65 protein-coding genes, 1 tRNA gene and 1 pseudogene (2 of these 67 cut by a window edge) are annotated in these 55942 nt (G+C 45.5%); 15 read left to right on the top strand and 52 right to left on the bottom strand.

What is annotated here, in order from left to right; genetic code table 11:
• Positions 1-194, bottom strand: partial view of a magnesium transporter CorA family protein gene (locus ACNFN4_RS03185; protein ID WP_015417820.1) — the 5' portion only. Its footprint begins 757 nt before the window's first position; the window shows 194 of its 951 coding nt (coding positions 1-194); its start codon is at positions 192-194; its stop codon lies beyond the left edge, outside the window.
• Between the two features lie 145 nt (positions 195-339).
• Here ACNFN4_RS03185 and ACNFN4_RS03180 point away from each other — a divergent pair, with 145 nt between their 5' ends.
• Positions 340-1641 (top strand): hemolysin family protein, encoded by a 1302-nt coding sequence (locus ACNFN4_RS03180; RefSeq protein WP_020956081.1) that lies wholly within the window; start codon positions 340-342, stop codon positions 1639-1641.
• A 37-nt stretch (positions 1642-1678) separates the two neighbouring features.
• On the opposite strand, the gene ACNFN4_RS03175 is transcribed toward ACNFN4_RS03180, so the two are convergent.
• Positions 1679-2509, bottom strand: coding sequence for an STAS domain-containing protein (locus tag ACNFN4_RS03175; protein WP_015240214.1), 831 nt, complete (start codon positions 2507-2509; stop codon positions 1679-1681).
• Positions 2510-2580: 71 nt separating this feature from the next.
• Between ACNFN4_RS03175 and ACNFN4_RS03170 the strand changes: the two genes are divergently transcribed.
• Positions 2581-2651, top strand: a tRNA-Gln gene (locus ACNFN4_RS03170).
• Between the two features lie 64 nt (positions 2652-2715).
• On the opposite strand, the gene ACNFN4_RS03165 is transcribed toward ACNFN4_RS03170, so the two are convergent.
• Positions 2716-3096, bottom strand: a complete 381-nt coding sequence (locus ACNFN4_RS03165) for a Spx/MgsR family RNA polymerase-binding regulatory protein (RefSeq protein WP_003153079.1) — start codon at positions 3094-3096, stop codon at positions 2716-2718.
• 236 nt (positions 3097-3332) lie between these two features.
• Between ACNFN4_RS03165 and ACNFN4_RS03160 the strand changes: the two genes are divergently transcribed.
• A complete protein-coding gene (locus tag ACNFN4_RS03160) occupies positions 3333-3578 on the top strand; it encodes a DUF2626 domain-containing protein (protein WP_003153078.1) in 246 nt (81 codons plus the stop codon).
• A gap of 39 nt (positions 3579-3617) precedes the next feature.
• On the opposite strand, the gene ACNFN4_RS03155 is transcribed toward ACNFN4_RS03160, so the two are convergent.
• Positions 3618-4256, bottom strand: a complete 639-nt coding sequence (locus tag ACNFN4_RS03155) for an MBL fold metallo-hydrolase (protein WP_012117988.1) — start codon at positions 4254-4256, stop codon at positions 3618-3620.
• Positions 4257-4410: 154 nt separating this feature from the next.
• Here ACNFN4_RS03155 and ACNFN4_RS03150 point away from each other — a divergent pair, with 154 nt between their 5' ends.
• Positions 4411-4584 carry a DUF2759 domain-containing protein gene (locus tag ACNFN4_RS03150; RefSeq protein WP_003153076.1) on the top strand — a complete coding sequence of 58 codons (174 nt, stop codon included), beginning with the start codon at positions 4411-4413 and terminating at the stop codon, positions 4582-4584.
• Between the two features lie 32 nt (positions 4585-4616).
• Here the strand turns inward: ACNFN4_RS03150 and ACNFN4_RS03145 are convergent, their stop codons facing one another.
• From ACNFN4_RS03145 to ACNFN4_RS03125, 5 genes are all read right to left on the bottom strand, one after another.
• Positions 4617-4931: an MTH1187 family thiamine-binding protein gene (locus ACNFN4_RS03145; protein WP_003153073.1), complete on the bottom strand. Its 315-nt coding sequence runs from the start codon at positions 4929-4931 to the stop codon at positions 4617-4619.
• 5 nt (positions 4932-4936) lie between these two features.
• A complete protein-coding gene (locus ACNFN4_RS03140; protein WP_448199991.1) occupies positions 4937-5974 on the bottom strand; it encodes a YqgU-like beta propeller domain-containing protein in 1038 nt (345 codons plus the stop codon).
• Positions 5975-6046: 72 nt separating this feature from the next.
• Positions 6047-7174: a M14 family metallopeptidase gene (locus ACNFN4_RS03135; protein ID WP_448199990.1), complete on the bottom strand. Its 1128-nt coding sequence runs from the start codon at positions 7172-7174 to the stop codon at positions 6047-6049.
• Between the two features lie 82 nt (positions 7175-7256).
• On the bottom strand, positions 7257-8219 hold the full coding sequence (gene glcK, locus ACNFN4_RS03130) for a glucose kinase GlcK (RefSeq protein ID WP_015417825.1): 963 nt from the start codon (positions 8217-8219) through the stop codon (positions 7257-7259).
• A 34-nt stretch (positions 8220-8253) separates the two neighbouring features.
• Positions 8254-8463: a YqgQ family protein gene (locus ACNFN4_RS03125; RefSeq protein ID WP_007408313.1), complete on the bottom strand. Its 210-nt coding sequence runs from the start codon at positions 8461-8463 to the stop codon at positions 8254-8256.
• 197 nt (positions 8464-8660) lie between these two features.
• Between ACNFN4_RS03125 and nhaC the strand changes: the two genes are divergently transcribed.
• A complete protein-coding gene (gene nhaC / locus ACNFN4_RS03120) occupies positions 8661-10025 on the top strand; it encodes a Na+/H+ antiporter NhaC (protein WP_021494320.1) in 1365 nt (454 codons plus the stop codon).
• Between the two features lie 75 nt (positions 10026-10100).
• On the opposite strand, the gene ACNFN4_RS03115 is transcribed toward nhaC, so the two are convergent.
• The 3 genes from ACNFN4_RS03115 to rpmG all read right to left on the bottom strand — a co-directional run bounded on the left by ACNFN4_RS03115 (position 10101) and on the right by rpmG (position 11127).
• A complete protein-coding gene (locus ACNFN4_RS03115) occupies positions 10101-10274 on the bottom strand; it encodes a hypothetical protein (RefSeq protein ID WP_094296041.1) in 174 nt (57 codons plus the stop codon).
• Positions 10275-10344: 70 nt separating this feature from the next.
• A complete protein-coding gene (locus ACNFN4_RS03110; RefSeq protein WP_017418150.1) occupies positions 10345-10899 on the bottom strand; it encodes a 5-formyltetrahydrofolate cyclo-ligase in 555 nt (184 codons plus the stop codon).
• 78 nt (positions 10900-10977) lie between these two features.
• Entirely contained in the window at positions 10978-11127 is a 150-nt protein-coding gene (gene rpmG / locus ACNFN4_RS03105) for a 50S ribosomal protein L33 (protein WP_003153056.1), read from the bottom strand.
• Between the two features lie 346 nt (positions 11128-11473).
• On the opposite strand from rpmG, the gene ACNFN4_RS03100 reads away from it, so the two are divergent.
• Both ACNFN4_RS03100 and ACNFN4_RS03095 read left to right on the top strand, forming a co-directional pair.
• Entirely contained in the window at positions 11474-11827 is a 354-nt protein-coding gene (locus tag ACNFN4_RS03100) for a hypothetical protein (protein ID WP_003153047.1), read from the top strand.
• On the top strand, positions 11824-12288 hold the full coding sequence (locus tag ACNFN4_RS03095) for an endolytic transglycosylase MltG (RefSeq protein ID WP_022552954.1): 465 nt from the start codon (positions 11824-11826) through the stop codon (positions 12286-12288). The genes ACNFN4_RS03100 and ACNFN4_RS03095 overlap by 4 nt, the downstream gene beginning before the upstream one ends.
• A gap of 99 nt (positions 12289-12387) precedes the next feature.
• Here ACNFN4_RS03095 and pstB (ACNFN4_RS03090) read toward each other — a convergent pair whose 3' ends face one another.
• The 9 genes from pstB (ACNFN4_RS03090) to ACNFN4_RS03050 form a co-directional block, all read right to left on the bottom strand.
• Positions 12388-13170, bottom strand: a complete 783-nt coding sequence (gene pstB, locus ACNFN4_RS03090) for a phosphate ABC transporter ATP-binding protein PstB (RefSeq protein WP_014418389.1) — start codon at positions 13168-13170, stop codon at positions 12388-12390.
• Between the two features lie 11 nt (positions 13171-13181).
• Positions 13182-13988: a phosphate ABC transporter ATP-binding protein PstB gene (pstB, locus tag ACNFN4_RS03085; protein ID WP_014418390.1), complete on the bottom strand. Its 807-nt coding sequence runs from the start codon at positions 13986-13988 to the stop codon at positions 13182-13184.
• 18 nt (positions 13989-14006) lie between these two features.
• The gene (pstA, locus tag ACNFN4_RS03080) at positions 14007-14891 is read right to left on the bottom strand and encodes a phosphate ABC transporter permease PstA (protein ID WP_007408306.1); all 885 of its coding nucleotides are present in this window, start codon (positions 14889-14891) and stop codon (positions 14007-14009) included.
• A complete protein-coding gene (gene pstC, locus ACNFN4_RS03075) occupies positions 14891-15820 on the bottom strand; it encodes a phosphate ABC transporter permease subunit PstC (protein ID WP_007612605.1) in 930 nt (309 codons plus the stop codon). Before pstC ends, pstA begins: the two co-directional genes overlap by 1 nt.
• Before the next feature lie 48 nt (positions 15821-15868).
• Positions 15869-16771, bottom strand: coding sequence for a phosphate ABC transporter substrate-binding protein (locus ACNFN4_RS03070; protein ID WP_007408304.1), 903 nt, complete (start codon positions 16769-16771; stop codon positions 15869-15871).
• A 155-nt stretch (positions 16772-16926) separates the two neighbouring features.
• A complete protein-coding gene (gene pbpA, locus ACNFN4_RS03065; protein ID WP_029973866.1) occupies positions 16927-19074 on the bottom strand; it encodes a penicillin-binding protein 2A in 2148 nt (715 codons plus the stop codon).
• A 101-nt stretch (positions 19075-19175) separates the two neighbouring features.
• On the bottom strand, positions 19176-20465 hold the full coding sequence (locus tag ACNFN4_RS03060; RefSeq protein ID WP_012118002.1) for an MFS transporter: 1290 nt from the start codon (positions 20463-20465) through the stop codon (positions 19176-19178).
• A 119-nt stretch (positions 20466-20584) separates the two neighbouring features.
• Positions 20585-21190 (bottom strand): superoxide dismutase SodA, encoded by a 606-nt coding sequence (sodA, locus tag ACNFN4_RS03055; RefSeq protein ID WP_003153025.1) that lies wholly within the window; start codon positions 21188-21190, stop codon positions 20585-20587.
• A gap of 165 nt (positions 21191-21355) precedes the next feature.
• Positions 21356-21838: a DUF456 domain-containing protein gene (locus ACNFN4_RS03050; protein WP_014418393.1), complete on the bottom strand. Its 483-nt coding sequence runs from the start codon at positions 21836-21838 to the stop codon at positions 21356-21358.
• A 158-nt stretch (positions 21839-21996) separates the two neighbouring features.
• Here ACNFN4_RS03050 and ACNFN4_RS03045 point away from each other — a divergent pair, with 158 nt between their 5' ends.
• From ACNFN4_RS03045 to ispG, 3 genes are all read left to right on the top strand, one after another.
• Positions 21997-22761 (top strand): DUF1189 domain-containing protein, encoded by a 765-nt coding sequence (locus ACNFN4_RS03045; protein ID WP_014418394.1) that lies wholly within the window; start codon positions 21997-21999, stop codon positions 22759-22761.
• Positions 22762-22852: 91 nt separating this feature from the next.
• Positions 22853-23155 (top strand): LysM peptidoglycan-binding domain-containing protein, encoded by a 303-nt coding sequence (locus ACNFN4_RS03040; protein ID WP_003153022.1) that lies wholly within the window; start codon positions 22853-22855, stop codon positions 23153-23155.
• A 132-nt stretch (positions 23156-23287) separates the two neighbouring features.
• Positions 23288-24406, top strand: a complete 1119-nt coding sequence (gene ispG, locus ACNFN4_RS03035; protein WP_169510269.1) for a flavodoxin-dependent (E)-4-hydroxy-3-methylbut-2-enyl-diphosphate synthase — start codon at positions 23288-23290, stop codon at positions 24404-24406.
• A 33-nt stretch (positions 24407-24439) separates the two neighbouring features.
• On the opposite strand, the gene ACNFN4_RS03030 is transcribed toward ispG, so the two are convergent.
• Positions 24440-24817 (bottom strand): DUF308 domain-containing protein, encoded by a 378-nt coding sequence (locus ACNFN4_RS03030; RefSeq protein ID WP_089072446.1) that lies wholly within the window; start codon positions 24815-24817, stop codon positions 24440-24442.
• A gap of 132 nt (positions 24818-24949) precedes the next feature.
• Between ACNFN4_RS03030 and ACNFN4_RS03025 the strand changes: the two genes are divergently transcribed.
• The gene (locus ACNFN4_RS03025; protein WP_007408297.1) at positions 24950-25531 is read left to right on the top strand and encodes a nucleotidase; all 582 of its coding nucleotides are present in this window, start codon (positions 24950-24952) and stop codon (positions 25529-25531) included.
• A 31-nt stretch (positions 25532-25562) separates the two neighbouring features.
• Here the strand turns inward: ACNFN4_RS03025 and ACNFN4_RS03020 are convergent, their stop codons facing one another.
• Positions 25563-25973 (bottom strand): Fur family transcriptional regulator, encoded by a 411-nt coding sequence (locus ACNFN4_RS03020; protein WP_003153018.1) that lies wholly within the window; start codon positions 25971-25973, stop codon positions 25563-25565.
• A gap of 123 nt (positions 25974-26096) precedes the next feature.
• Positions 26097-26978, bottom strand: coding sequence for a YitT family protein (locus ACNFN4_RS03015; RefSeq protein ID WP_007408296.1), 882 nt, complete (start codon positions 26976-26978; stop codon positions 26097-26099).
• Between the two features lie 118 nt (positions 26979-27096).
• Here ACNFN4_RS03015 and ACNFN4_RS03010 point away from each other — a divergent pair, with 118 nt between their 5' ends.
• Entirely contained in the window at positions 27097-27351 is a 255-nt protein-coding gene (locus ACNFN4_RS03010) for a DUF2624 domain-containing protein (protein ID WP_014418397.1), read from the top strand.
• Positions 27352-27383: 32 nt separating this feature from the next.
• On the opposite strand, the gene ACNFN4_RS03005 is transcribed toward ACNFN4_RS03010, so the two are convergent.
• Complete coding sequence (locus ACNFN4_RS03005) at positions 27384-28277, bottom strand: deoxyribonuclease IV (RefSeq protein WP_014418398.1); 894 nt, start codon at positions 28275-28277, stop codon at positions 27384-27386.
• A gap of 10 nt (positions 28278-28287) precedes the next feature.
• Positions 28288-29604, bottom strand: coding sequence for a DEAD/DEAH box helicase (locus ACNFN4_RS03000; RefSeq protein ID WP_014418399.1), 1317 nt, complete (start codon positions 29602-29604; stop codon positions 28288-28290).
• A gap of 165 nt (positions 29605-29769) precedes the next feature.
• On the opposite strand from ACNFN4_RS03000, the gene vrrA reads away from it, so the two are divergent.
• Both vrrA and ACNFN4_RS02990 read left to right on the top strand, forming a co-directional pair.
• Positions 29770-30465, top strand: a complete 696-nt coding sequence (vrrA, locus tag ACNFN4_RS02995; protein WP_012118006.1) for a VrrA/YqfQ family protein — start codon at positions 29770-29772, stop codon at positions 30463-30465.
• Positions 30466-30587: 122 nt separating this feature from the next.
• Positions 30588-31532 carry a 4-hydroxy-3-methylbut-2-enyl diphosphate reductase gene (locus tag ACNFN4_RS02990; RefSeq protein WP_029973409.1) on the top strand — a complete coding sequence of 315 codons (945 nt, stop codon included), beginning with the start codon at positions 30588-30590 and terminating at the stop codon, positions 31530-31532.
• Positions 31533-31552: 20 nt separating this feature from the next.
• On the opposite strand, the gene ACNFN4_RS02985 is transcribed toward ACNFN4_RS02990, so the two are convergent.
• From ACNFN4_RS02985 to rpsU, 25 genes and pseudogenes are all read right to left on the bottom strand, one after another.
• Complete coding sequence (locus tag ACNFN4_RS02985; RefSeq protein ID WP_015240228.1) at positions 31553-32674, bottom strand: Nif3-like dinuclear metal center hexameric protein; 1122 nt, start codon at positions 32672-32674, stop codon at positions 31553-31555.
• On the bottom strand, positions 32667-33371 hold the full coding sequence (locus ACNFN4_RS02980; protein WP_038460841.1) for a tRNA (adenine(22)-N(1))-methyltransferase: 705 nt from the start codon (positions 33369-33371) through the stop codon (positions 32667-32669). Before ACNFN4_RS02980 ends, ACNFN4_RS02985 begins: the two co-directional genes overlap by 8 nt.
• A gap of 125 nt (positions 33372-33496) precedes the next feature.
• Positions 33497-33859, bottom strand: coding sequence for a cytochrome c550 (gene cccA, locus ACNFN4_RS02975; protein WP_003152999.1), 363 nt, complete (start codon positions 33857-33859; stop codon positions 33497-33499).
• A 351-nt stretch (positions 33860-34210) separates the two neighbouring features.
• Complete coding sequence (gene rpoD / locus ACNFN4_RS02970) at positions 34211-35332, bottom strand: RNA polymerase sigma factor RpoD (protein ID WP_003152998.1); 1122 nt, start codon at positions 35330-35332, stop codon at positions 34211-34213.
• 192 nt (positions 35333-35524) lie between these two features.
• Positions 35525-37336: a DNA primase gene (gene dnaG / locus ACNFN4_RS02965; RefSeq protein WP_007408290.1), complete on the bottom strand. Its 1812-nt coding sequence runs from the start codon at positions 37334-37336 to the stop codon at positions 35525-35527.
• Between the two features lie 21 nt (positions 37337-37357).
• Entirely contained in the window at positions 37358-37864 is a 507-nt protein-coding gene (locus ACNFN4_RS02960; protein ID WP_014418404.1) for a YaiI/YqxD family protein, read from the bottom strand.
• Positions 37865-38119: 255 nt separating this feature from the next.
• The gene (locus tag ACNFN4_RS02955) at positions 38120-38932 is read right to left on the bottom strand and encodes a pyruvate, water dikinase regulatory protein (protein WP_017418169.1); all 813 of its coding nucleotides are present in this window, start codon (positions 38930-38932) and stop codon (positions 38120-38122) included.
• Positions 38933-38957: 25 nt separating this feature from the next.
• Positions 38958-39596, bottom strand: a complete 639-nt coding sequence (gene ccpN, locus ACNFN4_RS02950) for a transcriptional regulator CcpN (protein ID WP_003152989.1) — start codon at positions 39594-39596, stop codon at positions 38958-38960.
• 100 nt (positions 39597-39696) lie between these two features.
• Positions 39697-41736, bottom strand: a complete 2040-nt coding sequence (glyS, locus tag ACNFN4_RS02945; RefSeq protein ID WP_021494328.1) for a glycine--tRNA ligase subunit beta — start codon at positions 41734-41736, stop codon at positions 39697-39699.
• Positions 41729-42616, bottom strand: coding sequence for a glycine--tRNA ligase subunit alpha (gene glyQ / locus ACNFN4_RS02940; RefSeq protein ID WP_003152984.1), 888 nt, complete (start codon positions 42614-42616; stop codon positions 41729-41731). The genes glyS and glyQ overlap by 8 nt, the downstream gene beginning before the upstream one ends.
• A 301-nt stretch (positions 42617-42917) precedes the next feature.
• Positions 42918-43685, bottom strand: coding sequence for a DNA repair protein RecO (gene recO / locus ACNFN4_RS02935; protein ID WP_448199989.1), 768 nt, complete (start codon positions 43683-43685; stop codon positions 42918-42920).
• A gap of 36 nt (positions 43686-43721) precedes the next feature.
• A complete protein-coding gene (locus ACNFN4_RS02930) occupies positions 43722-43865 on the bottom strand; it encodes a YqzL family protein (RefSeq protein WP_007408286.1) in 144 nt (47 codons plus the stop codon).
• Between the two features lie 155 nt (positions 43866-44020).
• Entirely contained in the window at positions 44021-44926 is a 906-nt protein-coding gene (gene era / locus ACNFN4_RS02925; RefSeq protein ID WP_448199988.1) for a GTPase Era, read from the bottom strand.
• Positions 44907-45317 carry a cytidine deaminase gene (locus ACNFN4_RS02920; protein WP_182071841.1) on the bottom strand — a complete coding sequence of 137 codons (411 nt, stop codon included), beginning with the start codon at positions 45315-45317 and terminating at the stop codon, positions 44907-44909. The genes era and ACNFN4_RS02920 overlap by 20 nt, the downstream gene beginning before the upstream one ends.
• Positions 45318-45440: 123 nt before the next feature.
• Positions 45441-45815, bottom strand: a complete 375-nt coding sequence (locus ACNFN4_RS02915) for a diacylglycerol kinase family protein (RefSeq protein WP_003152974.1) — start codon at positions 45813-45815, stop codon at positions 45441-45443.
• Positions 45796-46269 (bottom strand): rRNA maturation RNase YbeY, encoded by a 474-nt coding sequence (gene ybeY / locus ACNFN4_RS02910; RefSeq protein ID WP_053284930.1) that lies wholly within the window; start codon positions 46267-46269, stop codon positions 45796-45798. Before ybeY ends, ACNFN4_RS02915 begins: the two co-directional genes overlap by 20 nt.
• Positions 46270-48402, bottom strand: coding sequence for an HD family phosphohydrolase (locus ACNFN4_RS02905; RefSeq protein ID WP_448199987.1), 2133 nt, complete (start codon positions 48400-48402; stop codon positions 46270-46272).
• 80 nt (positions 48403-48482) lie between these two features.
• Positions 48483-49442 (bottom strand): PhoH family protein, encoded by a 960-nt coding sequence (locus tag ACNFN4_RS02900; RefSeq protein ID WP_007408283.1) that lies wholly within the window; start codon positions 49440-49442, stop codon positions 48483-48485.
• Positions 49406-50630 (bottom strand): annotated as a pseudogene (yqfD, locus tag ACNFN4_RS02895) (sporulation protein YqfD). Before yqfD ends, ACNFN4_RS02900 begins: the two are co-directional and overlap by 37 nt.
• 17 nt (positions 50631-50647) lie before the next feature.
• Positions 50648-50929: a sporulation protein YqfC gene (yqfC, locus tag ACNFN4_RS02890; RefSeq protein ID WP_003152966.1), complete on the bottom strand. Its 282-nt coding sequence runs from the start codon at positions 50927-50929 to the stop codon at positions 50648-50650.
• Positions 50930-50985: 56 nt separating this feature from the next.
• Positions 50986-51420: a hypothetical protein gene (locus tag ACNFN4_RS02885; protein WP_014418408.1), complete on the bottom strand. Its 435-nt coding sequence runs from the start codon at positions 51418-51420 to the stop codon at positions 50986-50988.
• 27 nt (positions 51421-51447) lie between these two features.
• Positions 51448-52440, bottom strand: a complete 993-nt coding sequence (floA, locus tag ACNFN4_RS02880) for a flotillin-like protein FloA (protein ID WP_014418409.1) — start codon at positions 52438-52440, stop codon at positions 51448-51450.
• Between the two features lie 24 nt (positions 52441-52464).
• Positions 52465-53781 carry an NfeD family protein gene (locus ACNFN4_RS02875; RefSeq protein ID WP_014418410.1) on the bottom strand — a complete coding sequence of 439 codons (1317 nt, stop codon included), beginning with the start codon at positions 53779-53781 and terminating at the stop codon, positions 52465-52467.
• 122 nt (positions 53782-53903) lie between these two features.
• The gene (locus tag ACNFN4_RS02870; protein ID WP_007408278.1) at positions 53904-54350 is read right to left on the bottom strand and encodes a GatB/YqeY domain-containing protein; all 447 of its coding nucleotides are present in this window, start codon (positions 54348-54350) and stop codon (positions 53904-53906) included.
• Between the two features lie 14 nt (positions 54351-54364).
• On the bottom strand, positions 54365-54538 hold the full coding sequence (gene rpsU / locus ACNFN4_RS02865) for a 30S ribosomal protein S21 (protein ID WP_003152957.1): 174 nt from the start codon (positions 54536-54538) through the stop codon (positions 54365-54367).
• A gap of 171 nt (positions 54539-54709) precedes the next feature.
• On the opposite strand from rpsU, the gene ACNFN4_RS02860 reads away from it, so the two are divergent.
• Positions 54710-55636: a Na/Pi symporter gene (locus ACNFN4_RS02860; RefSeq protein WP_025649833.1), complete on the top strand. Its 927-nt coding sequence runs from the start codon at positions 54710-54712 to the stop codon at positions 55634-55636.
• A gap of 37 nt (positions 55637-55673) precedes the next feature.
• Here the strand turns inward: ACNFN4_RS02860 and mtaB are convergent, their stop codons facing one another.
• Positions 55674-55942 carry the final stretch of a tRNA (N(6)-L-threonylcarbamoyladenosine(37)-C(2))-methylthiotransferase MtaB gene (gene mtaB, locus ACNFN4_RS02855; protein WP_014305444.1) on the bottom strand. It continues 1087 nt past the right edge of the window, so only the last 269 of its 1356 coding nucleotides appear in the window; the start codon falls outside the window, past its right edge; its stop codon occupies positions 55674-55676.

Below are 55942 nucleotides of genomic sequence, written 5' to 3'. Positions count from 1 at the left end.
TAGATTAAAGAACCGAAAACCGCTTCATTATTCTGATCATTTGTATCTGAGCGCAGAAAGTTTATATGATTTTCATGTTCAAACCACTTTTCGCATTGCGGCCAGTGATTGTGATGGATCATTTTTTTCGCTTCCGTTTTTTCATGCGGACCGAGCTGGTACCACAGCCAGTCCGCTCCCGAATGTACCTTCATCTCTTGTCATCCTCCAGTATCGCTTTCTTGTTTTATTACCGTAAATGAGGCGGGCTAAACCAGGCTCGATGTTTGAGCAGCTTTCTACAGTGGTATTATTCCGAAAAAAGGGAGGTGCAAGCCTTCCTTCGCGGAAGGCGTTACATTGTATATCATCAAACTATCTGCCATCGTACTATTTATTTTATTAACGGCGTGTTTTGTCGCCATAGAGTTTTCAATCGTTAAAGCAAGGCGCTCCCGCATTAATCAGCTCATTGAGGAAAATGTAAAAGGAGCAAAAGCAGCCAAGCATGTCATTACACACCTCGATGAATATTTATCGGCGTGCCAATTGGGCATCACCGTCACCGCTTTGGGGATCGGCTGGCTGGGTGAACCGACAGTCAAAGCAATGCTTCAGCCGTTATTTTTAAAAACCGGAGTTCACGAAGCGGTTGCCCAAGTCCTGTCATTAATCATCGCCTTTCTGCTGGTTACATATGTGAATGTCGTCATCGGCGAACTCGCCCCGAAAAGTTTTGCTATCCAAAAAGCCGAGCGGATTACACTTTTATCTGCCAGACCGATGATTTTGTTTTATAAGTTAATGTTTCCGTTCATCTGGCTGCTCAATCATTCCGCACGCCTGATTACAGCCATGTTCGGCTTGAAGCCTGCTTCCGAACATGAAATGGCTTATACGGAAGAGGAATTGCGGGTGCTCCTTGCCGAAAGCTATCGAAGCGGCATGATCAAAAAAAGCGAGCTGCATTACGTAAATAACATTTTTACATTTGATAAGCGCACTGCCAAAGAAATTATGGTGCCCCGGAATGAAATGGTGAGCCTGCCGTTAGACAGCGGATCGGGACATATGCTCCGGGACATTATCAAAACAAATAAATATACCCGGTATCCCGTAGTAAAAGGAGATAAAGATCATGTAGTCGGCATCATCAATATTAAAGAAGTTTTATTCAGATTCCTGTCAGAAGGAGCGGCGTTTACAAAACACGAACTCAGCCCTTACATCCAGCCGGCGATCCATGTGATTGAGACGATTCCGATTTATCAATTATTCGTTAAAATGCAGCGGGAACACGCCCATATGGCCATTCTCATTGATGAGTACGGCGGAACCGCGGGATTAGTAACGGCGGAAGATATCATTGAAGAGATCGTCGGCGAAATCCGCGACGAATTTGATACGGACGAAACACCTTCCGTTCAAAAGCTTGGGAAGAACCGCTATCTCCTGAACGCCAAATTGCTGATCAGTGACGTCAATGATTTACTCGGAACAGAGATTACGGCTGATCAAGTCGATACACTCGGAGGCTGGTTTCTTACTCAGCATATTGACGCGAAGCCCGGAAGCACCATTGATTTTGAAGGCTACACATTTACGGTAAAAGAAATCGACAGCCATCATATCATTACGATTGAAGCTGACAAAGCTGAATAGCTGAGGGAGAAATCCCTCCCGGCCATTCAGCTTTTTATCATCTTAATGATTCTTTTACGATAAATCCGTTTTTTGCCAGCGCTTTCGCCAGACTCTGCTCCGTTTTCACCTGAGAAAAATCGATGCCGAGCTTCACGACGGTCTGCGCGATTTCCGGCCTGATGCCTGAGATTGTCGTTTCTATGCCAAGAAGTTTTGTGCTGTCAATCACTTTAAAAATCTGATAAGCGACCATCGTATCCACAATCGGCACACCTGATATATCTAAAAATAAATAAGAAAGACGGAGTGAAGAACATTGGTCAAGCACCGATTCCAAAATCATTTTTGCCCGGTAGGTGTCAATTTCGCCGACGAGCGGCAAAATTCCAATACCGTCGGCAATCGGCATAATCGGCGCACTTAGTTCGTTAATCATTTCTTTTTGGGCGTTTAATTGTGTAACCGTCACTTTATAATATTCCTCTGTAAATACTTCAATCATATGGTCAATTGCTTTGTTCAGCTTCTCTCCCCAATGGAATACCGCATTCGCCCCAGGCTTCTCAGACATTGTTTCACAGCACGTCTGTATGCGGTTCCAGACCAATCTCCGGAATTCTTTAAAGCTCGTGACGCTTTCATAGACCGGTACTTCATGGACGGCCCGGTCCCTTGCGAACTGAAGCGCCCATTTTGTCAGCTCCTCTTCCCCGCCGTCTTTTTCCGATAAAATGCCGGCAACGATTTCAATTAACAGACGGTGCTGCATTTCCGCTTTCTGATCATCTGTAGGCCGCCCCGATTTTGGTATGAGCAGCCACTGGCGTGTGATTTCACCTGATTCTTCAATTAAGGTTCGAGATAATGTTTCACTCAAATGTTTCACGGGTCTCCTCCATTCAAATTCCTTTGTATGTATAAATCGGCGCCGGACGCACATACTGTAATTACATCCGATGGGCTATAGCCAAGCGGTAAGGCAATGGACTTTGACTCCGTGATCGTTGGTTCGAATCCAGCTAGCCCAGTCCCGCAACCGCAAAAAACGAAGATTAGCTGATAAATTTTGATCAGCGGATCTTCGTTTTTCTCTTATGATACAGATTGATGTACCGTTTTTTTCTTCGTCAGCTTCATCAGTTCTCCTGGATTGTATCCGATAACGAGCTTATTTCGATCGATCAGAATCGGACGCCGCAGCAGTTTCGGCTTCTCAGTCAAAAGCTTCAGCACTTCATTTACAGTCATTTCTTCAATGTTCAGGTTGAGATTTTTAAATGTTTGACTTCTCGTCGCCAATATTTCATCAATTCCTTCAGTCGTTAATGATAAGATCTGCTTCAATTCATCAATTGTCGGTGTCTCCCTGAATAGATGGCGCTCTTGAAAGTCAACATTGTGGGCTTTTAACCAATGTTTCGTTTTTCGGCATGATGTGCAGCTCGGGTATGAATAAAAAATAAGTTCTTTCATTTTTAAAAATTCCTCCCTCGGATAATCCGTCTCTTTGTTAACATAAGTACCCTGAACTTTTTTTCATTAAACATATTTCAAAAAGATTTTTCGGATCTTTTTCAGAGGGCGGCATAAGATATAAAACACAGGGAAAGACATAAATTCCACAATAAATATAATCATGAAAATGTTTACATTTCGAGTGCCGATCTATTATAATAAACTTCAGATAGACTCTCGGGAGGGGATAAGGAATGAATCGCATGTTCCGGGTGTTAGGATTTTGGACGGGGATATTTGCAGTCATGTTTTTTTTAGGGGGCATGAAAGACGCTTCACTTTTGTTTTTTGGACAGACGATCTTTTTCGTATTTCTTTCTTATTTGAATCTGACTGAGCGGATGTATATTTATATTTTCGGAGCTTACTTAACCGTATTTTTCGCCGGATTTACATATTACTCTATTTTTATTATGACACCGGGCGGCGGAACCCACTGACAGAAAAAGACAGACCGATTATGGTCTGTCTTTTTTCATTTACAGTGAAAAACCATTGATAAACGGGTTTCGCTCCTGCTCTGTCTGAATATCCGTTTCCGGCCCGTGCCCGCTTAACACAAGTGTATATCCGGGAAGCGTGAGCAGTTTTTGATGAATGGAATCAAGCAATACGTCCTGACTTCCGCCGTGTAAATCAGTGCGGCCGATGCCTCCCTGAAAGAGCACATCACCTGAAATCACCAGATCCGCGTCCTTCACATAATAAGAAACGCTTCCCGGTGAATGTCCCGGCGTAAACAATGTCTCCAAATGGAAAGGCCCGATGTCCAATATGCCGTCGCCTTCAATCAGCCGTTCGGCGGGCCGTGCCGTTACGGCGATGCCCCGCAATATGCCTGATCCGTTTAAGGAAGAGTCCTCCAGCCACTTTTCTTCATTTTTGTGAAGATATACGGGAACATCCCATCTGTCTCTTACTTCGTCAAGCGCGCCGATATGGTCAAAATGGGCGTGCGTCAGTAAGATGGCCAGCGGCTTCAGATTGTTTTCTTTTATGTAATTGTTGATTTTGTCCGCTTCTCCGCCCGGATCAAAAATAAGACAGGACTGATCCTCACTGACAAGAAAATACGCGTTTGCCTGAATCGGACCGGCCGGCATTCGTCTCCATTTCACTTTCATCACCTCTTTATGTATATGCCCTTATTATGAAGGTTTTCTGCGGAAGATTCAATGAATGCGGCCGGGAAAACGCTATCGACAAACAAAATGAAAACGGTTAAAATGAAATGGAAAGATTTTCAGGTTCCAATGACAAAGGAGGAGCATGATGTTACTTGTTGTAATCTTCGGCCTTGTCGCATTATTAGCTGTATTAGGAGTCCTGCGGGCTGTCAGACAGAGAAATATCCTGGGATTTTTGTTAGCCGCCGCCACGCTGGGCGTGTTTGGCTGGTTTACCGTAATGACCGTTGTAACCAGCGGCTATCCGACTGCACATTAAAAGCCTGTATCCAATGGATACAGGCTTATTTTTTATTGCTGCAAATGTTTGCTGACACTTTTGATTTTGCTCTCCAGTGTCGTTTCTTTATCACGTCTGTCATCAATGCGGATATTTGTCGCCACTCTGTGCAGCCCTTTTTGGAACGGGGCTTCGTGAATGTCCTGAATGACTGCGAATAAGTCGCTCAGCTCACCTTCAATCAAAGTGTTCATCGGCGTGAGCTGAAATTTGATCTTGCCGGCAGCTTTGTAACCCTCCAAAATGTTTTGCACATCCGCTACATACTCACTGACGCTCGGTGTTTTTGTTCCGATCGGAATGATTGTCACATCTGCAATTGCCATTTGGTTCAAACTCCTTTTTCATTTGTTATGATTGGTTCTGTCATGCCTGTTTTCAGTGAAATCAGACGGTCATACGTAAAGCCGTATAAAGCGTATTCCCCGTTCGGAGAGATCTGAATCGGCTCCATTTCCGTGTTTTTGAGCACCGTCCGCTCCCGTTCGTCTCCTAAGTCAAAGCTGATCAGATTGTAAGAGCGGCCTTCAGGCTTAAATATGTAAAACCGCTTGTGTGTCTGATCGTAATCATATTCCATCGGCGCAAAGCTCTGATACTTTTTTTGGAGAGGAAAGCGGTGCGTCACGGATGCCGGCTTTTGGAAAAGGAACTCGCCGTCTCCGTCCGATTGATCCGTTTGTCTGACGGCAATCGTCATGCCCGGGCGGGAATCGGCCCAGATGACGTGATGAAACACTCTTTTTTCTTTTTTTGTCTGCAAGTCATAAGAATATAAAGGACCCTCTTCCTCCGTTTTTCCTTTTTTGATATATTGGAATTCATCAGTGGAGGTCCAATGGACAAAAGGGGCCTGAACAGGACTCTTTTTTAAAATGCCGTTGTTCATATCGGCCGTATAGGCTGTGAAGTCCCATGTTTCAGTAAAAACGGTAATCATCATTTGATACGGGTCATACGGATTCCAAGCCGTCTCCAGCTCATAAGAGTTAAAGGCTTTGTGATAAAGTCTTTTCCCCTGCTTGTTCATAAGCACAAGCTCAGTCTGACCGCTGCTTGTCACCTGTACGAGAATCAGCTGTTTTTTCTGGCTGATCTTTACATTGACAATATTGCCCTTTGTTTCATAGAGCCGTTCGGATTTTCCGCTGAAAAGATCATATTTCATCAGCTGATGATGTGCTGTATACAGGATCGTTCTGTTATCCAGCCATCCTTCCGTTTTCTCCGCTTCCTTTTTACTGAGCGGAACGATTTTCTGTTCTGCCGATTTTGCCGAAACGCCTGTGTCTTGCTGCTGATGAGATGGTTCACAGGCCGCTAAACACAGAACGAATGCGGACAGCAGAACACAAACCAAGTATCTCACCAGCCTTCCCTCCATTCTTTTCTATTGTCCCATATTTGTTTATGTAAACAAATGAGAAATTTCACAGATGTCTCAAAAAACAAGCGACCTCCACAAAATACCTTCCGTCGCTTGATAAATATCAGCAAACTGATGAAAAGGCAAAGGGTTTTTTCCCTTTCCGAGCTCAATGGTATAGCCCTCTTTTCCATACTGCTGTATAAACCAATCCCTAAAACCCGCATGGCTGTCAATGGTTTTAACGCCTTGATAGCGGTTTCCGCTTATCGCTTCAAACTCCCGAATCATCCGGGATGATTGCTCCGGTTCACATCCTTCGTATCCCCAATAAATCTCTTCTCCCTGCGTATGAAGCGCGATCAGCCTGTCAGGCGGCTGCTCCGTTATCAGCCGGTGCATCGCCTGCGCCTCCGGTTCAGTGAGCGGCGCCGTCCCCGGAAAATCACGGTATGAAGGGGCTTTCGGTTTGCGCCTCTGTTCAATATCCCAATTGGATGGGAAATGTTTATTTAAATCCACACCGTTTATATTCGCCTTCCATTCGCGGAAATCCGGGCGGTGCTCATTTAATTGATTAAGAAATTCATTTTTTTCTGATAAATTTTCACATCCGTAAAGTACGAGATCAACACCGTCGGGATTTACGAGCGGAACGAATGACAATGATGTCAGGCTGAATATATCAAGCGCAGAGTGCCCGAAAACGGTTTTATTTTCGCATAATGCCGCGCAATATTCTTTACACCATTTAAGCGCAACCGAGGTGGTGATCCATTCATTGGCATGAAATGAGGCGTTTACATGGACTTTTCTTTCAGCCATATCCGCACCTATTTTCAGCTCATAAAGCGGCTTTCCCAATACGGAACTGCCGATTTTACGGCACGTGACAAACGGAAAGACATCCGTTATTTTCTCAATTTCTTCATAAACCGATTGGGACCCGTACACCTTTTCTTCCTTCACCCATTGATCAGCGGAAAGAGTCCTTTCACAGTGCCGGATGTATCGCGAAAGCCCGCTCAGCGTCTCAAGCGGCGGACCCTCTGACTGCCCGCTCACGGCAAAGCCGGGACAAAATAATTCATCGTTTTCCGCCGTTTTATCAGCGGCTTTCAACAGTTTTTCATCAATTGAAAGCACCTTTGCAATATCTTTCATATGCTGTTTCAATTCAGGTTTGACACGAATTCCCGCCATGTTCATCCCCCTTTTTTAAAAACTATATGACAGGGGAGATAAAAAAAGAAAGCCGCCCGCGATATGGGCAGGCAGACTTTCTTCAGCAGTTTTGATGTTTGAGCCATTCATTTTTGGCAATCCACGCCCCGCCGATGACTCCGGCGTCATTTCCAAGTGCCGCAATCGAAATATCGGCCGCTTCCGCAGAACGCGGGAATGCGGTGATTTTGAAAGTCTCTTCCACTTTTGACCGCAGGATTTCACCCGCTTTAGACACGCCTCCGCCGAGCACGATTTTCGTCGGATTCATGGCGCTTGCCAGATTTCCGAGCACGAGGCCTAAATGTTTTGCGACATAATCGACGACTTCAAGCGCTGTCTTATCCTGCTGTTTAGCCGCTTCGAACACGTCACGTGCCGTCAGATCATCCACTTGTAAGAGCGAAGAGTCGGAAACCGCCGCAAGCTTTTCTTTCGCGATGCGGACGATGCCGGTTGCGGACGCAATCGTTTCGATGCAGCCGGATTTTCCGCAGTTGCACGGAGCTCCTCCTTCCGGAATACTGCAAATATGACCGATTTCTCCGCCGGCCCCGTTTTTACCGTGAACGATTTCTCCGTTGACGATGATGCCTCCGCCGACTCCGGTTCCGAGCGTCACTAAAATGACATCTTTGGCCCCGTCACCTGCACCCTTCCACATTTCTCCGAGCGCCGCGATATTGGCATCGTTTTCAATGACGGCCGAAATACCCGTTTCCGCCTCAAGATGGTCTTTCAGCGGATAGTTTTTCCACCCCATATTTGTCGTCTCATAGACCATCCCCGTCGCCATTTCCACGGGTCCGGGCGCTCCCATTCCGATCCATTTTACGATCCGTTTCGGCTTGTTCAGTTCTTCCAGCTTCTGGTCAAGCGCTTTGGCGATCGTGACCGTAATTGTGTTTCCTGATTTATCGGTCGGAACTTCCCATTTATGCTGAATTTCACCGTACATGTTGATGAAGGCCAGCTTGATGGTTGTCCCGCCAAGATCAATCCCCGCAAACCATGTATCTTCCATAATAATCTCCTTTTCTTATTAAAATCCTGCTTTGTTATCTGCCTTTGATCCGCTCCGATTCTCTCTGAAGAACACCGGCGGCTTTTTGCCATAATTCTCTTTCAATCACGTTTGACAAGTACATTTCCTTTAATTCATCTTTCATAAAGTCTATTTCGGCTTGTCTGTCACCGAAATAAACGATATGTCCGAATGACTTAAACAGCTGCTGCACGTCATAAAATGAATTCATCTTCTTCACCATTTCTACTCTTCTTAGTATAAGCGTATTTCATCACTGATCCGGGCGTCAAGCAAAAAACGATTGGAGAAAATATCCTTGTATTATTTTCATAAATTATATATTCAAAATTGTAAAAAAACACTCATTTATGCGTTTTTCTGTTACAATACTTTCGTGCCCAAAAGCACAAAAGGATTAAAGTTTGATGGGGTGTTGTTTTGAAACAAGAAAAAAGGCTGACGTTCATCTCAGCCATCAGTTTATTTGTCTTGATGTTAGCAGTCATTATTTCCTGCCTGTTTTTCTTTCATACAGAGCCGCATATGCCGCTGTTCTTTTGCGTCATTATTCTGTCTCTGGCAGGTTTGTGGCTCGGTTTCTCGTGGGACAGTCTTGAAAAAGGAATTGTCAGCGGATTGAAAAACGGTGTGCAGCCGATTATCGTGCTGGCTTTGATCGGTGTGCTGATCGGCGCCTGGATGTACAGCGGCGCCATTCCCACCGTCACCGTTTACGCTTTGTCAATTATACAGCCGAGTCAGCTGCTTTTGACCGCATTATTTTCCTGCATGATTATCAGCACGCTTGTCGGCTCAAGTCTGACAACTGTCAGTACAATCGGCGTCGCGCTGTTAGGGGTAGCAAGCGCGGCGGGAGTTCCGCTCGAATGGACGGCGGGAGCAGTCATTTGCGGGGCTTGTTTCGGTGATAAAATGTCACCGATGTCCGACACGACGAATTTTGCCGCCGGAATCGGCGAAATTCCGATTTTTAAGCATATTCGCCATATGATGGGCACTACCGTTCCGGCACTGCTGATCACGATTGTTCTTTTTTATATTCTCGGTTCATCGGTTTCAATAAATGCCGCTTCAACGCAAAATATTGAGGCGGTCATTTCCGGAATAAAAGAGGCCGTGCACGTTACGCCTTGGTCGCTTCTTTCACCTCTGTTGGTGATCATTTTAGCTGTGAGACGGGTTTCCGTGATTCCGGTGCTTACCGCCGGTATTATTTCCGCAGGGCTTCTGACTGCTGTTTTTATTCCTGACAGCAGCATTCAAGGATTTATATCCGCCCTGCAAAGCGGGACGGCGTTTAAAACCGGCGACCAGGCTGTGGCCAGCATTATCAACAGGGGCGGGCTCCAATCGATGATGGGATCAGTCTCTCTGATCATGATCGCCTTTGCGCTCGGCGGCCTGATGGAAAAAACGGGCCTGATCGCGGCGCTGCTTCAAGGATTGATAAAAGGCGTGCATACGAAAGGACGTCTTGTCATGGCGACCGTCTTCTCAAGTATAGGCGTAAACCTTGCGACAGGTGAGCAGTATTTGTCGATCTTAATTCCGGGCCAATCTTATAAACCTTTATATGACAAGCTCAGCATTAAGCGGATTCACCTTGCGCGGTCGCTTGAGGACGGCGGAACATTGATCAACCCGCTGATTCCCTGGGGAGTAAGCGGCGCTTTTATGGCAAGCGCATTAGGGGTTTCCGTCATCGACTACCTGCCGTTTACCTTTTTCCTGTACATTTCTCCTATGATCTCAATTCTGCTCGGTTTCCTGAAAAAAAGCTGACAATACGAGAAAACCTGCCGTTTTTTACCGGCAGGTTTTCTTATGCAAAAAATCCCGCTGAAAAACGGGATTTGTTTAAAATGCCTGCTGAATGAATTTGTTTCTGATAAACGGTATTTTTAAAAAGAAATGAATGAATGACCGTCTGATCCCCGGCTGGCTGAGCACGCTGTTCATCAGACGGTAGCGGTTTTGGTAAACGGCTAAAACAGATACGGCGCATAATGAGTAGATCAACATTTTTTTCATCTTATCCCTCCTGCCCCTATCGTTTGTCAAACAGCGAGAATTATTCCGGTGCAAGAAGTTTTTTATGCGATTAAGCGATGGTTTCAGATTCAGTCACGATCATATCGACCGGAATATCGTGGGGCATGCGGGGAATGCGGTCTGTCAGCTGGCAGTCAAAGAGAAGCGACACGGTACGGCCTTTATAACCGGAGAGGTACCGATCATAATATCCTCCGCCGTATCCGATTCTGAAGCCTTCCCGGTCAAAAGCCACGCCGGGCACAATCACAAGGTCAATGTCTTTTTGGGCGGCTTTTTCCGTCAGGCTCTCGATCGGTTCACTGAGGCCCGCATATACGGTTTCCAGCTGATCATACGCAGAAAATGTACGGAACTCCATCGCTCCCGTCTGCGGAAAGCATTTTGGGATACAGACTTGTTTTTTCTCTTTCCAGGCCTGTTCAATAATCGGCCGTGTCGGAATTTCCAGGCGTGTCGAGATGGTAACGGCGATCACGCGGGCCTGTTTCCATTCTTTTAAAGAAAACAGCGTTTCACGCATGCTGCGGCATTTTTTCTCCCATTCACTTTCTGTCATGTCAGAAAGCTTTGCTTTTATATCGGTTCTGATTTGTGCTTTCACGTTTGTCAAACCTCCCTGAAAGACAAAAAAGCCAGAACTTTATTGAAAGCTCCAGCTTTTTCCGCTGTTTTAAACAGCTTATTTTGTTTCACGGTGTAACGTAGATTTTTTATCACGTGGGCAATATTTTTTAAATTCAACGCGGTCCGGATTGTTGCGTTTGTTCTTTTTAGAAATATAGTTACGCTCACCACATTCAGTGCAAGCCAAAGTAATATTAACGCGCATTATTTTCCCTCCAAACTAAATATCATTTACTTATTCAGACTTATATATAATACCACTATAATGGACGGAATGCTAGAGTGATTTACATGAAATGTTGTTTAAGTGCAGAAAACATCAGTTTACGCTTCTGATCCTCTGAATGAGCCTGCGTCAGATGAAGGGAAAATATGACGAAACAGGACAAAAAAGGACTTTCTGATACGAAATCTATAGAGAAATAACCGTTTGCTCCCCGAATAAAAAAGATTTCCCGACAAAATTCCGTTTTTTTCTCTATTTCCTTTAGAATGGCGGCGTTTTATGGTATAAAAAAGAAGGGCAAATTAATAATAGAAGGTGATGAAACGTGGAAATTGCTATTATTGCGTTGTTTATCGTCAGTATAGCGCTTATTGCATTCTCATATTCTCAAAGAGATCCGATGAAAGACGTGGAACAGGAGCTTGAAACGCTTCAGCTTTCCGCCATGCAGGAAATTTACAAGTTGAAAAAGAAAATGACGGTGCTTGAAGAAGAATTGCTGGAAACCAACCTCGTGATCCGCAAAGCCAAAAGCAGCGGCATTAACCAAAAAATCGCCAAACAAATCATTTCAAAATATAACAACGGAATGTCTGCGGAAGCCATCGCAAAAGCGGAGCACGTGTCTGTCGAGGACGTCAATACCATTATTAAAGATAATGAGAAGGTGCTCGTATGACAAAACGGGGCATTCAGGCTTTTGCAGCAGGCATGATTTTAGCGACGGCCGTTCTCGCCGCTGTCTTCTATTTGACTGACCATGACCAGGCAGCCGCCGTTAAAACCGAAAAAACAGCATTGACAGAAAAAGAAGTAAACAGCTACCTCGACGATCAGCAAAAAGTCTCCGTCAACCGGGATGACTATCAAAAACTTCTTGATTCTAAAGAAAAATCGTTAAACAACGACCAAAACACAGACGACAAAAAGAAAAAAGTAACATACAAACTGACGATTAAAAACGGAATGAGCACTGCTGATGTGTCATCCATTCTTGAAAAAGAAGGGATTATTCCTTCAGCGAAGGACTTTAATGATTACGTCATTGACGCAGGCTACCATAAAGAAATCCGCGCCGGCCATTTCAAAGTCGACTCAGATATGAGCTTTAAAAAAATCGTCAAAACATTAACCCGCTAAAAAAGCTTGCAGGCATCGTCCATTCAGATGGATACGGCCGGCAGGCTTTTTTAATAAGCAATATAAAACGGACCCGGTCAATGGCCGGGCCCGTTTTTTTCATCCGAATTTTCCGGTGATATAATCATGTGTTTTTTGATGATCCGGCTGAGAAAATATTTTGTCCGTATCCCCCCACTCTACCAGTTCGCCCATATAGAAAAACGCGGTTTGATCAGAGACCCTCGCAGCCTGCTGCATGTTGTGCGTCACAATGACGATTGTATACTTTTCTTTCAATGTCAAAATCAGCTCTTCTATTTTCCGTGTGGATACGGGGTCGAGAGCGGACGTCGGTTCATCCATCAGAAGGACGTCCGGTTTGGTGGCGAGCGCCCTTGCGATGCACAGCCGCTGCTGCTGACCGCCTGACAGTGAAAGCGCCTGGTGGTGAAGGCGATCTTTCACTTCATCCCAGAGCGCAGCTGCCTTTAAAGATTCCTCGGCGATTTCAAGCAGTTTCTTTTTATTTTTTTCGCCGTGAATTCTCGGACCGTACACGACATTCTCAAATATTGACTGCGGAAACGGATTTCCTTTTTGAAACACCATACCGATTTGTTTTCTTAATTCTGCCGCATCCGTCTTTTCTTTCAGCAGATTGCGCCCGTTATAGATCATGTCGCCTGTCACTTTGACATTCGGAGCCATTTGCAGCATTAAGTTTAATGTTTTAATAAAAGTGGATTTCCCGCAGCCGGACGGACCGATGATCGCAGTTACCTTCCGCTCCTCAAAACCGATCGTAATGTCTTTTAAAGCCTGATGGGCTCCGTACCATACGTTCATGCCGTGAATATCAAATAAATTCTGTGTGTGCACCGCTTCCTTCACAAGGCTCACAGTCCTTCCCCCTATCCGAACTTTCCGTTAATGTAGTCATCTGTCTTTTGCGCTTTAGGACTCGTAAAAATTTGTTCTGTCTGCCCGTATTCCACCACTTCCCCGTTTAAAAAGAAAGCCGTTCGGTCAGACACCCTCAGCGCCTGCTGCATGTTATGCGTAACGATAATAATCGAATAATCTTTTTTCAGTTCTGTCAAAAGCGTCTCGATTCTGGCGTTTGAAATAGGGTCCAGAGCTGAAGCCGGTTCATCTAAAAGAAGCACGGCAGGTTTCATCGCAAGCGTACGGGCGATGCAAAGGCGCTGCTGCTGGCCGCCTGATAACGAAAGAGCCGATGAATGAAGCCGGTCTTTGACTTCATCCCAAAGCGCAGCCTTCGTTAAGCTTTCCTCGACCGCATCATCCAAAACGGCTTTCCTGCGTTCACCCGCATACTTCAGCGCATGTGTGATGTTATTGTAAATGGATTTCGGGAATGGATTCGGTTTTTGAAACACCATACCGATCTCCCGTCTGAGAGACACGACATTAATCGCTTCCCCCAAAATATTCAGCCCTTCATATAGGATCTCTCCCTCGCTTCTTGCCGAAGGAATGGCATCGTTCATTCTGTTAATCTGTCTCAAAAATGTTGATTTCCCGCAGCCGGACGGACCGATCAGAGCCGTCACCGCATGTTTTTCAATATCCATGTTTACATCTTTAACCGCTTGTTTGTCACCGTAATAAATTGATAAATGCTTCACTTCCAAAATTGAAGACTCCGGCGAACGCTTTGTCTGTTCCGCATGTTCCCTGATGATGTGATCAATCATGTTTTCGCCTCTTTCCGATTAATTTGCCGTAAGCTTTTTATAAATGACAGATCCGAGCCATCTTGCACAAAGGTTAAACAAGAGCACCGAAATCACCAGCACCGCCGAGCCGCCGTTTGCAATCGCTTCGGCGTCAGGGATGATTCCCTGCGTATTGACACTCCATATATGAACCGCCAGCGTCTCAGCCGGCCTGAAAATGTTGAAAGGAGATGATTCAGAAAACGGGTTCAAATCCGTAAAGTTCAGCCGCGGCGTTGTCAGTCCTGCTGTAAATAACAATGCGGCTGCTTCTCCGAATACTCTTCCTGATGCGAGAATGGCTCCGGTTAAAATCGAAGGAATCGCACTCGGAATCAGCACCGTTTTGACGGTATGCCATCTCGATACGCCTAAAGCGAGAGAAGCTTCTTTCAGCTCCTTAGGAACTGCAGTGAGCGCGCCTTCTGTCACCCGGACCATAACGGGAAGGTTAAAGACGGTTAATGCGAGCGCGCCTCCGATAATCGTGTAGCCCCATCCGGTCAGGTTGACAAACATCAGCATGCCGAACATCCCGATGACAATGGACGGAAGCGAAGACAGCACCTCAATACACGTTCTGATAAAATCAGTGATTTTATTTTGGGGCGCATATTCAGCCATAAAAACGCCGCCCCCCACACCAAGCGGTATCGTGATCAGCATGGTGATAAACAGAATGTAAAAGGAGTTAAAAAGCTGATCCCGTATTCCGCCGCCTGACGCAATGGCGCTCGATTTTGACGTAAGAAAATGCAAGGAGATTTCAGAGACGCCGTGAATAAGAATGTACAAAAACAATCCTGCCAAAATCGCCGCGATTACAGCGGCGCATAACCCGAATACACCGGTGGCCAATTTATCCGTTATTTTCCGGTTCATTACACTTTCCTCCTAGATGACAAGTAGCGTATGAGCAATATAAACAGAAACGACATGATGAGAAGAACGAGCCCCATAGACCATAACGTATTATTTTCAATACTGCCGTATGTGGTATGGCCCATGTTTAACGTAATAATCGTCGTTAATGTTCCCGCCGTATCAAGCAGGCTTTCCGGCAGAAGCTTTGTATTTCCGATAACCATCTGTACGGCGAGTGCTTCTCCGAACGCTCTTGCCATCCCGAGCACGACAGCGGTCAGCAATGTCGGAAACGCCGCCGGGATAAGCACCTTTCTGATTGTCTGCCACCTCGTCGCACCAAGCGCATATGAACCGTCGCGAAGGTGTTTCGGAAGTGACGCAAGCGCATCAGCGGAAATCGATGTAACAGTCGGCAGAATCATTACCGAGAGCACGATCGTCCCCGCCAGAAGGCTGTGACCCGTTCCGCTTGATTTAAAAGAGCCGATAAACGGAACCAATACTGTAAGACCTATGAATCCATAAACGACGGACGGAATGCCGACAAGCAGCTCAATTACCGGCTGCAGCACCTTTTTTCCCCAAGTCGGCGCAATTTCCGTCATAAACACGGCACCCGCAATACCGAGGGGCGCTGCGATCAGAGCGGACAGAACGGTGACCGCAAATGATCCGAAAATAAAAGGCAGCGCGCCGAACTCAGGTTTTGCCTGGGTTGGATTCCAATTCAGACTTGTTAAGAACTCAATCGGGCTTACACCATTTACAAAAAAAGATTGCAGCCCCTTTATGCCGAGAAAAATTGTGATCGCCGCTGATGCCGCAATGATAATCGCGGCACACACAGACACAATCACCCTTCCGCGGACTTCATCCAATTGCCTGTTTTGTTTTGAGCTTATTAAGCGTTCGCTTACAGACTCTTTTTCTCTGTGATTTATCATTTGTTTACACTCCTATAAAGAAGAAGAGGCGGGGAGCCCGCCCTCCCCTCAGCTTTGCTTGCCGTTTGCGTCACGTGTGACTTTCATATCAGAGATCGGAATGTAGCCTTGATCTTTTACGATACTTTTCTGTACTTCATCGCTGTTCATATAGTCAAGAAACGTTTTTGTAAGGCCTGACGCTTCTCCTTTCGTATAAGAGTGCTCGTAAGCCCAAATCGGATACTCGCCTGTGACGACGTTTTTCTCTTCCGGTTTGATGCCTCCGATCGATAAAGGCGTTACTTTGTCATCGTTTATATAAGAGAATGCCAGATAACCGATTGCTCCCGGCGTTTCCGCAATGATTTTTTTAACTGTATTGGAGGAATCCTCTGTAATGCCCTCAGCAGGATCTGCTCCGTCAAGCGCGTATTTGACGAACGTAGCGCGTGTTCCTGATGAATCAGGACGGTTCACGAGTGTAATTTTTTGATCTTTACCGCCAAGCTCTTTCCAGTTTTTAATTTTTCCTGTAAAGACGTCTGTCAGCTGTTTTTTGGTTATATCCTTTACGCCCGCACCGGGGTTGACCGCAGCCGCCATCGCCACTACCGCTACTCGGTGGTCTTTTAGGGCTTTCGCATCAATGCCTTCTTTTTCTTCAGCAAAGACATCTGAGTTGCCGATTTGCACTGCCCCTTCAGACACTTGCGAAAGACCTGTTCCTGAACCCCCCGCTTGCACCTGCACATCAGCATCCGGATGTTTTTCCATAAACTTTTCCGCCGCTGCCAGTACTAACGGCTGCATGGCCGATGAACCAGAAATGGTTAAAGAACCTGATGCTTTTTTATCCTCACTTGCAGATTGACTGTCTGTCTTGCCGCTTTCCTTTGCATTTCCGCATGCTGCAGCAACAATCATAACAGCAGCCATCAGAAGCATAAGCATCCATTTGTTTTTTTTCATTTCCTGAATTCCCCCTGCATTTAATGTGTAATTTGTCCTACACGTATAGAGTAAAGGGTTCTTGTAAAATGCGTATAAATCAAGTGTTAAGGTTTTGTAAATCCGGATGTTTTTTTGTATAAAAAAAACGCTCACAAGTTGTGAGCGTTTTTCTGTTAGTTGTTTGTATTGCCGTTTTCAGCGTCTTCCTGAATTTTATCTTCGTTTTTCTGCTTCGTATTATTATCTTCTTGTTTCTTTTTCAGCTCAAAGTATTTGTCCAGAGCTGCTCTTCCTATATCATCCGTAATCGAATATCGATCGCTGTAATTAATATAGGCCCAAGGAACGACTACAGAAATAGCTACTTCCGGATTATCAGCAGGTGCATACGCGACAAGAGTCGTGTTATATGTTGCTTCACCCGTCTCTGATTTGTCAGGACCGTCATAGAAAGATTGCGCGGTACCCGTTTTACCGGCAGGACTGTATGTCGCAGTCGCAAAATCAGTTGCGGCTGTCCCTTTTGTCATGACGCGTCTGAAACCTGCCTGCACTTCTTTAATGTCTGCATTATTCATATCAATCTTATTCAGTACTTGGGGCTGAACAGACTCTACAACGGCTCCGATTCCTTTTTTCGAATCAGGCTGCCTGACCTCTTTTACAAGCTGAGGTTTCAAACGATAGCCTCCATTGGCGATTGTAGATACATACTGCGCCATTTGCAGCGGTGTAAACGTATCATACTGTCCGATGGCAAAGTCTAACAGAAGACCGGAAATTCGCTGTGACCCTTGGTACCCGGTCGCTTCATTCGGAAGATCAATCCCCGTCTTAACTCCGAGTCCGAACTGATTGAAGTAGTATCTGAAAGTATCGAATGCCTTCATATCAAGCGGCAGGGACTGGCCTTTTTTGTACTCCCCTTTACCGACGGCAATCGCCGTTTTGAACATGAACACGTTTGATGATTCCTGAAGCGCTTTTTGGATATCTACGGGACCTAAATTCGTCCATGATTTTTTCGGGTTTTTACTTCCCTTGAAATACATAGGTTCATCCTGAAAAACGGTGTTCAAATTAATCGCGCCCGTCTGCAGTCCGGTCAACACCGTCGCTCCTTTGACCGCCGATCCCATTGCGTAGGAGGAAGTCATTGCGCCGAGGGCATAATCATTAATTTTGTACTTTCCATGATCATTCGTAATCTGTTTGCCGGCCATCGTCAGCACTTCTCCGTTTTTCGGGTTCATCATGACGACGAAGGCCCGATCAAGAAGCTTCGTGCTCGGTCTCGCTTTTGCCGATCTTAAATTTTTCTCAATGATTTTTTCAACGGATTTCTGCAGGTCCATATCAATGGATAACACAAGGTCTTTGCCGGCCTGCCCTTTTGAAATCACTTTGCTGCCCGTGACATTTCCGGATGAGTCGGTTAAGTTCTGCACTTTCTCTTTTTGACCCTGCAGCAGGCTTTCATATTGATATTCTAAATAGCTTTTTCCGACCCTGTCATTCCGGCTGTAGCCGAGTGACAGATAGTGATCCAGCAGGTTGGACGGAAGACCTTCGTTCGAACTGGATACACTGCCGAGCAATGTCCGGATCAGGCTTTTATAAGGATAAGACCGTTCCCAGTCAGACGTCACGTCAACCCCCGGCAGTTCATCTAAATGTTCGCTGACGACGGCCATTTCTTTTGCCGACACGCCTTCATTTTTGATGTATTGAGGCGTCAGGGAGTATCCTGAATCCATCTGTCTTTTGATCGCAAGGATCTGCATGTCTTTTGAAGTGAGCTCATTCAGCTGTTTGTCTGTGATGCGTTTCAGCTGAAGCTGATATAAATCATCGTCAGACAGTTTTTTGTCTTCAGCTTTTTGGTTTTCTTCGGCCGTAATCAGTTTTTTCGCTTCATCAGGCCTTGTTAACATCCAATAGTCTTTTTTATCCCGCTCAGTCACCTTTTTGGTGCTTACCTTAATCATACCCGACAGTTTTTTTGCGATTTTTAAACGCTGCGCCTGGGTGGTTGAGGCTGAACGTGTATATGTAATCGCATTTAATGCTTTATTCGTTACGATGGGATTTAGGTTCCGGTCGTATATTTTCCCTCTCGGAACCGCCGTGCTGACATCAGACTCCTCTTGCTTATTAGCGGCGTTTTTATAATCATCACCCTGAACGATCTGCTTGATGCCAAGCTCGACGATAATCCAAGTGAAAATAAGAAACGCAACCAAAAACAAAAAATTAAGCCGGATCGGCAGTGATTTTTTCTTTTCTTTGTTTACAGCTATTTTCTTTTTATTTCTCCTCATGACATCACCTTTTCTTATTTACAGAAAGAAATGACACCTTCTGTTCAGGTGCCATTTTTCATTCTAAAGGTTTTTTCGATATTTTTCTACAGATAACCCTTTTATCTTTCTCCTTTTATAAAATTCGGTTCCGCCGCCTGTTTTTGTCGGTCTTCTTCTACTGTTTCATCAGAAGTTTCCGTATCCAGTTTGATGTCTTTTATAAAGTAATAAATCAGCGGATGCCCGGCTCCGAGCAGCACGAGCGCCGCCGGTATCCCCACTTTTTCCTTGAACAATGTAACGATTACAAGGAAACAAAGGATGGAAACGATCCGGCCCGCATTTAAAAATAACTCCCTGAGCACAATGTATTCAATTCTGGCTTTTCTGGCAAGCCGCGCCCGGCCTATCACATCATATGTAAGCGAGACATACGGCACGAGCAGAACTGGATAGCCGATCGCAATAAACACTCCGTACAAAAGGAGCGTCGTGAAGCTCATTTTAAAAATAATGAGAAACAGAGCGCCGTACAAGATCAATCCGCCGATAAGAATCGCCTTTTTCCGCGCTCTTTTTTTGATGAGCCTTGATGCAAAATAATAGGCAAAAAAAGAAACCGCGGAATTGACGAGGCCGAATGTTCCGAGCGCCAGCTCACTGTTTGTCGCAATGAATACAAATACGCTGATTAAAAAAACAAAAATCCCTTCTCTCAAGCCTTGAAAAAAGTGCGCGTTGGTAATCCGGCGCCAATTCAGATTCGTGTGGCGCTCATCAAAAACTTTTTTCAGCATAAACCGGCCTTTCGACTCCCTCCGCTTCAGAAAAAAGCTCATGACCACGGCAAGGGCAAATAAGCCGAGCGACAGGCTGAAAATGATTGTATAACCCGTATTGTTTTCAAGTCTTGAAATGACATATCCGGCCACAATCGGACCGATCATGCCCGCCGATGAAGACAAAATGCCTAAAAACCCGTTAAAAAAATCTCTCGTTTCCGGTTCCGTGATTTCGAAAGTCAACACATTAAAAGCCAGCCAGTAAAAGCCGTATCCAACTCCGAGCACGGCCCCTATCAAAACAAGACGGGAAGCCGCAGTTTCTCCGGCAAGCAGCACACTTAAATAAAAAGCGGCCAAAAAGATAACGCCGAACCTGAGAATAAACACTCTGTCAATTTTTTTAGCCAGCCGGCCCGCCAGCAGAAAGGTAACCGGCTGCATCGTCACGACCGACAAATTGTATATGGCCAAATCAATAAATTTTCCCGACTGCTTCCACAAATACACGTTGACAAATGTATTTGACAGCGCGATGCCCAATGAGTAAAGGCCGCCAATCGTCAATAACAGCAGCAGCCCTTTATTTATTTCGATGTCGCCGATAATTTTTTTTATTTTGCTCATCATTGACTCCCCTTTACTACACATTAGTTTGTCTCACTCAAACTGAGATATGTAAAAGGAATCAAAGTCAATAAAAAAACAAGGTCTCCCGCGGGAGACCTTGTGATCATTCAACTCAATTATTTTGCTTCGCTGTAAAGACGGGCAACTTCATCCCAGTTCACAACATTCCAGAAAGCTGAAATGTAATCAGGACGGCGGTTTTGGTAGTTCAGGTAGTACGCGTGCTCCCAAACATCAAGACCGAGAACAGGTGTTTTACCCTCTGAAAGCGGTGAATCTTGATTTGGCGTGCTTGTAATTTCAAGTTTGCCGTTATTTACAACGAGCCAAGCCCAGCCTGAACCGAAACGGCCTGCAGCTGCTGCGGCGAATTTTTCTTTAAATTGATCGAAGCTTCCGAACGTGCTTTTGATCTCTTCAGCAAGCTCACCAGTCGGTTCGCCTCCGCCGTTCGGAGATAAAAGAGTCCAGAATAAAGAGTGGTTTGCATGTCCGCCGCCATTGTTGCGGACTGCCGTGCGGATGTCCTCCGGCACTGCGTTCAAATCAGCAACAAGCTCATCTACAGATTTCTCTGCAAGCGCTGATCCTTCGATCGCTTTGTTGAGGTTTGTCACGTATGTGTTATGGTGCTTCGTATGGTGAATCGTCATCGTTTCCTTATCGATATGCGGTTCTAAAGCATCATAAGCGTAAGGCAATTCTGGAAGTTTGTAAGCCATAATTTTTTCCTCCTTTAAATATATGTACTGAAATGCCGCTTAACGCGAACTTTTCTAATCTCAATGTAACAAAAGAAAGCGTGGTAATCAATGAAAAAGCTCACAATCCGGCGATTCCAGCAGACATATTACACTTTATCCGTTCACGGCCGAAATTAAACCTTTCTAAAGCACCGTCCATAAGAAATACCCGATCATAAAGAGCTGAATGACGCCTTTTGCCGCCACGCTTGTTAAAAAGCCGATTAACGAGCCGAGCCCCACTTTTGCCGCGGACTTGATATCCTTTTGATGAACAAACACCTCAGCGCAGACAGCACCGATAAATGGGCCTAATATAATGCCTGCCACGGGAATAACGAAGGGCCCGATCAATAATCCGATCGTGCTTCCCCAGATTGCCGCCCTGCTTCCTCCGTACCTTTTAACGCCAAGTAAATTTGACACATAGTCAGCTGCGAATAAAACGGCCGCAAATACCGCCTCAATGAGCCAAAACAGGTAAGAATAAGGACTGAAGGAAAACAAAAATCCGTAGAGAAGAAAACCGGCCACAATAAAAATAACGCTTGGAATCACCGGATATACAAGCCCGATAAAAGCAATGACGAAGACCGCAATGATCATCAGCCAATACAAAACACTCATGACAAAAACACCCTCCTTTGTTTTGCGGGCGATCACCGCTTCCCGCTTTATCTTATTATGTATGATTCCTTATCACCGCTTTAAATACTCTCACTTGTGTTCATCCCCTGTGAACGATACAATAAGCAACATATACCAGTTTAGGCTAGGAAGTGAAGATGTTGAACATATTTACGGCTTTATTGAAAAGTACATACTCTCCGGCAGATATTGCAAAAACACGGTTTCAGGGGATAGGAAAAGCGATCCTTTATGTCTTTTTGCTGTCTGTCCTTTTTACGCTGCCAAGCGCTTATTACCTTTGCTCCGGCACCGTAAACTCAATGAACGGTTTCAAAACCGTGTTAAAGAAAGATTTCCCTGATTTCAGCATTTCAAACGGAGAATTGCAGACGAAAGCGTCCGCCTCTAAGGAAACGGAAGCGAACGGGTTCGTCATCGTGTTTGATCCGACGGATGCTTACGGCGCTAAACAAATAGCGGCGAAACAAAACGCGATCGGCATTTTGAAAAATAAAATGGTGCTTGCTGTAGACGGACAGGCGACAGAAATGAATTATTCGCTGATGCCTGCTGATATCACAAAAAAAGAAATCATATCAGCATTAAACCAAAATAAAACGATGATCGTCACCGTCCTGTCCGTTCTGCTGTTCATCATGACAGCGGCCGGAAAATTCATTGAAGTATCATTTCTCGCCGTCATCGGCCTGATATTGAAAAATGCGCAAAGAAAGACATTGAATTACCAGCAGCTCTGGAAGCTTTCGGCTTATTCCATTACACTTTCGACCATATTCTTTACGATCATGCGCGCGCTTGTCATTACGGTGCCGAGTGAATTTTTAGTGAATTGGTTTGTAAACTTTATCATCCTTTTCCTCGTCTTAAAAGAGATACCGCCAAGAAAAACAGCTGTGTAACAAAGACTGCCCCCGGCGGTCTTCTTTTTTGTCATGAACAAAATGGGACAAGCATACAATGAAGTAAAAATGTATGCGGGAGGCGGTTGGAATGAAGCGGCTTACTTTTGTATTCGGCAGTTTATTTGTGATATTCATTATCTTTTACGATCTTAAAATCGGCACGATCCCTTCTCAAGACCTTCCAGCATACGCAGCGGCGGCGCAGCCAGCCCAACAGGAAGCTTCATACAGAACGGTTACGGTCAAAAAAGGCGATACGGTGATGTCGATAGTCGGCGCACATAAAGCGCCAGATGATATTGCACAAGATTTTGAAGCGCTGAATCCGAATGTAAAAGCAAACGCCATTCAGGCAGGCACCGCTTATAAATTCCCCGTCTACCGCAATTAAACGTTAATTTCTTGTCAGTTTGGCAAATACACTGTTACAATATAACATGTAAATAGAAGTTGCCTGACATGTAAAAGGCTCAGCCTGCAAAAGCGGTAACTACAATTAAGGAGCGATTGACAAGTGAGTGAAATCACACATCGTACAAAAACGCGTCCCGTCAAAGTGGGACCTTTAACAATAGGCGGAAATAACGAAGTCGTCATTCAGAGTATGACGACGACCAAAACACACGACGTAGAAGCAACAGTTGCGGAAATCAACCGTTTAGCCGAAGCCGGCTGCCAAATTGTCCGGGTGGCATGTCCGGACGAACGCGCCGCTAACGCGATTGCCGACATCAAAAAACAAATTTCCATCCCTCTCGTTGTCGATATTCATTTTGACTACAAGCTTGCATTAAAAGCAATTGAGGGCGGCGCCGACAAAATCAGAATCAACCCGGGTAACATCGGCCGCCGCGAAAAAGTGGAAGCCGTCGTAAAAGCGGCGAAAGAAAAAGGAATTCCGATCCGGATCGGCGTAAACGCGGGTTCTTTGGAAAAACGCATTTTAGAAAAATACGGCTATCCGACTGCTGACGGAATGGTTGAGAGTGCGCTTCATCATATCAAAATCCTGGAAGACCTTGACTTTCATGACATCATCGTCAGCATGAAAGCGTCTGACGTCAATCTAGCCATAGAAGCATACGAAAAAGCGTCAAAAGCATTTGATTATCCGCTCCACCTCGGAATTACAGAATCGGGCACGCTGTTTGCCGGAACGGTAAAAAGCGCGGCCGGACTCGGAGCGATTTTAAGCAAAGGAATCGGAAACACGCTCCGGATCTCTCTGAGCGCCGACCCGGTTGAAGAAGTAAAAGTAGCCAGAGAACTGCTGAAATCATTCGGTCTTGCTTCAAACGCGGCTACGCTTATTTCATGCCCGACATGCGGACGGATCGAAATTGATCTTATCAGCATCGCCAATGAAGTGGAAGAATATATTTCTAAAGTTAAAGCGCCGATTAAAGTAGCGGTTCTCGGATGTGCCGTTAACGGACCGGGCGAAGCAAGAGAAGCCGATATCGGGATTGCCGGCGCGCGCGGCGAAGGACTTCTTTTCCGCAAAGGCCAAATCGTCCGCAAAGTTCCTGAAGAAACCATGGTCGAAGAGCTGAAAAAAGAAATCGACAAGCTGGCAGAAGAACACTACGCAAAGCTTGAAGCGGAAAAAGCAAAAGCAGAACAAGAAACACAAAAAGCTTGACGGATATTCCGCCAAGCTTTTTTTTGCGTTGTGTTAAAAAAACGGTGTAATGAAGATGCCAAGCACAAGGGAAACAATACCGATTCCCATCGCCCATCCGCCTAAAGCGCCTGCTCCTCTTCTTCTGGCGATATAGCCGACGATAATGCCGCATGCCCCTAATAAAACAGGGAGCACAAACAGGGAAATGATAGAAATAGCCAATGCTGCATACCCTATCCCCCGGCCTTCACTTACTCCGTCCCGGTTATCATCACGGTCTGCTGCCCGGTCAGAAGCACGATATGGCTCTGAAATTTCAGCCGCTGTTTCTTCTGAATAAACATCACGCGTGATATCGGTTCCTTCCGATCCATGATCCACATAGTATTCGTTGCCTTTTCGATTTTCGTAATCGTATGCCACCTTCAATTCCCCCTTTTTCTTTTATGAAAGGAGCTTTTTTAGTTTCCGCGTTTTTTACGGATTCATGTTTGCTAAACTTTTCTGGTATTGTTAATTGTTTATGTTACACTTGAAGGGATGAATTTAAGGAGTGTGGACATGTTACGGTTAGGTATAGATATTGACGGCACAGTTACGGCACAGGATACATTTGTCCCTTATTTAAACCGCTCATTTCATCTTTCCATTACCTTGGATGATATGACTGATTATGATCTGACGAAGCTTTTGAACATTACAGACGAGGAATTTTGGGAATGGATGAACGTTCATGAAGCAGCCATATATAAAGAAGCGAAGCTCGCGGAATTTGCCAAGCAGGCACTGGACGGACTGAAAGAAGAGCACCGTCTGATCTACATTACGGCAAGACGCGGCCACTTAGAAGATGTTACGCTGGACTGGTTTGCAAACCGGGACATTCATTACGATCACATTGAGCTTGTCGGAGGCCATCACAAAGTGGAAGCGGTCAAAAAACACGGCATTGATTTATTTTTCGAAGATCACCACGGCAATGCGACAATGATCGCAAAAGAAGCAGGCATTCCGGTTATCCTTTTTAACTCCCCATATAATCAGCTCCCCATCGATTCCAATATTATCAGGGTGCAGAATTGGCTTGAAGCCGTCGCCTGGATTAATAAAAACAAACATAGCTTTCAGCATGTGAAAAGCTGATAAAAAACCTCCTGTATAAGCAGGAGGTTTTTTATCGGCACGCCGGACAGGTGCCGTAAATTTCAAACTTATGGCCGCTGATTTCATACCCTTCCAAATCATCGTGCAGCTTATCCATCGGACAGGACTCAATTTCCTTCGTTTTCCCGCAGGTTAAACAGATAAAATGGTGATGATGATGGGTATAAGAGCATGTAAAACGGAACAGTTTTTCTCCGGAAAGCTCCGTCGTTTCCAAAATGCCGAGTTCTTCATATAACGAAAGATTTCTGTATATGGTATCAAAGCTCAGACCCGGATAGTCGTCATTTAATGCGGCAAGCACGTTTTTGGCGGTCAGATATTTATCAGAATCAGCAAAAAGCTGCAGCATGTCTTCTCGCTTACTCGTATATTTATACCCTTTTTCTTTCAGCAGGTTCAACGCTTCTTGTACGTTCATGAGGACCTCCCCTTTACAACACGGTATCGCTCCAAAAAGAAAATGGCAGCTGTCTGAACAGCAGGCCATTTTCTTATGATGTATCAAATTATACCTATAAAATGATGAAAAGTAAATGAAAGCCTAGTGAATCGCGGTTTTGAACTTACCGCCCCTCGTTTCATGGGTATTCATGATCGTAATAAAGGCGTTTTTATCAATTTCAAACACAATGGATTTCAATTTAGTCACTTCAAGCCTTGTCACGACCGCGTAAATGACTTCTTTGGTTTCATCCGTATATCCGCCTTTTCCCTGAAGCTTGGTAGTTCCCCGTCCAAGCCGGTGCAATATAGCATCTGAGATCTCAGCATATTGCTCTGCAACAATAATGACCGCTTTTGTTTCATCAAGCCCCTGGATGACGGCGTCAATCGTTTTCATGGCAATATAATAAGTCATGAAAGAATACATTGCCTGCTCCGGACCGAACACAAAACCGGCCCAAATGAAAATAAACACATTGATGAGCATAACGAATTCCCCGACTGAAAAGGGCAGCTTTTTCGTGAGAAGGATACCGAGGATTTCAGTACCGTCCATCGAGCCTCCGTTTCGGATGACAAGGCCTACCCCGAAACCGAGCAAAAGCCCCCCGAATACCGTCGCCAAAATAGGCTGGGTCGTAATGGCCTCCACATGGTGCAATGAGGATTCAATCAGCGCTAAACCGACGATTCCGATAACAGTAGAGATGAGAAATGTTTTTCCGATATATTTATATCCGAAAATCATAAATGGAATGTTGAGTAACACAACGAATAAGGCAAAATTGAGGAGGGGATTGGACATAAAGAGGTGGTCTAAAATTAATGAAACACCGATAATGCCTCCGTCGATAAAATTATTAGGGACCAGAAACAATTCAATACTTACGGCGGCTGAACCCGCCCCGATCAGAATCATAATGACCCTGAAGATAAAGTGTAAAAATGATTCTCTTTTATGCTGTTTATTTGGGGTCATAAAATCTCCTTTCCTATAATAACTATTTTAAACAGTAAGCAACTTTATTTTACCATTAAAAGCTGTAACATTTTAATGATCTGCTCAATACATTATGTCTAAAGAGGTGAAAGTATCGATGATTTTAATACAAAGAATTATTTTGCAGCGGCTCAATCAAGTCACTGCGGACGATCTGCTGAAGTATTCCAAGCAATACGGAATCAGCATTACGAGGAGTCAAGCGGCTGAGGTAGCGGCTCTGATGCACGGAAAAAACATCAATATTTTTGATGATCAGGAGCGGCTGCGCCTGCTGAAAAAAGTGGAAACGATAACCTCAAAAGAAACGGCGCGGAAAGTTGACGAACTTTTCAATCAATTCTCAGGGTAAGAAAGGAGGGACACCCGCCCCTCCTTTCTTTCTTATTGAGCTGATATTTTTTCAAGAAGCTCCTTATCAAACTGCTTTTCTTTCAGCATTTCGATTTCAAAACGGTACGGCGGCTTCTTATTTTTCTTGTCTTCGCCTACATACGGTGTTTCGAGGATTTTCGGAATATCGGCAAGCTGCTCGTGATGAACGATGTACTGCAGAGCGTCAAAACCGATCTCTCCGAACCCGATATTTTCATGGCGGTCTTTCCGGGCGCCTTTGATATTTTTACTGTCGTTAACATGAAGGACTTTTATCCGATCGATGCCGACGATTTTATCAAACTCGTTAAGAACACCGTCAAAATCATTAGCGACATCATACCCGGCGTCATGGGTGTGGCAAGTGTCAAAGCAGACGGATAGATGTTCATTATGCGTGACTCCCGCAATGATCTCGGCCAGCTCTTCAAAGCTTCTTCCGCATTCTGATCCTTTGCCCGCCATTGTTTCCAGCGCAATCTGCACGTTTTGACCGGGAACAATCACTTCGTTTAAACCTTCAATGATTTTTTTGATGCCCGTCTCAGCCCCGGCTCCGACATGCGCTCCTGGATGAAGCACGATTTGTTTCGCGCCGATCGCTGCCGTTCTTTCAATTTCAGAACGCAGAAAATCAACGCCCAGCTCAAACGTTGCCGGATTTGTCGTATTTCCGATGTTAATGATGTACGGCGCATGCACGACAATCTCGTCGATGCCGTTTTCCTTCATATGGGCGCGGCCCGCTTCAATATTCAAGTCTTCAATTTTTTTGCGGCGCGTGTTTTGGGGAGCGCCCGTATAGATCATAAATGTATTCGCCCCGTACGAAACAGCTTCCTTGCTTGCGGCAAGGAGCATATGTTTTCCGCTCATTGAGACGTGTGAACCTATTTTCAGCAACCCGATTCCCCTACTTTCCTTTGTTAGATTTGTTTCTTCTCTGCTTTCTTTTTATCTTTTCCATTTCGTAGCTCATTTTCTTTTTATAGCCCGGCTTCACTTTTTTCGGTTTTTTCACGAGGCGCTTCGCCATTTGGTCGGCCTCATTCTCCGATTTTTTGCGTTTTTTGCGGCGGTGGCGGTCATCGCCTTTCTTCCATTCGCCGTTTACAAGCTCCGCATAGTCAAACACAATACCCATCTTTTCGAGTCTTACGAGCGCATCTTCGTCAGAAAGCTCATAAATGGTCAGTGCTTGACCTGATGAACCGGCGCGTGCAGTTCTACCGACGCGGTGAACATAAAAATCCAGATCGTCCGGAAGCTCATAGTTGATGACGTGGCTTACGCCTTTAATGTCAATTCCTCTTGCCGCAAGGTCTGTCGCAATGACATAAGTGAATTCCAGATCATTAATCTGCTTCATTACCTTCTTACGCTCACGCGGCGTTAATCCCCCGTGCAGAAGACCGATCCTCATGCCCTTTTCAGTCAGATATTTCGCAATATGGTCAGCCGTGTTTTTCGTATTTGCAAACACAATGCCCAGATAAGGGTTCAGATGAGACATCATATCAAAAAGCAGTTTGTCTTTATCACGCTGTTTAGAAGGAACCAAAACATGTTCAATCTTTTCGGCTGTGATTCTTTTCGGCTCAACATGCGCGTACTTCGGATTTTCCATATACTTTTTCAAAAACGGCTTCAGCTTTTCCGGAATCGTAGCTGAGAACACTAGCATCTGAAGTTCTTCCGGCATACGCGATCCGATGAAATCAACGTCTTCTAAAAAGCCCATGTCAAGCATCAGATCAGCTTCGTCAATGACGAGAGACTGCGCTTTATAGACGTTCAATGCCTGCGCCTTAATCAGATCCGCGATCCGGCCCGGCGTTCCGACGACGAGATGAGGCTGTGTTTTCAGCTTATCAATTGATTTTTGCTTGTCCGTCCCGCCGATGAAGCATTTTGTCCGGATCGGCTCATCTTCCGCACCCTGTGTGATTTTGAGCGCTTCCTGATGAATCTGATTGGCAAGCTCTCTCGTCGGCGCCGTGATAACAGCCTGTACCGTATCAGAACCCGGATCAATCCGATTCAAAATTGGCAATAAATAGGCGTGGGTTTTCCCCGTCCCCGTCTGGGACTGCCCGATCACGCTTTCGTTTTTCAGTACGGCAGGTATCAGACGCTTTTGAATATCTGTCGGTTCATAAAAACCAAGGCGGTGAACTGCATCTATAATAAACGGTTTTAAGTTGTATCCATCAAATTTAGTTTCTTTCATTTTTCCCAGCTCCTTAAAGCGGCACATTCTGTGTCCATCATCACATTATAACCGATTTTACTTAAAAACACCATGTCTCGGGGGAATCCTGTTTTCGAGACAGAAAAGCAAATGCCCCCTCCGATGCATATTGTAATAGCAGAGAGACAGAAAGGAGGTACAAGTATGTTTCCACAGCAGCCGATGAGAAATATGGCGCAGCAGGGCCGGCCGTTTATGAATCCGCGTATGATGATGGGAGGAAGACCGTCATTGCCGGGCCGGCAGCTGATGCAGCAGGGCCGGCAGCTTTTCCCTCAGCAGCAGATTGCCGGAGCGGGCCTGAGAAACGCAGGCACGGGCGGCGGAGGGGGCTTAAAAGGGATGCTTTCCCGTTTTTTACCCGGTTCAGGAGGAGGAAGCGCTGCCGCGTCGGCACCGGCGGCGGCCAGCGGAGGAGCAGGTGCAGGATTGCAGGGAATACAGAACCTGGCAAGTCCGGCATCCCTGTCGAGCATGCTCGGCAACGTTCAGAAGGTGCTCGGCGTGGCGCAGCAGGTTACGCCGATGATCCAGCAGTACGGTCCTTTAGTACGGAGTCTGCCCGCCATGATGAAGCTTTACAGCCAATTAAGCAGCAGTGATGACGAGAATGAATCTGACGAGACGAAAGAAACAGACGAACAGGACAAAAAGGATGAAGCTGAAAAAACAGATGAAACAGAAGATGAAAACAAATCAGACGCCTCATCCAAAACATCAAAGAAGACGTCTGAAAAAGCATCCGCTTCAAAAGAAAAAGACGCCGCACAGGCAGACTCAGCGGAACAGCCGCGTCCAAAAAGAACATCGGGCAGATCAAAGCCGAAATTATATATTTAACATTCTTTGATATCTCACGAAAGATTAGCTATAATGAGATCAGAAGAATGCAAGATTTGAGCCGTTTAACTACGGCTTTTTATATTGCCTCTACACTCACTTTTGATAGGAGGACATCTACATTGAACGTTATCAAAATATCGCCGCGCGGCTACTGTTACGGCGTTGTTGATGCCATGGTCATAGCCAAAAACGCGTCACTCGATAAAACACTGCCAAGACCTATATATATACTCGGAATGATTGTTCATAATAAGCATGTCACAGATGCGTTTGAGGAAGACGGCATTTACACGCTTGACGGCACAAACCGTCTGGAGATTTTAAAGCAGGTGGAAAAAGGAACCGTTATTTTCACGGCTCACGGGGTATCTCCGGAAGTAAGAAAAGTCGCTGAGGAAAAAGGGCTCGTTACGATTGACGCCACATGCCCGGACGTCACGAAAACACATGACCTAATCCGGAAAGTAAAAGCTGAAGGCTATCACGTCATATACATCGGCAAAAAAGGCCACCCCGAGCCTGAAGGAGCCGTCGGCGTCGCTCCTGAAATCGTTCATCTCGTTGAAACAGAGGAAGACGTGAGAAATCTCGATATTCAGGCTGAGAAATTAATCGTTACAAACCAAACGACAATGTCCCAGTGGGACGTCCACGATATTATGGAATCAGTCAAAGAAAAGTACCCGTATGTGGAATACCATCAGGAAATCTGCCTGGCCACACAGGTTCGTCAAGAAGCTGTATCAGAGCAGGCAAAAAAAGCGGACTTAACCATTGTTGTCGGTGATCCGAAAAGCAATAACTCCAACAGACTGGCGCAAGTGTCAGAAGAAATCGCCGGAACAAAAGCCTACCGAATCGGAGACATCAGTGAACTGAAGCTCGAATGGCTGAAAGACGTCAATACCGTCGCCATTACTGCAGGCGCATCAACACCGACACCGATTACAAAGGAAGTCATCCGCTTTTTAGAGCAGTTTGACCACAACGATGAATCGACATGGCAGCTTGAACACAGTGTGCCGCTTAAAAAAATCCTTCCGAAAGTAAAAATAAAAAACTGAGGCCCGGGGCCTCAGTTTTTTTATAAGAAGGTAAATGGGTTTGTATCTGTTTCGGAAGCGAAAATGCGCACGTCATAGTTTTTCTCTCCGGCCATTGCCGTAAGCTTCTCGGCCGTGCCTTTTCTCATGATCTTTTCAGCATAATGCCCAGGGTCCACAACGTTTAATCCCATCATCATCGCATCATGCGCTACATGGAAATAAAGATCGCCCGTCACGTAAACATCTGCACCCTTCCGCTTTGCCTGATAAATATATTTATTTCCGTCACCGCCAAGAACCGCGACTTTTTTCACCTTGCTGTTTCGCTCTCCGACCATCCGGACTCCGTTAACGTCAAACTTTTCTTTCACAAACAGAGCAAACTCTTCAAGCGTCATGTCTTGCTGAAGTTTTCCGATGCGGCCGAGCCCTTTTTCAAGCGGAGACTGCTCCACCGGATAAATATCATATGCCACTTCTTCATACGGATGGCTTTTTTTCAGCGCTTTTACGACGGTTTTCTCCATACTTGCCGGAAAAACGGTCTCAAGTCTCACTTCATGGACGAGCTCCAGTTCTCCCGTCTGCCCGATAAACGGTTCTGCCCCGTCCAACGGCTTAAAGCTGCCGATTCCCTCAGAGGAGAACGCGCAATGGCTGTAATTGCCGATATGTCCCGCTCCGGCGTTGCCGAGTGCGGTTCTTACAGCTTCTTCATAGTCTTTCGGAACATATACGGCAAGCTTTTTCAGCGGGTCCGAATATGTCGGGACGAGCACTTCTGTGTCTGTCAGACCGAGAGCTTCGGCAAGCAGGTCATTAACACCGCCGTCCGCTACATCAAGATTCGTATGAGCCGCATATACGGCAATATCATGCTTTATACATTTCTCAATCAGTCTTCCGCCAGGCTGATCAGTGGTGATCTGTTTAAGCGGCCGAAAAATCGGCGGATGGTGGGCGATAATTAAGTCAACTTTTTTCTCAATGGCTTCATCTACCGTTTGTTCCAGAACATCCAGTGTCACCATGACATTTTTCACCGGCTTATTCAATGTACCGATCTGCAGGCCGATTTTGTCTCCTTCCACCGCAAAAGCCTTCGGTGAAAATTGTTCAAACAGCTGGATGATTTCCTGTCCGTTCACATGTTTAGGCATGTCCGATTACCTCCTTCAGCAGAGAGATCCGCTCTTTCAATTCAGCTAATTTTTCATGATTTTCATGCTTTGCGCTGCGGCTGATCTGTTCATAAATTTGTTCAGTATGCTTAAGTTCCTGGCTCCATTTCCGAAGAAACACTTCATTCCTCTCTTTTAATAAAAACGGACCCGCAAGCATTCCGGCAGCCATCGGCACGTCCCGGTAAGGCGCATCACGGTCGCCAGTTTCCGCAACGAGGATTTCATAACACTTTCCGTCTTCTTCGAGAATCACTTCATCAAGCAGTTCATAGCCTTCCTGATACAGCCACTCTCTTATATGAACGGCATGAATATTCGGCTGCAGAATCAGCCGTTCACGCCCCGTCAATTTCGTTTTCCCCGATTCCAAAATATGAGCGATCAGTGCTCCGCCCATGCCGGCGATTGTAATGGCGCCGGCTTCTCCTTTTTCAAGGACGCTCAGCCCGTCACCTTTCCTTACGGAGATAAGAGTGCTTAAGTCCAGTTTTTCCACCTGCTGTTTGGCGGATAGATACGGCCCGTCTGTAATTTCACCGGCGATTGCCCGGCTTGCCAAATGATTCAAAACGGCATAGCAAGGAAGATACGCGTGGTCCGACCCGATATCAGCAACCAGGGCACCCGGAGGGATATATTCCGCCACAGACTGCAATCTTTTAGATAACTTCATTTCATTCACAATATCACAACTTTTCTCAGGTTCTTTTTCCTTTACTATCATATAAAAAAACCGCCCGGAATCCAAGCGGCGGATAGAGTTTTTCATATGTCTTTTATATAGGGACCGGTAAAGCTTTATTTAATGTCAGAAACCCATTTTGCCATGTCATCCAGCTTTTCGGCCGGCACAAGGCCCGCGGGCATCCCGTTGCCGCCTTTTTCAATTTTTGTTTTAATCTCAGCGACATCTTTTCTTTTGCCGACGCCTTTTAAGTTCGGCCCTGACACACCTTCATAGTTTTCCCCGTGACAGGTGATGCAGTTCGCTTTATAAATCTCTTCAGGTGAAGCGTTTGCAGTTTCCTTCTCGGCATTTTTGCTTTCACCGCCGCTTGCGATCTGATGCGCATCTCCGTTGCCTTTTACAGCTAAAAAGAAAGTCAGCCCTATTCCCAGCACTGCAATGAGCAAAAAAGGAATCAGCGGATTCCACTTCATATCTCCATCCCCCTTTTTCATTCTCCCCCCTATGTAAACACTTCTAATTCTAACTTATTTTTACAAAAAGTAAATGGTCTTGCTCAGCAATTTCATTGATTTCACAATTTATACAAAAAGCAAAAATAACTGTTTTGTTTATCACAAAATTATCTTTATTCTATTGTATAATGAATTGTATACGCTTACAATAAAGAATATAAATAAACTTATCTCATTTTCCCCCTTTCAGGACATGCCGCATTTTTTCCGAACTCATTTGCAAAACATATGCTTATCCAGTAAAATAAAGGTATATTATCCATATATCTTATACATAAAAAAGAACGGATCAAAAAGACCCGTTCCATTCTATTCGAGAAAATCCTTCAGACGTTTGCTTCTGCTCGGATGTCTCAATTTGCGAAGCGCTTTTGCTTCAATTTGGCGAATACGCTCTCTCGTTACTCCAAACACTTTGCCGACTTCTTCCAAAGTTCTTGTGCGTCCGTCATCCAGACCGAAACGGAGACGCAGCACGTTTTCTTCACGATCTGTCAACGTATCCAGCACATCTTCCAGCTGTTCTTTTAAAAGCTCATATGCCGCATGATCCGACGGAGATGTCGCTTCCTGGTCTTCGATGAAGTCACCGAGATGTGAGTCGTCTTCTTCACCGATCGGCGTTTCTAAAGAAACAGGCTCTTGAGCAATTTTTAATATTTCACGGACTTTTTCAGGCGTAAGATCCATGTCTTCAGCAATCTCTTCCGGTGTCGGCTCTCTGCCAAGATCCTGAAGAAGCTGACGCTGCACCCGGATTAATTTGTTGATGGTTTCCACCATGTGAACCGGGATACGGATTGTTCTCGCCTGGTCAGCGATGGCGCGTGTAATCGCCTGTCTGATCCACCAAGTCGCATACGTACTGAATTTATATCCTTTACGGTAGTCAAACTTCTCGACGGCTTTCATGAGACCCATGTTTCCTTCTTGGATCAAGTCTAAGAAAAGCATGCCGCGGCCGACATACCGTTTAGCAATGCTGACAACTAAACGAAGGTTTGCTTCAGCCAGTCTGCGTTTAGATTCCTCGTCACCCTCTTCAATTTTTTGAGCGTAGGTGATTTCTTCTTTAGCAGAAAGAAGATTTACCCGTCCGATTTCCTTAAGGTACATGCGGACTGGATCATTGATCTTTACGCCAGGCGGTACGCTGAGGTCATTAAGGTCAAATTCTTCTTCGGCTTTGGCAAGCTGTTGAATATTAGGATCTTCCGTTTCTTCATTTTCACTAATTAATTCAACACCTTGTTCTCCTAAAAATTCATAATACTCATCCATTTGGTCTGATTCAATTTCAAAGCTGGACATGCGTTCAGCAATTTCTTCATATGTTAAAACGCCACGTTTTTTTCCAGTTTCAGTAAGCTGTTCTTTTACCTGGTCTAATGTAAGTTCTGTTTCTGTTTCGTGGGTTTGTTTATCAGCCATTATGGATCCCTCCTTCCAAAGCTTGCAACGAATTCTAAAAGCGGTATGTTTCTTATCCGACCCGGAAGCCTTCTCTCTTTTTCAGCATGCAGGGCTGCGGATAATAAATGACAATTCATGATGAGGTTAAGCGATCTATTTGCTCCTCCGCAAGGAATCATTGCCAATCAGAACGCAAGCCTCTTTTTGGTGTTACTTTAATGATCGGTTCAATGCAACAATTTCTTGAGCCAGAGACGCAGCTTTCACGAAGTCTTTCTGCCTCTCCGCATCCGCTCTTTCTGCTTCTTTTTCCTTTATCATTGACCATTTTCGGTGATCCAACACTTTTTTTACGTAATCGGATAACTCGGCCTCTGAGAGCTCCTCGTTTACTTGGAGCATCCCTATATCTGAAAGCAGCTGGCTGATTTCCTCATCCTGCATTCTCGCCATAAGATGCTGCGGCGTCATGTCAGCACCCTCTTCATAAACAGCGTACAGGTATGCTGCCAGCGCACGATGTCCGTCAATGTTAAATTCAAAGCCGACACGCTCAATCACTTTCTTTATGACGTTTCGGTCTCTCAGCATATGAGCGAGCAGAAGTCTTTCCGCGTTCTCATAGGCGGGACGGAGACGGCGCCGTTTCGCTTTTGTCGTCACCCGGGCCCGTCTTGTCTGCGGTTCAGCGTTTTTGTCGCCGGGGGCGTTTTGTCTGGCGTAGATGGAAAGCTGTTCCGTCAAAGATTCTACCGAAAGAGAAAATTCCGAGGCGAGCTGCTTCACATACATTTCCTGCTCAAGCGACCCGGAAAGAGCGCTGATTTCTTTCAGCACTTCTTTCATGTAAGCGAGCCGGTCTCCTTCGTCAGATAAGTTTTTCCCTTTGCGGAAATATTGCATTTTAAAAGCCATGACCGTAACGCTTGCATCAATGATATCGGTCCGGAATTTTTCTCCGCCCCGGGTTCTGATATAATCATCAGGATCAAGCCCGTCAGGCAGCATGCTTACTCTTACCTTACAATCGGCTTTCTGGAGCAGGCCGGCCGCTTTCAGCGTAGCTTCGTACCCGGCTTTATCCGAATCGTAGCAGAGAATGACCTCCTGAACATTTCTCCTGAGGATTTTCACATGTTCTTCGGTGAGCGACGTCCCCATTGTGGCGATACTTTCTTTTACGCCTGAGCTGACGGCGGATATGACGTCAGCGAAGCCTTCAAACAGAACGGCTCTCTCCTCTTTCCTGATCGGCAGGCGCGCCTTATGAAAGTTATACAGCAGCTTAGATTTATGAAACAGCGGCGTTTCCGGGCTGTTCATATATTTCGGCTGCTGGCTTCCGAGCGCCCTTCCTGAAAAAGCCGCCACGGCTCCGTGGTGATCATGAATGGGAAACATAATTCTGTTTCTGAAACGGTCAAAATACCCGCTGCCGTCTTCCCTTCTGATCAGCAGACCCGCTTTTTCCATCAGTTCTTCCTCAAAACCGCGCTTTTTCAAGAATTTCGTCATGAAATCCCAGGAATCCAGCGCGTAGCCGATTTCAAACTCATCTATGAGCTCTTTCGTAAAACCCCTTGATAAAAGGTAATCTAACGCTTCCTGGCCTTCCTTTGTATTTATTAGCAAATGATGGTAAAATTTCTTCAGAAGCTCGTGGGCTTCCGCCATCTTCTGCTCTCCGGAAGATTCCGGCCTGGATGCAGAGTGAATCGTTATATCATCAGGGAAATCAATCTGATATTTATCCGCAAGGTGAGAAACAGCTTCCGTAAATGAATAGCCTTCCATCTGCCGTAAGAAAGAGAAAACGTTCCCGCCCGCACCGCATCCGAAGCAATGAAAGATCTGCTTATCGCTGGAGACGGAAAACGAGGGCGTGTTTTCCCCGTGAAACGGACAGAGCCCAAAGTAGTTGCGGCCTTGCTTTTTCAATTGGACATAATCACCTATGACTTCAACAATGTCTGCTGACTGCTGCACCTGATTAACTACTTCATCTGGTATGCGGTTTCCCATCTTATAACACTCCGTCGTACATTATTCGATGTTTTGATTTGAAATCCCTTCATCATTCGACAGGATTTTTTTAAGCAGGGTAACAAATCGATTCCGATCTTCTTTATTTAATTTTTTAGGTCCTTTGGAATGAATGCCGCTTCTTCTCATTTTGCCTGACATATGACGGCTCATCAGAGCGAAGTCAATCGTGTCTTCAGTATAAGAACGGCCCCTTTCCGATAAGACGGCAATATTTCTGTTCAGCAAAAGAGAGGCTAAACCGATATCCTGCGTGACTACGACGTCTCCCGATCTCACATGGTTTGCGATATATAAATCCGCCGCTTCTTTATGAGGATCAACGTATACCCAGTTCTCGTCTTTGCTTCTGGAAAGCTGGTAGTGTTCAAATGATGCGACGAAAATAACCCGAACGCTGAATTGCGATGCAATGAGCATTATTTCCTCTTTTACGGGGCATGCGTCTGCATCGACAAAAATCGTCTTTTCTTTTTCATTTAGAAGACTAATTCTCCATCCCTCCATCAATCTCCTGCATAAAAACAAGCGAAATCGCATATGCTCCATGACTGCGGATCTATTTTGAGCTTTGTCGAAAAATTTCCGGGAGTTATTCTTGACATCTTACCCATAATAGTTTATTCGTATCACACGAAGCTTAAACCTAAAAATAAACATTTTATCACAATTTTTTATTATAATACAAACTTCGCGAAGATGCCATCCTTTTTGTTTATTCCCTATTTGCATACCCAAAAACCCAGGATAAAGCGTCCTGAGTTATCGGCCCTTTGTTTTGAGATGATGAATGATGTTCGCTGTTTCCTCGACCGCTTTATTCGAAACATCAACGACTTGGCAGCCGATCCGGTCCACGATTTTCTCAAAATACTCCAGCTCTTCTTTAATTCTGTTGATATTGGCATAAATGGCTTTGTCATTTAAGCCGAGAGATTTTAACCGTTCTTTTCGTATATGGTTCAGTTTATCAGGGCTGATTTTTAAGCCGATGCATTTTTTCGGATCAACGCTGAACAGTTCTTCCGGCGGATCGACCTCAGGAACGATCGGCACATTGGCCACTTTCAGACGCTTATGGGCAAGATATTGTGATAATGGGGTTTTAGACGTTCTGGATACTCCGAGCAGGATGATATCGGCTTTTAAAATGCCTCTTGGATCTCTGCCATCGTCATATTTGACGGCAAACTCGATCGCCTCGACCTTTTTGAAATAATCTTCATCAAGCTGGCGGACGCGGCCCGGTTCATATTTGGCGGTCAGACCGTAAGCCGATTCCATTTTATCGATGAGCGGACCGATAATATCGTAATACAGCACATTCGCTTTTTCCGCTTGTTCAACCAGGTATTTGCGTATTTCAGGAACAACGAGCGTAAAACAAATAATGCCGCCGTCCGCTTTGGCGAGAGACACGACTTCATTAATGGTGCCGATATCTTCCACATAAGGTATTCTTCTGATATGCGTATCATCGGCTGAGCCGTTAAACTGGCTGAGCGAGGCTTTTACAACGAGTTCGGCGGTTTCTCCGACTGAGTCTGATACTACATAAATGATGCGATTGTCCATGTTATCCCCCCGTTAGTTTTCAAGCTTATATGATTTCATTTTCTGATAAACTGACAAGTATCTTAGTCATATTCGTTTTGGTAAACCGGCCGATGACCTCAAAGCCTTTATCCGTATCTTTAATAACGGGCAGGGCATCGATCTGTTTTTCAATTAAATACTTGGCGATGTCCATCACATAATCGTCACGCCGGCAGACGGCGATATTCGGCATTCTTGTCATGATAATATGAACCGGTATTGAGGCAAGTTCCTGCTGGCCGATGCTCGCCCGCAGCAAATCTTTGCGTGACAGCACACCGACTAAGACAGCATCACGATCTACGACAAATAACGTGCCGACATCTTCTAAAAACATGGTGCAGATGGCATCGTATACCGAGACATTTTCATTGATGACAACAGGGATCGATTGAAAATCTTTCACTTGCAGCTTTTTCAGTTTATCCGCAAGCAGCTGATTTCCCGTTTTCCCCGTATAAAAATAACCGACCCGCGGACGGGCCTCTAAGAAGCCTGACATGGTGAGTATGGCCAAGTCCGGCCGCAGCGTGGCCCTCGTTAAATTGAGCTGTTCTGCGATATGCTCGCCGGTAATCGGGCCGTTTTCCTTTACAATCTGTAAAATTTGTTCTTGCCGTTTATTTAATTCGATCGTACTCACCACCTTTATGGAAGGGTTTCTTTATCTATGTTTTCATTCTGTGATGTTTATGTAAAAGGGGAAAAGACGATTGCCGATCACACAGCAACCGTCTTTTTCTTTATTTTACAATAAGATGATTCATATTAGCAAAAGACTTGATCACATCTGCAAGAGCGGTCATTTGCGCTAAACGGTTGGTTTTTAATGCTTCATCGTCCGCATTTACCATCGTGTGATTAAAGTAGTCTTCAATCGGCTCCTTTAATCCGCTGAGCACATCAAGCGCCTGTTCATAGTTTTTGGAGGCAAAGCTTTCCGCGACACTGTCTTTTGTTTTTTGATAAGCGTCAAACAGCTTTTTCTCCTGTTCATTTTCAAACAGATCCGGCTTGATATCCCGGCTCTCGCCTTTTTTGCTGATAGAGATAACCCGGCCGAGTGATTCAGCCGTTTCTTTAAAGCCGGGTGTGCCAAGGTGCTTCTCAAGCACTCTTGCCTTATGAACGGCTGCATACGGCTCAAGCTCTGTGCTGTCCAGAACGGCTTCAATAACGTCATGACGGATGTCTTCAGCGTTTAAGACGTATTTCAGACGCTGTGTAAAGAAATCGAGGAGCTCATTTTCTTTTTCCGTTTCTGTCAATGACAGAAGCTCTTTAAACGAAATGCCCCAATTGCGGTCGATCAGAATGGAAACGATGCCGCTTGCCTGACGGCGCAATCCGTACGGATCCTGAGAACCTGTCGGAATTACGTCAATGCTGAAGAAGGAAGCAATCGTATCCAGTTTATCAGCTAACGCCACGACCGCGCCGGTAAAGGTTGAAGGCACTTCTCCCCCGGCCGCTCTCGGCATATAGTGCTCATTGACAGCGGCAGCGACGGCATCATCTTCACCGAGCATGCGCGCATATTTTTCTCCCATTACGCCTTGAAGCTCAGGGAACTCATAGATCATATGTGTAACCAAGTCAAATTTAGAAATCTCTGCGGCGCGCTTCACAAGTTTTTGCGTCTGTTCATCCGCTTTCAGGCGGACGGCAAGTTTGCCCGCAATGGCGGCCACTCTTCTTACTTTATCTCCAAGGGAGCCGAGCTCTTCATGGAAAACGATATTTTCCAGTTTCTTCACGTTTTCATCAATGTTCAGCTTTTGGTCTTCTTTGTAGAAGAACGCAGCATCCGAAAGCCTTGCTCTCAGCACTTTCTCGTTTCCGCGGGCAACATTTTCAATTGCATGGCTGTTCCCGTTTCTTACCGTAATAAAATGAGGCAGCAGATTCCCGTTTTCATCTTTTACCGGGAAGTAGCGCTGATGCTCTTTCATTGTTGTCACAAGCACTTCTTCAGGGATTGAAAGAAACTCGGATTCAAAAGATCCGTAAAGCGCCGTCGGGTATTCCACCAGATGGTTGACTTCGTTCAGCAGGTCCTCATCGATCGGAATGTTCCATTTCTTCTCGGCCGCAAGCGCGTCCAGCTGGCTTTGGATCATTTGTTTGCGTTCTTTCGGGTCAGCAATGACGCTTTGTTCTTTCAGCAGTTTTTCGTATGATGCCGGCGTATCAACAGATACTTCTTGGCCGAGAAAGCGGTGTCCCTGCGTGTTCCGGCCCGTCTCGACATTTGTGATTTCAAACGGAATGACGTCTTTTCCAAAGAGGGCGGCAATCCATTTGATCGGACGGATATAGCGCAGATCCTGCGTGCCCCAGCGCATGTTTTTCGGAAAATGCATTCCGGCAATCAAATTTTCCAGCTGCGGTAAAAGTGTCTTCGTCTCTTGTCCCGCCTGGAATTTTTGAACGAAGACATATTCCGTGCCGTTTACATCTTTTATATACAGGTCATCCACTCCGGCGCCTTGGCCTTTTGAAAATCCGATAGCGGCTTTTGTCCAGTTTCCGTCAGCATCCAGAGCGATTTTTTTCGCAGGGCCTTTTGCTTCTTCCTGAATATCAGCCTGTTTTTCTGCTACGTCTTTTATATATACTGCCAGACGTCTCGGCGTATTAAAAAGTTTCACTTCGCCATGGGCGATATTTTTTTCAGCCAGCCAGCCGGTCAGCTTTTCACCGAGCTGCACCATGCTGTCATGTAAAAACCGCGCCGGCATTTCCTCGAGTCCGATCTCTAAAAGCAAGTCTTGTTTACTCATGGGAAGAGCCCTCCTCTTTAAGCATTGGGAACCCTAATTTTTCCCGTTCTTCATAATACGTTTTTGCCACTTTTCTCGCTAAGTTGCGGACACGGCCGATATAACCCGTCCGCTCTGTCACCGAGATCGCGCCTTTTGCATCGAGCAGATTAAATGTGTGAGAGCATTTCAGCACATAATCATAGGCCGGATGCACGAGCCCGTTATCCATTTGTCTGATCGCTTCTTTTTCATAGGTGCTGAACAAATGGAAAAGCATATCCACGTCAGATGTTTCAAAAGTATAAACGGAATGCTCATATTCAGCCATCATAAATAAATCTTTCACAGTAAATCCTGACGTCCATTCAAGATCAAAGACGTTTTCTTTATCCTGAATATATGACGCGAGACGTTCAATACCATATGTGATCTCAACGGATACCGGTTTACATTCAATTCCGCCCACCTGCTGGAAGTATGTAAACTGAGTAATTTCCATCCCGTCAAGCCATACTTCCCATCCGAGACCTGCACAGCCTAAAGACGGGTTTTCCCAGTTGTCTTCTACGAAACGGATATCATGTTCAAGCGGGTCAATGCCGAGCGCACGCAATGAATCAAGGTAAAGCTCTTGAATGTTATCAGGCGACGGCTTGATAATGACTTGGAATTGGTGATGCTGATAGAGCCTGTTCGGGTTTTCACCGTACCGTCCGTCCGCAGGCCGTCTGGACGGCTCAACGTAAGCCACTCTCCACGGTTCCGGCCCGATGCTTCGTAAAAATGTATACGGGCTCATTGTACCTGCGCCTTTCTCCACATCATACGACTGCATGAGCACACAGCCTTCATTCGACCAGTGCTTCTGCAAGGTTAAAATCATATCTTGAATGTTCATTTCAAGCACCTCCACTTTCTCCATTCTTTTACAAGTGCAGCGGCAACCAAAAAACTCCCGTCTCTATGCTTGCCGGCCGCAAACATAGGGACGAGAGTTCTCCCGCGGTTCCACCCTAGTTGCTGAGGATGTGAATCACTCAGCCTCTTTTTAAAGGGTTGCTCGAGAATGCCTTTCGTTGCGCGCTCATCCTTAGCTTACACTGCCCTAAGGTCGCTTGTATGAGTTGGACGCAAGTACTTCTTTCTGTCACTGCAACATATTTTATAATAAATGATCATATAAAAAGATGGGCAGAATGTCAACTTTTGTTTTCATCCAAAAGGTTCTTCATGCTTTCCATCTGGTCTAAAAACCGTTTTGACTTTAAATAAAGTCCTGAGTATTCCTCGTAATACAGATCAATGACCCGTTTAATTTCGTTTTTGGTTTCCTGTTTTAACGAGACGCTGCCGAGCCTTCCGATATCAAAGTAATAAAAAAGCCTTAGCAGCCTTGCCGTTTGCGGCGAAATCGGAACTCTGTACGGATCCTTTTCAAAGCAGCGGTGGCAGATAAACCCGTTATCTCTTATCGAAAAATGAAACGTCCCTTCCCCGCTTTTGCAGTGGACACAATGATTCAGCTCCGGATACAGCCCCATGACGCCGAGCATTTTCATCTGCACGATGAAGGTGATCACGTCCGGGTCAGTCCCGTCATTCAGCCTCTTAAAGGATTCGAGAATCAATTCGAATAAATAGGGGTTCGGTTTCTTCTCTTCCGTTCCTTTGTCAGTGAGTTCAGCGATAAAAGCGGCATACGCCGTCAAAAATAAATCTTCTCTGATCGTTCTCATGCTGAGAATCATTTCACCCTGCTGGAGCGTGCCGAGTCCGGATGTTCTTTGCATTAAAAATGACCCGTACAAAAACGGCTGGCTGACTGCTGACAGCCGGCTGACTGACTTCCTGGCGCCCCTTGCCATGACGCCGATTTTGCCGTGTTCCCTCGTCAGCAATGTCACGATTTTATTCGTCTCCCCGTAGTCATTCGTACGGAGCACGATTCCTTCACATTTAGTCAGCATTTCCGCACCTTCCAACAACGGGAGGGGCCAAGAGGTTTACAAAATTGGAAAATCAATTCGGGCTAGCTCATCTTCCGGTTCTTCGGGTCTTTCCAGGTTCTCTTTTTCCAGTTCTTTAAAAAGAAGGTACGTATCAACACTTCCTGTTTGAGAAAATACGTTCCAGGTAAAATTCAACACAAAAAACCCACCTTTCATCATTAAACTAGCTTTGCAATCCAAATTCTTACCCTTATCTTGACCTGATGTCCTCCTTTTCATGTTAAACAAATTTTGCTAACGAATCCCTGCTTCTGTGAGGTAATCTCACACCTCAGGCATGCGCCTTAGATGAATTAATATTCATCCTCTTTAAAGCCGAAATCACGCAGCTGAGACATTTTATTCCGCCAGTCCTTCTGCACCTTCACCCATAATTCCAGGTAAACTCGTGAGCCCAAAAGAGCTTCAATATCAGCCCGCGCTCTTTTGCCGACTTCTTTCAGAAGCGCTCCTTTTTTGCCGATGACGATGCCTTTTTGAGAATCCCGCTCGACCACAATGGTGGCGGCGACATGGACGGAGCCGTTTTCCTGCCCTTTAATGGACTCGATAGCGACAGCGATGCTGTGCGGCACTTCTTCCCTTGTCAGATGGAGCACCTTTTCCCTGACCAGTTCAGAAATAATGAACCGCTCGGGATGGTCAGTCACCTGATCGCTCGGATAGAACTGAGGCCCTTCCGGTAAATACGCTTCAATCTGCGCGAGAAGGGTTTCAACGTTGTTCCCTTCCAAAGCTGAGATCGGCACGATTTCCTTAAACGGATAGCGCGTACGGTACTCATCAATTAAAAGAAGCAGCTGGTCGGGGTGGATCTTATCAATTTTGTTTACGATCAGAAAGACCGGCGTGGACGTCTGTCCGAGCTTTTCAATGATAAACTCGTCGCCTTTTCCGTACCCTTCTTCGGCGTTAATCATAAATAACACCAAGTCAACTTCTTTCAGCGTATTCTGCGCCACTTTCATCATAAAGTCGCCAAGCTTGTGCTTTGGTTTGTGAATGCCCGGTGTATCAATAAAAATGGTCTGCGACGTGCCGGTTGTCAGCACCCCTTGGACTTTATTTCTTGTCGTCTGGGGTTTGTCGCTCATGATGGCGATCTTTTGACCGATAACCCTGTTTAAAAAGGTAGACTTTCCTACGTTCGGCCTTCCGATGATAGATACAAATCCTGATTTAAAGCTTTCGTTCGTCATGTAAATCCTCCGATGAAAATGCGCCCGGCAATAATTCTTCCGCAGTCATTTCTTTTATTTGTCCTTGTAAGTTGGTCAGAATAACAAGCATATCCTTTGAGCACAGCTCGGAAATTACTTGTCTGCAGGCTCCGCACGGCGAAACCGGTCCCGGAGTATCCGCAGCCACGGCGAGCATCGTAAATTCCGTATCCCGCTCGGAAACAGCTTTGAATATCGCCGTGCGTTCAGCACAGTTGCACATGCTGTAAGCCGCATTTTCAATGTTGCAGCCTCTGTACACTTTTCCGTCTTTGGTAAGAAGAGCGGCTCCCACTCTGAAATTTGAATACGGCACATACGCTGTGTCCCGCGCTTTTAATGCTTCTGCAATCAATTCTTGTCTGTTCATGTGTACTTAATTCCTCTCTTACCTTTATCCTGTATGATACCGCTGTCACTTTTATTTTACATAATTATGATTGGTTTTTCACGCCCATTTTTGGCAATGTAAAATAATTGTAAGAATCTTCTGCTAACATATCTTCGGCAAGAAGATGAGTAAACCAATGATACACGATATCACGGCAAAGACGCAAACGGCTCCGGCGGCCGCGTCCTTTGCCGCTTTTGCGAGCGGGTGATACTGATCGGTAACTAAATCCACAACATGCTCTATCGCCGTATTTAAAAGCTCCAAAGCAAGCATCCCTCCGATCAGCACCAAAACAACGGCCCATTCGGCTGTGCTCAGCCCGGTGAGAAAACCGCAAACGATAACGGCGCAGGCCGCGGTAATATGAAATTGAAAATTCCGCTCTGACCGCGCCGTTTTCCAGATTCCCCTCCATGCATGGACAAAGCTCTTCAGGAACCTGCTCCACTCGTTTTTATGATCTCGTGAGTCCATACTCATCCAGCAAATCCTTTTGCTTTGAAAACATTTCTTCCTCTTCTTCTTTTGTCATGTGATCATAGCCAAGCAAATGCAAAAAGCCGTGCACGGCCAGAAAACCGAGCTCTCTCATAAACGAATGGCCGTACTCTTCCGCCTGCTCTTCCGTTCTGTCTGCGCTGATGATAATATCTCCTAAAACAGGCGGCATGTCGGCGCCTACGATTTCAACCTCGTCTTCGCCTTCTTCTTCAAGCGCAAACGAAATGACGTCAGTCGGAGTGTCTTTTCCCCGGTAGTCTCTGTTGATTTCTCTGATTTCTTCATTTGTCACAATCGTGACCGATACTTCAGCCTGATCCTGAACGCCTTCTTTTTCCGCCGCGAATTGGAGCAGCTTCTCCACTTCTTGGAGCGCATCAGCTGAGACGCTGTTCGTTTCATCAACAATATCTATGAGTAAACCCATTTATTTCACCTTCTTCGTAGCCTCCGGATATTCAATCCGGGAGTGGAAAATTCCTTTTAAAGTCGCACATAGTGTTTTTGCGATCGTATCCAGTTCTCGGAACGTGAGATCACATTCTGAGAATTGTCCGTCCTGAAGCTTATCGGATATAATTCCCCGCACCAGTTTTTCGATCCGCTCGGGATTGGGATTATGCATGGAACGGACGGCGGCTTCAACGCTGTCGGCCACTGAGATAATAGCCGCTTCTTTCGATTGCGGCTTCGGCCCCGGGTAGCGGAACTCTTTCTCTGTAATCTGGTCGCCCTTTTCTTTCGCTTTATAATAAAAGAATTTCAAAAGGGACGTTCCGTGATGCTGCTCCGCGATATCCACAAGCTCTTTCGGAAACTTATAGCTTCTGAGCATATTCGCACCGTCTGTCGTATGTGCGATAATGATATTTTTGCTGAGCTGCGGAGACAGCTTGTCATGCGGATTATCCATATTCATCTGATTTTCAATAAAATATTGCGGACGTTTCGTTTTGCCGAGATCGTGATAATACGCTCCGACCCGTGCTAAAAGACCGTTTGCCCCTACGGCTTCACAAGCCGCTTCCGACAGATTTGCCACCATGACGCTGTGATGATATGTACCGGGTGTTTCCGTTAAAATCTTTCGAAGCAGGGGATGATTCGGATTAGACAGTTCAATCAGCCTCATCGTTGAAAGAATGCCGAATCCCGTCTCAAAAAACGGCATCAGACCGATAATCAGAACGGATGAAGCAAGTCCCGAGACGGCCCCCATCAGCATCAGCGTTCCGATTTCAACCGGTGACAGCGCCGTATTTTGTATTAATAAAAGCGACAGCACGATAATCATATTAATAAATGAGACGAACAGTCCCGCCTGCAATATTTTTGATCTCGCATTATGTTTTCCCAAAAACAGAATGCCTGAAATGCTACTGATTAAATAGTAAATGCCGATGACGTAATTAAATGTTCCCGTCACACCCTGATTAAACATCATACTGCCGCAGATCGCCAGAATAATGCTTCCTAAAATGGCGAGCCTTTCATTGAGCAGCAGCCTGATTAAAATCGCGCCGGCGGCGATCGGCACAAGATAGCCGATATTGGTGTATTCAATCTTCTGAAAGAGACTGACGACTTCCATAATGACGAGAATAAGCGTTGTAATGATAGAAAACAGCAAAAGAGATTTATTTTTCAGCTTAAGCTCCTGCTGCTGTTTCTCAAAATAGTAGACAAGCGTGGCAATAAACAGCCCGATCATCAGAAGGAGACCGCTGATCGGTTTTAACAGGTTGGAATTATTCAAAAGCCCCGTCAGTTCGAGCTTCCTGTATACTTCCCGGTCGATCAGATCATTCTCTTCCACGAGAACCTGTCCTTGTTTGATCTGTACCGGCTGGATGCTGTCTGACGCTTCCTGGCGTTTTTCATCCGTCGCTTTCGGATCAAATACATAATTCGGGATGACTGCGTATTTTCCGATTTCAGTCGCAGCCGCTAAATATTTTGACGGCACAGAAGCGCTTTTCAGCTCTTTTGCGACCTTATCCTTCGCTTCGGCAAGCTTTTCAGAAGGAATTTCACTGCTCATCACCGTATTCACCGCGGTAATGACGGAATCCCTCACAAATGAGAAATCTTCATTGTTTGCATGGAGAAGCGATTTAATGGCATCTTCCGAGACGGATTCATTGACATCCTGTGTCAGCTTGTTTTTCACCGATTTTACCAGTGATTTTTCCGAAGGTGACTTTTTGTCTTTTTCCGCATCTTTTTTCACTTCGCCGATGCTGTCAAAAATGGAAGTAATCAGGTCAAGCCGGTTGTCGGTATAGCCTTTTTTCAGAGTGTATTGATCTTCCACCGCATCTTCGGCCGCCTGCTTTTTCGATTCCGTCGCCTGCTGATCTTCCACTGTGGCGGGCGCGTAAATCGTCTTATCACTGACTGCAAACAAATCCAAATTAAGTGATTCAGGTTTTACATGAATAAAGAGCAAACCAAACATGATCGCTGAAAGCAGCAGGTACAGCAGCACATGGGCTGAGCGGGCATGTCTGAAACTGCGGAACCGTTCTCGGGCGCTTTTGCCCTTTCCCTTCTTTTTCAAAACAAGAACCTCCTCCCTGAAACATCAGGAACACATCATATAAAAATGACCCGATAACGGGAGATCGGGTCATTTTTGCATTACTTTTGCTTATCATAAGCTTCAATAATTTTTGCAACAAGCGGATGCCTGACCACATCTGTCTGGTCAAGTTCAATCACGGAGATGCCGTTTACGTCCTTCAGCATGTCCTTCGCTACTGCAAGTCCCGATGTGACGCCTTTCGGCAGGTCAATTTGGCTTACGTCGCCCGTAATGATCATTTTAGAGCCAAAACCCAATCTCGTCAAAAACATTTTCATTTGAGCGGGAGTGGTATTCTGGGCTTCATCAAGAATCACATACGCGTCGTCAAGCGTCCGCCCTCTCATATAGGCAAGCGGGGCGATTTCGATAACCCCTCTTTCCATAAGACGCTCCGTATGGTCGCTTCCGAGCACATCATGGAGCGCGTCATACAGCGGGCGCAGATAAGGATCTACTTTTTCCTTTAAATCTCCGGGCAGAAAGCCGAGGCTCTCGCCGGCTTCCACAGCGGGTCTTGTTAAAATGATTTTTTTAATGTGGCCGTTTTTTAAAGCGTGCACCGCTTTTACGACCGCCAAATAAGTTTTGCCGGTTCCCGCGGGCCCGATGCCGAACACCATGTCGTTTTTCTTCATCGCCGCCACATATTCTCTTTGGCCGATGGTTTTGACACGGATCGGTTTGCCTTTTGCCGTTTTCGTTATTTCCTCTTCATACATGCTTTCAAAATAGTCCAGTTCATCTTTTTTTGCCATTTTCACGGCATACAGCACATCACGTTCCGAAATCTCGATCCCCTTGCGAATTAAAGTAAGGAGCGAGCCCAATAATCTGTCAGCGATCTCAAATGTTTCATCATTCCCGGAAACGTAAATGGTTTCACCGCGTGTGATGAGGCTAATGCCCAGATCCTTCTCCATTAAATGTAAAAAGGCATCTTGGCTGCCGAACAAAGAAAGTGCTTCGTCCGGGCTTTTCAGTTTGTGATTAATCGCAAGTAAATGTTCTGCCATTCTTTAGTCTCCCTGAACAATAGGTGTGGTTTGAACGATATCTTCTATAACTTGGTAGAGAATAATCAACTTTACTTTACCATTCTCAACGGATTGGTGCAAAACTTTTTCACTTTCCACCTCTCCGCTGCCGTTTAATCGCTTTTCTACATCTTGTCTTCCCATTTTGATACCGGCCTGAACCGCTTCGCCTTTCGTATAAGTCCGCACGGATGTTTCACTTTCTCTTGTCTGTTCTTGAACGTAAGAAACCGGAAGCTTCATCCCCAGAAATTGAAACGGATGCTTTTCTTCCTCTGTTTTCGGATGTTTCAGCGGCTTCTCATTAAATTCAAAGCCCCAAAAAGGCACGCCCCATGATCCGAAAGACAGCTTGTGCTTCGTCCTTACTTTACCCGTATATAGCGTAAATGATGTTTCAAGAGGCACGGTTACTTCTGACTTGTACCATGTTTCTCCGTAAATTTCCGCTTTTGAGGCGACTTTCCGGTCTTCATTTCCGATCAGTCCTGAGACGAGGAGCTGTCCTTTGTCAACATGATCGTTCACAAAAGCCATCGGCTGCCCCTTTTGCACGAACATCCTTTTGATGACCGCCTTCTTTTTGGCAACGATATGGCGGGGGCTCACGTACTTTTCTTTTGTCGGTTCGTTTTTTTCGACCACTTTCATATGAAGGGCTGTCCCGTTCAATTCCACACCGACCCACGTAATATTATCGATACCGTTTGTTAATGATTTTTGAATTTTCTCCGGCGTCATCATTAAAAATTGCAAACGGCCTTTTTTCACACCGATTTCTTCAAGGTGCTTTACCATCTGATGCTCGGTTTCGGGCTTGGCCCCTTTAATATCAATTTCCCAAATCATGTTGGACAAAAGAAATAATATAACAAAAAATATCACAAATCCCGCAGTGAAGCCCAGGTTTAATTTTGATTTGAGAAGCAGAAAGGGAAGACCCTTTCTTTTTGTAAAGCTTGCTTTGCATTCATGTTTTCTGATGACTCTTCTGAAAGCATGTACATCCTGAAGCTGAATCATCAGCAGGACACAGTCTTGCTTTTTTTTCACCGCAAAGATGGCGATTCCGTTTCTCGTGCATTCATTCAGCAGCCGTTCAATCCCTTTTCCTTTGACTTCTACTTGGACTTTACCCGAAAAAAATGACAGCCATTTGTTTTTCACATTATTTCCCCCCGGCTTTATGAATCGACATATCGTACGTGATCTATCGTGCCTTCCAAAAGAATTTCTTCAGGAAGGATTGCCTTAATGACCAAGTTTTTTCCTGATATGATACATTGCCCCTGCTTGAGCATCAGCCTGACTTCTTCTTCGCTGAACAGCAGGAGGCCTCTGTGATTCTCTATGTAGATATGAAGTCTGCCGACCATCGTAATACGAGGCAGATCCATCATAACGTCCGGGGGAATTTCCAATGCTCTTGTCAGCCATGCCTTTACACGATTCTTTCTTTGCCCCATAAAAAAAGAACCCCCTTTCATCTCATATGTATGATTTGAAAAGGGGTTCTAACACTTTATTTTTTACCGATGTTCCGCATGGTCCGGTGCGGTTTTTTTGCACGGGGCGGACCCAAAACCTCACTGAATATAATGCCTTGGACCGCAGTTTCTTTATTTATTTTGAGGGCTGATTTCTTCAGAGACGCGTTTCGTGCGCGTGCGGATGTCAGCTTATGTTCAAGCCCGTTAAACATCTGCTCCGTCTCCGCTAGGCGCTTTTCAGCTTCCCTTCTTTTTTGCTCAAAAGGGTTCTCTTTTGAAACGGCAGGCAATTCTTCCGCTTCCGGCTTATGCTCTTTCTGCGGCTGTTTTTGATCCTGCTTTTTTGCCTGATTTCCGGGACGTGTACCCGGCGGACGTTTTTCATCTTTGTTTTTCTTGCCGAATATTGCCGATATAATGCCGATGACGGCGGCAATGACGAGCGGATTTGTCAGAATCTCGTGCATATAGCGGCTCCCTCCTTAATAGAGAGGTTATTGTTGGTCTTCATCTTGCTGGTCATTCGTCAGCTTGCCGATAGAATCCCTCATGTCCGTATCCGCGTCGATATTTTTTATGTTCATATAGTCCATGACGCCGATGTTTCCTTCACGCAACGCTTCTGCCATCGCAAGCGGCACTTCGGCTTCTGCTTCCACGACTTTCGCACGCATTTCTTCTACGCGAGCGCGCATTTCCTGCTCTTGGGCGACCGCCATGGCGCGGCGCTCTTCGGCTTTGGCCTGCGCAATGTTTTTGTCTGCTTCTGCCTGATCCGTCTGAAGAATCGCTCCGATGTTTTTGCCGATATCAACGTCGGCGATGTCAATCGAAAGAATTTCAAATGCGGTGCCTGAATCCAGCCCTTTGCCAAGTACGGTCTGCGAAATCATATCAGGGTTTTCAAGCACTTTTTTATGATTGTGAGAAGAACCGATTGTCGAGACAATCCCTTCTCCGACACGGGCGACAACCGTCTCTTCTCCCGCTCCTCCGACAAGGCGCTCGATATTGGCTCTTACCGTGATTCTGGCTTTTGCTTTTACTTCAATTCCGTCCATGGCGACACCCGCGATAAACGGTGTTTCAATGACCTTCGGATTGACGCTCATCTGTACGGCTTCCAATACGTCACGCCCGGCCAGGTCAATGGCTGCGCAGCGTTCAAATGTCAGCTCAATATTGGCGCGCTGTGCCGCAATCAGGGCATTGACCACCCTGTCGACATTACCTCCGGCCAGATAATGGCTTTCGAGCTGATTTGTTGTTGCGGATAGGCCGGCTTTGTGCGCTTTAATTAACGGATTGACAACGCGGCTTGGTATGACGCGCCGCAGCCTCATCCCGACCAAAGTAAAAATGCTGATTCTGACTCCTGCCGCAAGCGCCGAAATCCATAGCATCACCGGTACAAAGGTGAAGAATATGGCTAACACAATAATGGCAGCAGCAACTAATGCTAAAATCGCCAAACTTGACAGTTCCATCTAATTCCTCCTCAAGGTTGTCATCTATATTTCTCTCACGACAATGCGTGAGCCTTCCGCTTTCACTACTTTCACCTGTCTGTCTTTTTCAGTGAATGATCCTTCCGAGACGACATCCAGACGTTCATCATCAATAATGACGGTGCCTGACGGTCTGAGGGCTGTAGCGGTAATGCCGACTTTTCCCAACAGCTCCGTCCGGTTCTGATTTGAAACATAACCGCTCTCCGTGCTTGTTGAATCAGTTAATATTAATTTTTTAAAGAATTTCATTCGTTTCCCCAACACCCTTGTTAATATGATAAAGGCTGTAATAGATACAGCAAAGGCGATCAAGAGAGAAACCGCCATTACGGTAAAGCTGCCCGCAGCGAGAAAGAGGCTCGCGATGACGCCTGCAATACCGATAAGACCGATTATGCCTCCGGGCAGAAATATCTCTAAAAGGATAAAAACCAAGCCCGCGCAAAATAAGAATACGCTGTCATAGCCGGCAAATCCGGCAGCGATATGCCCGGTGAAAAACAGCAGCATGGCCGTCAGTCCGACGGCACCCGGTATTCCGAGGCCCGGCGAGAACAATTCAATGGTCAAACCAAGCAAAGCAAGCGTTAATAAGACGGGGACAACAAACGGATTTGTCAGCCATCTGCCCAGTTTGCCGACGAAACCTTCTTCTGCATGGTGAACATCCGCTTTGTCAAAACCGAGCTTTGTATATAAAGCATCAAGGTCTGAAACCGTGCCCTCCGAATATCCGACTTCCTTGGCTTTTTCAGCTGTCAGTGTCAGCAGTTTTCCCTTTGGGGCGCCCGCTTCCTTTGCATTGATGGCGGGATCTGCCATGGCCAGGGCGTATTTCGGATTTCGGTTGTTTTTAACCGCTGCGTCCTCCATTTCTGCATGCCACAGTGATTGAGCCTTTTTGTCCGCCGCGTTCCCTTTTCCGTCGATGATGGCTGCGGCACCCATTTTTCCGCCCGGCGCTATATAGATTTCATCTGCCTGAAGCGCTATATACGCTCCGGCAGAAAGCGCCCGTTTATTAACGTAAGCGGTAACAGGCACATCCGCGCGGCCGATGATATCCGCAATATCCAAGGCTGATTGTACCGCGCCTCCCGGTGTATTGATGTCAAGAATAATGTGTGACGCGCCGGACTCCTTCGCTTCTTTGAAAGAACGCGATAAAAACGAGGCGAGCCCCTGTTCGACATTTTTCTCAACCGGGATGACATAAACCGATGGATGATCAGCTTTCGCGTTCAATTGAACCCCTAATAAAGATAATACAAATAAGCCCAATAGAGCAACAGCAATTCCGGTTTTTTTTCGGAACAAGGCAAATATACCCTCCTTCCCGTTTCGTTCTTCTTTATATACGTAACAAATGTACTTTAGTTTCATTTTTTTATGTATAAAAAAAGACATCTCTCTAGGAAAGATGTCTTTTTTCTTGTCAATTAAGATAATTGACTGCTGACAAGTCTGTTAATTACGCTGCCGTCAGCTTTACCTTTTACTTTAGGCATAATAGCACTCATCACTTTGCCCATGTCCGCTTTGGAGCTCGCACCGACTTCAGCGATGGTTTCATTTACGATTGTCTGCAGCTCTTCTTCAGAAAGCTGCTTCGGTAAATAAACTTCTAAAATGTCCAGCTCTTTTTGAACTTTATCTACTAAATCTAAACGATTAGCGTTTGAAAATTCATGGAGGGAGTCTTTACGTTGCTTAAGTTCACGAGATAGGACAGTAAGTTCCTCATCCTCGGTCAAACTGTCTTTCTTAAGCTTAATTGCTTCGTTTTGAAGTGAAGCTTTCACCATTCGAACGACAGTCAGTTTGTCTTTCTCACGGCTTTTCATATACAGCTTCATATCTTGGTTAAGTCGCTCAAGAAGACTCATAAATCCACCCTCTTTTAGAATTTGCGTTTTCTAGCAGCTTCTGACTTTTTCTTGCGCTTTACGCTAGGTTTTTCATAAAATTCGCGCTTTCTTGCTTCTTGCAAAGTACCTGTCTTTGATACACTGCGTTTGAAGCGACGAAGAGCATCTTCAAGCGATTCGTTTTTTCTAACGACCGTTTTTGACATTCTCTTTCCCTCCCTCCGAATACACCAATCGACTACCTTTAAAAAGATACATATATAAACATGTACTTTGACATTATAATATAAGCCATCAGTCAGGTCAACTAAGCGAGCTCACTTTTCCGTCATGAATAAGGCTGCTTGTCTATATAATGATGGAAAGGGGTGTTTCATTTGATGATACTGATTCTCTTTACCGCTCTTATCCTGATTTTTTTACTCGGAATGAGCCTGCTCAGACAGGGGCTGATCGCATTAACGTATTCAAAAATTGAGAAGAGCCTGCTCTTATTTACCGACCACCCTTTGAAAGCTTTTCTCATAAGCATCATATTCACTGGTTTTCTTCAGAGCAGCTCAGCCTTCATGGTCATTGTCATCGGCTTTGTCAGCGCAGGCGCTTTATCTTTTAAACGGACCATTCCGATGATTCTCGGCACGAATGTCGGCTCCACGTTTACGACGGAGTTTTTAGCCATAAAGATGGATGTGCTCATTTGGGTGCTTTTTATCGGAGGCCTTGTGTTTATCCTCATCCGTAAATATCCGTTCAGGCAGATCGGCATAAGCTTCCTCGGTCTCGGCATCATCTTTTTTTGCATCACATGCTTCAGCCGGCTCGCCGTTCCGCTGACAGAAATGAAGGCGGGGGCGGAGGTTTTGCGCCATGTGAATGATTCGAGCTGGTCCGCTCTTTTTATCGGTATGATATTGACGGCAATCATTCATTCAAGCTCCGTCTGCATCGGCATTTTGATGAGTTTTATGAACGAAGGGGTGATCGGCATTGAACAAGCGGTCAGCGTCGTTCTGGGATCTAATATCGGGACATGCGTCACGGCCGTCATGGCTGCTGTTTCAGGCGGTTATGCCGCCAGACAGACCGCCGGTGCTCACGTTGTGTTTAATATTCTCGGCGTGCTGCTCGTATTTCCCTTCCTGTCCGCATCAGCAGGTTTTACGGAGCGCCTGTCTGATGATCCCGCGCAGATGATTGCGCATTTCAGCCTGTTATTTAACGTAGTCACCGCCCTATTGTTTCTGCCGTTCACACATTTGTTTTACCGGCTGATTGACAGGCTGATTCCTCCGAAACCGTAAAAAAACCGATGCGGGAAGGCACCGGTTTTTTTATCTGTTATGAAGACATGCGCATGTTCCGGGTCATTTCATCCTCAACGACACGGACGAATTGTCCTTCGTTATACGGATAGCCCGCTTTTTGAATTTTGACTTTGACAAGTTTGCCGATTACATCCTCCGTGCCTTTGAAGACGACTTTCATGTAATTGTCCGTATAGCCGACGAACATGCCGTCTTCATCAGACTCTTTAAACGCCTCTTCCGGAATGATTTCCAGAACCTCTCCTTCATAATCGGAGGCGTATTCTTTTGCAAGCTGGTCAG

The sequence above is a fragment of the Bacillus sp. N1(2025) genome, from assembly GCF_053470005.1.
The sequence above is the reverse complement of the archived record's forward strand: the minus strand, read 5'-3'. Positions and strand labels throughout refer to the sequence as shown.

Bases quoted from the DNA above. Each gene is read 5' to 3' on its own strand.
- ACNFN4_RS03165 (WP_003153079.1), bottom strand. From the start codon at position 3,096: ATGAAAGAACTTATTTTTTATTCATACCCGAGCTGCACATCATGCCGA.
- ACNFN4_RS03160 (WP_003153078.1), top strand. From the start codon at position 3,333: ATGAATCGCATGTTCCGGGTGTTAGGATTTTGGACGGGGATATTTGCA.
- ACNFN4_RS03150 (WP_003153076.1), top strand. From the start codon at position 4,411: ATGTTACTTGTTGTAATCTTCGGCCTTGTCGCATTATTAGCTGTATTA.
- ACNFN4_RS03145 (WP_003153073.1), bottom strand. From the start codon at position 4,931: ATGGCAATTGCAGATGTGACAATCATTCCGATCGGAACAAAAACACCG.
- ACNFN4_RS03135 (WP_448199990.1), bottom strand. From the start codon at position 7,174: ATGGCGGGAATTCGTGTCAAACCTGAATTGAAACAGCATATGAAAGAT.
- glcK (WP_015417825.1), bottom strand. From the start codon at position 8,219: ATGGAAGATACATGGTTTGCGGGGATTGATCTTGGCGGGACAACCATC.
- ACNFN4_RS03125 (WP_007408313.1), bottom strand. From the start codon at position 8,463: ATGGTGAAGAAGATGAATTCATTTTATGACGTGCAGCAGCTGTTTAAG.
- ACNFN4_RS03115 (WP_094296041.1), bottom strand. From the start codon at position 10,274: ATGAAAAAAATGTTGATCTACTCATTATGCGCCGTATCTGTTTTAGCC.
- rpmG (WP_003153056.1), bottom strand. From the start codon at position 11,127: ATGCGCGTTAATATTACTTTGGCTTGCACTGAATGTGGTGAGCGTAAC.
- ACNFN4_RS03095 (WP_022552954.1), top strand. From the start codon at position 11,824: ATGACAAAACGGGGCATTCAGGCTTTTGCAGCAGGCATGATTTTAGCG.
- pstB (WP_014418390.1), bottom strand. From the start codon at position 13,988: ATGATTGATCACATCATCAGGGAACATGCGGAACAGACAAAGCGTTCG.
- pstA (WP_007408306.1), bottom strand. From the start codon at position 14,891: ATGAACCGGAAAATAACGGATAAATTGGCCACCGGTGTATTCGGGTTA.
- pstC (WP_007612605.1), bottom strand. From the start codon at position 15,820: ATGATAAATCACAGAGAAAAAGAGTCTGTAAGCGAACGCTTAATAAGC.
- ACNFN4_RS03070 (WP_007408304.1), bottom strand. From the start codon at position 16,771: ATGAAAAAAAACAAATGGATGCTTATGCTTCTGATGGCTGCTGTTATG.
- pbpA (WP_029973866.1), bottom strand. From the start codon at position 19,074: ATGAGGAGAAATAAAAAGAAAATAGCTGTAAACAAAGAAAAGAAAAAA.
- ACNFN4_RS03060 (WP_012118002.1), bottom strand. From the start codon at position 20,465: ATGAGCAAAATAAAAAAAATTATCGGCGACATCGAAATAAATAAAGGG.
- sodA (WP_003153025.1), bottom strand. From the start codon at position 21,190: ATGGCTTACAAACTTCCAGAATTGCCTTACGCTTATGATGCTTTAGAA.
- ACNFN4_RS03050 (WP_014418393.1), bottom strand. From the start codon at position 21,838: ATGAGTGTTTTGTATTGGCTGATGATCATTGCGGTCTTCGTCATTGCT.
- ACNFN4_RS03045 (WP_014418394.1), top strand. From the start codon at position 21,997: ATGTTGAACATATTTACGGCTTTATTGAAAAGTACATACTCTCCGGCA.
- ACNFN4_RS03040 (WP_003153022.1), top strand. From the start codon at position 22,853: ATGAAGCGGCTTACTTTTGTATTCGGCAGTTTATTTGTGATATTCATT.
- ACNFN4_RS03025 (WP_007408297.1), top strand. From the start codon at position 24,950: ATGTTACGGTTAGGTATAGATATTGACGGCACAGTTACGGCACAGGAT.
- ACNFN4_RS03020 (WP_003153018.1), bottom strand. From the start codon at position 25,973: ATGAACGTACAAGAAGCGTTGAACCTGCTGAAAGAAAAAGGGTATAAA.
- ACNFN4_RS03015 (WP_007408296.1), bottom strand. From the start codon at position 26,978: ATGACCCCAAATAAACAGCATAAAAGAGAATCATTTTTACACTTTATC.
- ACNFN4_RS03010 (WP_014418397.1), top strand. From the start codon at position 27,097: ATGATTTTAATACAAAGAATTATTTTGCAGCGGCTCAATCAAGTCACT.
- ACNFN4_RS03000 (WP_014418399.1), bottom strand. From the start codon at position 29,604: ATGAAAGAAACTAAATTTGATGGATACAACTTAAAACCGTTTATTATA.
- vrrA (WP_012118006.1), top strand. From the start codon at position 29,770: ATGTTTCCACAGCAGCCGATGAGAAATATGGCGCAGCAGGGCCGGCCG.
- ACNFN4_RS02985 (WP_015240228.1), bottom strand. From the start codon at position 32,674: ATGCCTAAACATGTGAACGGACAGGAAATCATCCAGCTGTTTGAACAA.
- ACNFN4_RS02980 (WP_038460841.1), bottom strand. From the start codon at position 33,371: ATGAAGTTATCTAAAAGATTGCAGTCTGTGGCGGAATATATCCCTCCG.
- cccA (WP_003152999.1), bottom strand. From the start codon at position 33,859: ATGAAGTGGAATCCGCTGATTCCTTTTTTGCTCATTGCAGTGCTGGGA.
- rpoD (WP_003152998.1), bottom strand. From the start codon at position 35,332: ATGGCTGATAAACAAACCCACGAAACAGAAACAGAACTTACATTAGAC.
- dnaG (WP_007408290.1), bottom strand. From the start codon at position 37,336: ATGGGAAACCGCATACCAGATGAAGTAGTTAATCAGGTGCAGCAGTCA.
- ACNFN4_RS02960 (WP_014418404.1), bottom strand. From the start codon at position 37,864: ATGGAGGGATGGAGAATTAGTCTTCTAAATGAAAAAGAAAAGACGATT.
- ACNFN4_RS02955 (WP_017418169.1), bottom strand. From the start codon at position 38,932: ATGGACAATCGCATCATTTATGTAGTATCAGACTCAGTCGGAGAAACC.
- glyS (WP_021494328.1), bottom strand. From the start codon at position 41,736: ATGAGTAAACAAGACTTGCTTTTAGAGATCGGACTCGAGGAAATGCCG.
- glyQ (WP_003152984.1), bottom strand. From the start codon at position 42,616: ATGAACATTCAAGATATGATTTTAACCTTGCAGAAGCACTGGTCGAAT.
- recO (WP_448199989.1), bottom strand. From the start codon at position 43,685: ATGCTGACTAAATGTGAAGGAATCGTGCTCCGTACGAATGACTACGGG.
- era (WP_448199988.1), bottom strand. From the start codon at position 44,926: ATGACGAACGAAAGCTTTAAATCAGGATTTGTATCTATCATCGGAAGG.
- ACNFN4_RS02920 (WP_182071841.1), bottom strand. From the start codon at position 45,317: ATGAACAGACAAGAATTGATTGCAGAAGCATTAAAAGCGCGGGACACA.
- ACNFN4_RS02915 (WP_003152974.1), bottom strand. From the start codon at position 45,815: ATGGACTCACGAGATCATAAAAACGAGTGGAGCAGGTTCCTGAAGAGC.
- ybeY (WP_053284930.1), bottom strand. From the start codon at position 46,269: ATGGGTTTACTCATAGATATTGTTGATGAAACGAACAGCGTCTCAGCT.
- ACNFN4_RS02900 (WP_007408283.1), bottom strand. From the start codon at position 49,442: ATGGCAGAACATTTACTTGCGATTAATCACAAACTGAAAAGCCCGGAC.
- yqfC (WP_003152966.1), bottom strand. From the start codon at position 50,929: ATGGGGCAAAGAAAGAATCGTGTAAAGGCATGGCTGACAAGAGCATTG.
- ACNFN4_RS02885 (WP_014418408.1), bottom strand. From the start codon at position 51,420: ATGCACGAGATTCTGACAAATCCGCTCGTCATTGCCGCCGTCATCGGC.
- floA (WP_014418409.1), bottom strand. From the start codon at position 52,440: ATGGAACTGTCAAGTTTGGCGATTTTAGCATTAGTTGCTGCTGCCATT.
- ACNFN4_RS02870 (WP_007408278.1), bottom strand. From the start codon at position 54,350: ATGAGTCTTCTTGAGCGACTTAACCAAGATATGAAGCTGTATATGAAA.
- rpsU (WP_003152957.1), bottom strand. From the start codon at position 54,538: ATGTCAAAAACGGTCGTTAGAAAAAACGAATCGCTTGAAGATGCTCTT.